Source organism: Streptomyces sp. NPDC021622, from assembly GCF_040640795.1.
In the GTDB taxonomy this organism is placed as follows: domain Bacteria; phylum Actinomycetota; class Actinomycetes; order Streptomycetales; family Streptomycetaceae; genus Streptomyces.
The window spans coordinates 171,598-229,107 of sequence record NZ_JBFACK010000002.1 but is presented as its reverse complement, the minus strand read 5'-3'; the positions used below and the strand labels follow the sequence as shown (position 1 = coordinate 229,107).

The window sequence follows — 57,510 nt, the reverse complement described above, 5'->3', positions numbered from 1 at the left end:
GTCTCCTTCCCCGACGTCCCGCACCGCATGACCCGCGAGGAGATCGACCTGCGCCACCCGGCGCTCCTGCCGACCCTCGCCAACCACCCGGGCGTCGGCTTCGTCCTCGTACGCAGTCAGGAGCGCGGCCCGGTCGTCCTGGGCGCGCGCGGCAGCGAGGTGTACCTCGACGAGGAGCCCGGCGACCTCGGGCCGCTCGCCGACTTCGGGCCCGGTGCCGCCGACGCCGTGCGCCGCACCGACGGCTTTCCGCACACCGCCGACATCATGGTCAACTCCTGGTACGACCCCCAGGAGGGCGAAGTGCTCGCGTTCGAGGAGCAGATCGGCTCGCACGGCGGGCTCGGCGGCACCCAGGGCCACCCCTTCCTGCTCTCGCCGCTCAGCCTGTCCGCGCCGCTGGAGGACGGCCGTGAACTCGTCGGGGCCGAGCAGGTCCACGACGTACTGCGACGCTGGCTCGCAGAGTCCCTGGGACCGGAGATTCCGCTGGTGGGAGGGGATGCGGGGGGCCCGGACGATTCCCGGCGCCAGGGGCCGGGCGACACAGCTTTTGCGGCCACGGACGGTTCTGTGCAGGACAAAACACACTGATTTTGAGCGCATCGCGTCGTGCCCGACCATGGGCTCGCGCCCGGCGATCCCGGGCGCCCCGCACGACGAGAGGCACCACCCCATGCACGACCCCGGAACCGCACTCCTCTCGGATCCGGCCCCCGGTCAGGAAGAACGGCGCGCGGAGCAGCACGACGAACAGCACGAAGAGCAGAGCAGGCACGCTCGGCGCTTCGGACTGCCGATCGCCACCTGCCTCGTCATGGGCAACATCATCGGCGGCGGCATCTTCCTGCTCCCGGCCTCCGTCGCCCCCTTCGGCACCATCAGCCTCGTCGCGTTCGCCGTCCTCACCGCGGGCGCCATCGCCCTCGCGCTCGTCTTCGGGCGGCTCGCCCGGCGTGATCCGCGCACCGGCGGACCCTACGTCTACGCGCGTGAGGCGTTCGGCGACTTCGCCGGATTCCTCTCGGCCTGGTCCTACTGGGCCACCGCCTGGGTGTCGAACGCGGCGCTCGCCGTCGCGGCCGTCGGCTATCTGGACGTCCTGATACCGGTCGACGACCACAAGTGGACCGCCTGCCTGGCCGCCCTGGTGCTCCAACTGCTCCCCGCGCTCGCGAACTTCGCGGGCACCCGGTACGTCGGCGCGGTCCAGGTCGTCGCCACCGTCCTGAAGTTCCTGCCGCTGCTCCTCGTCGCCGTCGGCGGACTCTTCTTCTTCGACAGCGGCAACCTCGGGCCCTTCCAGGCGAGCGACGACAGCCCGATCGGCGCGGTCTCCGCGTCCGCCGCGATCCTGCTCTTCTCCTACCTGGGCGTCGAGTCGGCCGCCGTCAGCGCCGGCGAGGTGCGCGATCCCCGGCGCAACGTCGGGCGGGCCACCATCCTCGGCACGCTGGGCGCCGCCCTCGTCTATCTGCTCGGCACCCTCGCCGTCTTCGGCACCGTCGCCCACGACAAGCTCGTCGACTCCACCGCGCCGTTCTCGGACGCCGTCAACGTCATGTTCGGCGGGTCATGGGGCGGCATCGCGGTCGCCTGCGCGGCGGTCGTGTCGATCCTCGGCGCCCTCAACGGCTGGACGCTGCTGAGCGCCCAGACGCCGTACGCGGCCGCCAAGGACGGGCTCTTCCCGCCCGCCTTCGGCAAGAAGAAGCGCGGTGTGCCGACCGTCGGCGTCCTGGTCACCGTCGTCCTCGCCTCGCTGCTCACCGTCTACAACTACACGGCCGGTTCCAGCGGCGTCTTCGAGTCGCTCGTCCTGATCACCACGTTCACCGCGACCGTGCCCTACCTCCTGGCCACCGCCGCGCAGATCTTCTTCCTGATCTCCGGTCAGGGCGAGCGCGTCGACCGCGGCCGCCTGGTGCGGGACGGGATCCTCGCGGGCATCGCGTGCGGGTTCTCCATGTGGCTCGTCGCCGGGTCCGGGTACGCGGCCGTCTACCAGGGCGTGCTGTTCCTCTTCGCGGGCGTCGTCGTCTACGCGTGGATGGCGGCCCGCAAGAAGCGGACCGCCACACACTGATTCCCCGACCCCCGTCGGTCCGGCTTACCTGGCCAGAGGCGCGACCACCCAGCGGCGGGTGGTGAACATGCCGTCGGGCGGGCCGATCTCGATCAGCTTGCGGGCGGCCGGGTAGGCCTCGTTGCCCTCGATCTCATAGCCGACGTCGAACGTGCCCGGCACATCCCTGACCTGGGGCTCCTGCTGAGCCTTGGCGCCCTTGCCGCCGGTCTCGCCGGCCGTGACGGCGGCGAGTTCGGCGAGCAGCCTCTGCTGGGCGGCGGCCAGCGCCTTGCGCGGGTCGCGCTCCAGCGGCGCGGCGGCCGCCTTGCCGCCCTGGGGCGGCGGCGAGATGTCCGTGCTCGGCTCGCGCGTCGTGCCGGTGGTCTCACGGGTGGAGATCTGCGCCTGGACGACAGTGGCGTCGTTGTCCAGGGCCACCCGGATGACACCGCGGTCCGGGGTGATGACCGGTATGCCGTCGAAGACCTGCCGGAACGTCACATGGGTCTCGAGCGACACCGGCTGCCCGAGCTCGGAGCCGTCCTTCGCCCCGGAGTTCTGCATCAGGTCGTGCACGCTGTCGACGACAAGCTCGGCGCCGTCCGCGTGCTGCTCGGCGAACGCGCGCGCGGCCTCGACCGCACGCTCGGTGGGCAGCTGGCGCAGATTGCGGTGGTTGGCCTCGGCGAGCTTGACCCAGCGGACCGCGTGCGGCGCGGTCGATATGGTCCGGTCGCCGGAGGTGGCGCTGAGCACGCCCTGCCGCTCGACCTGCACCTCTTGCAGCGCCGCCGACGGGAAGTTGGCGAGCTGCCCCATCTTGGTGAGCTCCTGGCCCGGGTCGCGCGGCGCGAGCTGCACGATCTGCGGGCTGCTTGGCGCCTGCGTCAGGGGCTCCCTGAGGGTGTCGCGCGCGTAGTACCAGCGCCACGCGTACCAGTTGTCCGGCACGTGCTCGCGGTACAGGGTGCGCTCGCCGTTGAGGCGGGCGTTGGCGTCGGCCTGGGTGGCGCCGACCGCGCAGACCGAGGGCGCCTGACCCTTGTAGATGTCCCAACTCGCGTTCAGCCAGGCGTCGGTGAAGGTCTGCCCGGCCCGCCACTTCTCCCAGAACTTCTTGCCGTAGTCCGGGCTGTCGATGCTGACCGTCTCGAACCCGAAGATCATCCGGAAGCCGATGTTGGGGCCCGCCCAGGTGCGGATCGGGGAGTGCCCGCCGAGCACCCGCAGCGAGGTGCAGGTGGACCAGAAGACGTAGTTGGCCTTCTCGTTGCCCAGCGCCATCCGGTTGGAGATGGCGTCGCTGCGGCCGTCCCAGACCGCGCCGAGTGGCGCGAAGAAGACCCCGTTCCCGTCCATGCCGCCGTGGCCGGAGTGGTAGACGGCGACCACCGCGTCCATTCCGTAGCGGTCCTGCCAGTTGTCGTACGTCTCTTCGTACGCCCACACCTGCGCGCCGCCGTCCGCGAACCAGAAGTTGCGGTCGTAGAACTGCTGGAGGTACGCCAGCCACCCGGAGGCGTCGGCGTGCGTGTGGAAGAGCGGTGACTGGTTGACGAACTTCTGGATGCTGAACGCACCCCACCAGCCGAACGTCGAGTCGCGGTCGCCGGCGGCGCTGTGCTTCTCCGCTTTCTCCGCTTCCAGCGGAGACGGACCGCGGTCCGTGTAATTCATGCGCATGGCCAAACCCCCTGAGGTGGATTCCTCGTTCCGTGCGCGAGGGGGCCTCAAAATGTCACCGCGCCGGAACCTTGCACAGTTGCCATTCCGGCCATAGCGGGCACGTACCAGGGCTTTCGCCCTGCCCCATGCGCCTCCCCTGAGGGGGCGTGCGGGGTGGTACGAGGTGGGGCGTGATGGGCGTCCGTGGAACGAAAAATGGCATGCGCCCCGACTCGCGCAGCGCGCACACTGTTCGTACCGGACCCCGCGCACCTGCGCGCCCCACTCGAACACCCCCAAGGAGCCCCTGCGTGCAGGCTGCTGTCAGCGTCACTCCCGCCAGGATTCCCGAGCTGCTGCTCGGGCTCGCCACGGTGCGGCCCGTTTTCATCTGGGGCGCGCCCGGCATCGGAAAGTCGTCCCTGGTAAGGAAGTTCGCCGACTCCCTCGGCCTGGAGTGCGTGAGCCTGCTGGGTACGCAGCTGGCTCCTGAGGACCTCATCGGCGTACCGCAGATCCGTGACGGCCGTTCGGTGTTCTGCCCGCCGGAGTCGATCGCGCGGGACGAGCCGTACTGCCTGTTCCTCGACGAGCTGAACGCGGCGACGCCGGACGTCCAGAAGGCGTTCTACTCGCTGATCCTGGACCGGCGCATCGGCAACTACGAACTGCCCGAGGGCTCGATCGTCATCGGAGCCGGCAACCGTGCCACGGACAACGCGCTCGCGCGTCCGATCTCGTCCGCGCTCGTCAACCGGCTTGCGCACGTGCACCTTTCGGCATCCGTGACGGACTGGCTGGGGTGGGCTGCGGGGCACGGCATCCACCCCTGGATCACGGACTACCTGACCGACCGGCCCGACCACCTGTGGTCGAAGCCGCCGAAGACGGAGGAGCCGTTCTCCACGCCACGGTCCTGGCACATGCTGTCCGACGCGCTGCACTCGTTCGGGCCGACGCTGGACGAGGAGACCCTGAAGGCCGTCGCGCACGGGACGCTGACGCCGGGGCACGCGGTCGCCTTCTGCGGATACGTCAAGGTCGTCCGGAGCCGGTTCGGGCTCGACGCGATCCTGAAGGGCGATGCGCGGTGGCCTCATCGGCCGGAGGAGCGGGACCTTCTGTACTACCTCGCGGAGTCGTTCAGGGGGCGGTTGGCGAAGGAGCTCCCGGCATCGAAGGAGCACGCCTCGCCGTCCGTCCGCCAGACGGCATACCGGGCCAAGTCGCTCCTTGTGCAGCTGGCGGAGATCTCGGTGGAGGTCGCGCAGACGGTCATCGCGGACGACGCGGACGGCAATCCGCTGCTGCCGGCGTGGTTCCTGGTGGAGGCGGCGAGGGACATGCCGCGCCTGGTGGAGGCGAGGCGGTGACGCCGCTTCGCGGCGGTCTTTTCCCGCCCACCCACCCGATTGCCCGGCAGCTGCCAGGCACGCAAAGCCCCCAGGAGTAACCCCGCATGACCCGCCCCCGCAAGGACAAGAAGCCCCGACCCGACCCCGCAACAGAGGCCTACCTCAAGGGGCTTGCCATGGTGCGGAGCAACCCCGCCCTCGACTCCCTGGAAGCGGACTTCTGCCGGAGCGGCTGTCGCGTCGCGCCCGCGCGAGGCCACGCCCTCGTCGACTCCGACGGCTGCGTGCACGTCCACCCCACCCGCCTCGCCACTCCCGGCGAATGGGCCTGGGCCCTTTCCCACTGCCTCCTTCACCTCGGGTTCGGTCACGTCCCCGCCGCCAAGGGCAAGCGCGAGCAGCCGGACCGGTTCGACCTCGCGGCGCGCTGCGTGGTCGTCCACCGGTTCCAGCAGACGTTCCCCGTCGGCAGCCCGCCCGACGACCTGCCCACCACGTTCCCCGGCGGCGACGAGGAGCAGCTCGCCGCGCGCTGGCGGCGTGACGGCATCCCGCCCCAGTACGAGCACTGCGGCGCCGGCGGCACCGCCCCCGACCAGGTGCTCGAGCCCTGGCCCGCGTGGTACGGCCCGGTCAAGGACTGGCAGACCGTCTTCGCGCACGCCCTCACCCGCACGGTGTCCGCCGCCATGGACGTGGCGGGCGGGCGCCGTGACGAGCTGAAGGGCGAGCGCGTGCCCACCCGCCCCTGGGAGCGCGCGCTCAACTGGTTCGTGTCCTCCTACCCCCTCCTCGGCGGCATCGCGGCCGGCATGACGGTCGTCGCGGACGCCGAACTCGCCCGCGCCCACGACATCTCCGTCGCCGCGGTCAACGCCGACGCCGGGGAGATCTACATCAACCCGCTGAAGCGGTACGCCGACGAGGAGTGGCGGTTCATCCTCGCCCACGAGATGCTGCACGCCGCCCTGCGCCACGGTGATCGGCGGGGAGCCCGCGACGCGTATCTCTTCAATGTCGCCGCCGATTACGTCATCAACGGCTGGCTGCGCGAGATGGGCGTCGGCGAGATGCCCGAAGGGCTCCTGTACGACCCGGAGTTGGCGGGGCTCAGTGCCGAGGAGGTGTACGACAGGATCGTCGCCGATCAGCGCCGCATGCGCCGGATGGCGACCCTGCGCGGCAAGGGGCGCGGCGACATCCTCGGGGAGCCGCTCGGACCGGTGGGGGACTACGTCGACCTCGACGAGTTCTACCGGCGCGGACTCGTGCAGGGGAATGAACTGCATCACCAGCAGGACCGGGGGCTGTTGCCAGGCGGCCTCATCGAGGAGATCCGCGCGCTCGCGAATCCGCCCGTGCCGTGGGACGCCCAACTGGCCCGCTGGTTCGACGAGTTCGTGCCCAGGCCGGAGCCCCTGCGCAGCTACGCGCGGCCCTCGCGCCGCCAGGCCTCGACCCCCGGCATCCCGCGCGCGGGCCGCTATCACCCGCCCGAGGAGATCGCCCGCTGCACCTTCGGCGTCGTCCTCGACACCTCCGGGTCCATGAGCCGCGTCCTGCTCGGCAAGGCGCTCGGCGCCATCGCCTCGTACGCCACCGCACGCGACGTACCGGCGGCCCGCGTCGTGTTCTGCGACGCGGCGCCGCACGACGCGGGCTATCTGCCGGTCACGGAGATCGCGGGACGGGTACGGGTGCGCGGGCGCGGCGGCACCGTGCTGCAGCCCGGCATCGATCTGCTGCAGCGCGCGGACGACTTCCCGGCGGCCGCGCCGGTCCTGGTGATCACCGACGGGGAGTGCGATGTGCTGCGGGTGCGCAGGGAGCACGCGTATCTGCTGCCGTCCGGTGGCCGTCTGCCGTTCACCGCCCGTGGGCCGGTCTTCCGCGTGCGCTGAGTCAGGGTGTGATCGGATGGGGGTACACGGAAGTTCCGAACGCATCACGGAACCGCACTGAAGGGATCTCCATCGTGGCTACCACGCGCTCCGCGCACACGGTCTGGGAAGGCAACCTGCTCCAGGGCGCCGGAACCGTCACCTTCGACTCCTCCGGAATCGAGGAGCAGGCGGTGTCCTGGCCGTCCCGCGCCGAGCAGGCGAACGGCAAGACCAGCCCGGAAGAGCTGATCGCCGCCGCGCACTCCAGCTGCTTCTCCATGGCCTTCTCCAACGGCCTTGACAAGGCGGGCACCCCGCCGACCCGCCTGGTCACGTCGGCCGACGTGACGTTCCAGCCCGGCACCGGCATCACCGGCATCCACCTCACCGTCGAGGGCACCGTGCCCGGCATGGACGAGGCCGATTTCATCGCGGCCGCCGAGGAGGCCAAGGTCAACTGCCCGGTGAGCCAGGCGCTGAAGGCCACGCCGATCACGCTGACGGCGAAGCTGGCCTGACGCCGGCGCACGCCCGCGCGCAACCGGCCGTGCCGCCGTCCCTTCGGGGGCGGCGGCACAGTCGTACCCGCTCGAACCCGCAGACGCGGCATTGACAAGACGACGCTCAAGTTTTGTGATGGAGGGCGGAGTACGCCGGGAACGGGCTCGCGGTGGAAGGGGACTGGACATGGCACGTGCAGTCGGGATCGACCTCGGTACGACCAATTCGGTGGTGGCGGTTCTGGAGGGCGGCGATCCCACGGTGGTCGCCAACGCGGAGGGTGCGCGCACCACGCCCTCGGTCATCGCCTTCGCGAAGAACGGCGACGTCCTGGTCGGAGAGGTCGCCAAGCGGCAGGCGGTCACCAATGTGGAGCGCACCGCACGCTCCGTCAAACGCCATATGGGCGACGGGAGTTGGCGCTTTCCCGAGGGCGGGTCCGTGGACGGCACCCGGTACACCGCGCAGGAACTCTCCGCCCGCGTCCTGCAGAAGCTCAAGCGCGACGCCGAGTCCTATCTCGGCGAGGACGTCACCGACGCGGTCGTCACCGTCCCCGCGTACTTCGACGACGCCCAGCGCCAGGCCACCAAGGAGGCCGGGGAGATCGCGGGCCTGAAGGTCCTCCGCATCATCAACGAACCGACCGCGGCCGCACTCGCCTACGGCCTCGACAAGGGCGACGACCAGACCGTCCTCGTCTTCGACCTGGGCGGCGGCACGTTCGACGTATCGCTCCTGGAGATGGGCGAAGGCGTCATCGAGGTGAAGGCCACCAACGGCGACACCCAGCTGGGCGGCGACGACTGGGACCAGCGGATCGTCGAGTACCTGGTGCGGCAGTTCAAGAACGCGCACGGCGTGGACCTCGGCAAGGACAAGATGGCGGTGCAACGGCTGCGCGAGGGCGCCGAGAAGGCGAAGATCGAACTCTCCTCGTCGAGCGAGACGGACATCAACCTTCCGTACGTGACGGCGTCGGCGGAAGGACCGCTGCATCTGGCGGAGAAGCTGACCCGTGCTCAGTTCCAGGAGCTGACCGCCGACTTGCTCGAACGCTGCCGGGGTCCCTTCCATCAGGCGGTGAAGGACGCGGGCGTGAAGTTGTCCGCCGTCGACCATGTGATCCTGGTCGGCGGCTCGACGCGGATGCCTGCGGTGACGGAGCTGGTCAAGGAACTCACGGGGCGCGAGCCGCACAAGGGGGTCAACCCCGACGAGGTGGTGGCGCTCGGCGCGACGCTCCAGGCGGGCGTGATCCGCGGTGACGTGAAGGACGTACTCCTCCTGGACGTGACGCCGCTGTCCCTCGGCATCGAGACCAAGGGCGGCATCATGACGACGCTCATCGAACGCAACACGACCATTCCCACCCGCCGTTCGGAGACCTTCTCCACCGCCGAGGACAACCAGCCGTCGGTCGGCATCCAGGTCTTCCAGGGGGAGCGGGAGATCGCCGCGTACAACAAGAAGCTGGGCGTCTTCGACCTGACGGGCCTGCCGCCCGCCCCGCGCGGTGTGCCCAAGATCGAGGTCACCTTCGACATCGACGCCAACGGGATCATGCATGTCTCGGCGAAGGACGAGGCGACGGGCCGCGAGCAGCGCATGACGGTGACCGGCGGCTCCGCCCTGCCCAAGGACGACATCAACCGCATGGTCCGTGAGGCGGAGGAACACGCGGAGGAGGACCGCAGGCGCAGGGAGGCGGCGGAGACGCGCAACCAGGCGGAGCAACTCGTGTACCAGACGGAGCGGTTCGTCAGGGAGAACGAGGAACGGGTTCCTGCGGAGGCTCGGACCGAAGTGGAGTCGGCGGCAGCCGAGTTGAAGGCCCTCCTCAACGACAAGGGCGACGACACGGCCGCGCTGCGCGCCGGGGCGGAGAAGCTGGCAGCCGTGAGCCAGAAGATGGGCCAAGCGATGTATGCGGGCGGGGGCGCCCAGGACCAGGGGGCTCCGGAGTCCTCCGCCGAGGAGGGTGTGGTGGAAGCGGAGATTGTGGACGAGGAGGGGGAGGGCCCGAAGGAGGGGAACCGTTGATCACCGGCTCCGCCGAGTTCGTCCTCAATCGCCGGACGGGCTGAATACTTCCCTGGCTCCGGCTGAGATCCCTCAGCCGGAGCCAGAAACCTGGATTACGACCCCGTCTTCTCCCAGCCCCGCCGCTCCGCCCGCGCCCCCACCCGCCGCGGATCCCTGCTCCGGTACACCACATACGGCCGAAAGAGATACTGCACCGGCGCGCTGAACATATGGATGAGACGGGTGAACGGCACGAGCGCGATCAGGGCCATCCCCACCACCGCATGGATCTGGTACAGCACCGGAACCCCCGCCATCAGCCCCGTGTCCGGCTGCAGCGCAAAGAGACTTCGGGCCCAAGGAGCAATCGACTCCCGGTAGTTGTAGCCGTCGCCGGACGCGTGCGTCAGTTTGGCCGCCATGCCGAGCACGATCGCGCCGAGCAGCACCAGATACATCAGCTTGTCGTTGGAGGTGGTCGCCCGGAACACCGGAGCGTTGGTCCGCCGCCGGTACAGGAGCAGCAGGATGCCGAGCACGAGCATGATCCCGGCCGCGGTACCTCCGTACAGCGAGAACAGGTGGTACGTGTGCTCCTTGACGCCCACCTTCTCCGTCCACGACTGGGGGACGAACAAGCCGACGAGGTGGCCCACGAGCACGAAGAGAATGCCGTAGTGGAACATCGGCGACGCGATGTTCAGGAGCTTCGACTCGTACACCTGTGAAGAACGCGTCGTCCAGCCGAACTTGTCGTAGCGGTAGCGCCAGATGATCCCCGCGACGAGCAGGACGAAGGCGACGTAGGGGGGCACGCCCCACAGCAGGGTCTTCATGAGGCTTGCTCCCCGATGAGTGCGAAGGGTTCCAGGCCGACGTCCTCGCGGGGCGGCCCGGAGCGGGCGAGCGCGAGCGCCTCGGCGCGGTCCTTGGGCGAGGGCCCGGGCAGCGTCGAGCACACCGCGTCGACGACCTCCGCGTACGGCGTGCCGAAGTCGCTCAGGGCGAGCCGCAGCAGCTCGAGACCGCTGCGGTGTTCCTCGAGGAGCAGCGGGCCCGCGTGCGCGGAGAACTCCAGGACGGCGGGCAGGAAGTCCGGCAGTTCCTCGCCGGTGAACTCCATGCCGTGTGCGCGGTAGACCTCCTTGAAGCGCACCAGGGACATGCCGCGCCGCCGGGTGTCGCCGTCGCGCCACCAGCTCAGGTACAGGCTGTGCCGGTTCTTGAAGTCGAAGACCTGGACGTAGTGCGCCGCGAGCTCGCGCGGGTCCGTGGCGGCCGCGTGCGCGAGGAAGCCGCCGAGCGCCGGGGGCGCGGCCGCCGTGAGCAGGGGCAGCCGCTCGTGGAACTCGGCGTCCGGATAGGCGAGGCAGTGCGCCGCGGCCTGGTGGAGCACGGCGTGGTCGTTCCTCACAGCTCGTCCTCCCGGGCGGCGGTGGGCTGTTCGTCGGCGGTCTGCCGGCTGCGCAGCGCGTGGAAGTTCTCGATGGTGACCAGCGGCAGCTGCCTGCGGCCCGAGTCCTGGCCGAACGGCCCGTCGCCGCCCATGCCGGGTCCTTCCTCGTAGTCGAGGCTGCAGGAGTCCGGGAGCCCCGGAAGAGCAGATTCCTCCAGGCGCTGCGCGTCCGCGACGGCCGCGGTCGGGATGACATAGCGGTCCTCGTACTTGGCGATGGCGAGCAGCCGGTACATCTCCTCGATCTCCGGGCCCTTCATGCCCACGGCCTCGGCGATTGAACTCCCCGGCCGTTCCCCGAGGTTGATGTTCCGCATGTGCGCCCGCATCGCCGCGAGCTTCTCAAGGGAGGCCCGCACCGGGCCGACGTCACCGGCCGTGAAGATCTCCGCCAGGTATTCGAGCGGGATGCGCAGCGTGTCGATAGCCCCGAAGAGATTGTCCAGGTCCTCGCCGTCGTGGCCGGTCTCGCTGAGCGCGTCCACCACCGGCGAGAGCGGCGGGATGTACCAGACCATCGGCATCGTCCGGTACTCCGGATGCAGCGGAAGCGCCACCTTGTACTTGCTGATCAGCGCGTGCACGGGGGAGCGCCGCGCCGCCTCGATCCACTCGTACGAGATCCCGGCCCGCTCGGCGTCCCGGCGCACATCCAGGTCGTCCGGGTCGAGGATGACGCCCAACTGTGCCTCGTACAGCTTGTGTTCGTCCGGCTCGGAGGCCGCCCGGGTCACCTTGTCCGCGTCGTACAGAATCACTCCGAGGTAGCGGAGCCGGCCCACGCACGTCTCGGAGCAGACGGTGGGCAGTCCCACCTCCAGGCGCGGGTAGCACAGCGTGCACTTCTCGGCCTTGCCGGTGCGGTGGTTGAAGTACACCTTCTTGTACGGGCAGCCGGTCACGCACTTGCGCCAGCCCCGGCAGTGGTCCTGGTCGACGAGGACGATGCCGTCTTCCTCGCGCTTGTACATCGCACCCGACGGGCAGGACGCCACGCACGCCGGGTTGAGGCAGTGCTCGCAGATGCGCGGCAGATAGAACATGAAGGTCTGCTCGAAGGCGAACTTCACCTTGTCGGCGGCCTGTTGGCGGGTCTTCTCCACCATCGGGTCGAGGTCGCCGTACTGCGCCGCGCCGCCGAGGTTGTCGTCCCAGTTCGACGACCACTCGATCTTCATGGGTTTGCCGCTGATCAGGGAGCGCGGCTCGGCGACCGGATAGTCGTCGCCCAGCGGGGCGTCGGTGAGGTTCTTGTACTCGTACGTCCAGGGCTCGTAGTAGTCCTTGATCTCCGGCAGCTTGGGGTTGGAGAAGATCTCCAGGAGGGATTTGATCCGGCCGCCGTTCTTCAGCTTCAGGGCGCCCCGCTTGTTCAGCTCCCAGCCGCCGCGCCACTTCTCCTGGTCCTCGTAGCGGCGCGGATAGCCCTGGCCCGGACGGGTCTCGACGTTGTTGAACCAGACGTACTCCATGCCGTCGCGGTTGGTCCACGCCTGCTTGCAGGTGACGGAGCAGGTGTGGCACCCGATGCACTTGTCGAGGTTCATCACCATCGCGATGTGTGCCTTGACGCGCATCAGTAAGTGACCTCCTGGCTGCGGCGACGGACCACCGTCACCTCGTCGCGCTGATTGCCCGTCGGGCCGAGGTAGTTGAACGCCCACGACAACTGCGCGTATCCGCCGATGAGATGGGACGGCTTGAGGATGAGGCGGGTCAGGGAGTTGTGGATGCCGCCGCGCCTGCCGGTGGTCTCCGTCTTGGGGACGTTCACCGTGCGCTCCTGCGCGTGGTGCATGTAGACCGTGCCGGCCGGCATACGGTGCGAGACGATCGCGCGTGCCACCACCACGCCGTTCCGGTTGACCGCCTCGATCCAGTCGTTGTCCTTGACGCCGATCGCGTCCGCGTCCTGCGGGGCCATCCAGATGGACTGGCCGCCGCGCGAGAGCGACAGCATGAAGAGGTTGTCCTGGTACTCGGAGTGGATCGACCACTTGTTGTGCGGGGTGAGGTATCGGACCGTCACTTCCTTCTCGCCGTCCGGGCCGAGGCGTGGTTCTCCGAAGAGGCGGTGCATGTCCAGGGGCGGCCGGTAGACGGGCATCGCCTCGCCGAGTTCGTGCATCCAGTCGTGGTCGATGAAGAAGTGCTGGCGGCCGGTGAGGGTGTGCCAGGGCTTCAGATGCTCGGTGTTGAGCGTGAAGGCCGTGTACCGGCGGCCGCCGGACTCGCTGCCGCTCCACTCCGGCGATGTGATCACCGGCACCGGCGCCGCCTGTGTGTCGGCGTACGTGATGCGCTTGCCCTCGTGCTCGGCGGCGAGGTGCGCCATCTCCTGGCCCGTGCGCGCCTCCAGGGTGCGGAAGCCCTGGGTGGCCAGGCGCCCGTTGGTCGTGCCGGACAGGGCGAGGATCGTGTTGGCCGCCTTGATGGCCGTGTCCAGGGCGGGGCGGCCGTCGGCGGGTCCGCCGCGCACGACGCCGTTGCGTGCCCTCAACTCCTCGACCTCCTGGTCGGGTTGGAACGCGATGCCCTTGACCGGAAGGCCCAGCTTCTCCACCAGCGGACCGAGCGAGGCGAACTTCGCGCCGATCGCGGTGTAGTCGCGCTCCACCACCGCCAGGTTCGGCATCGTCTTCCCCGGCACCGGCTCGCACTCGCCCTTGCGCCAGTCCAGGACGATCCCGCCGGGCTGCGCGGTCTCGCCAGGCGTGTCGTGCTGGAGCGCGGTGGCGACGACGTCCTTGCGTACGCCGAGATGGTCCACGGAAAGATCGCTGAGCCGTTCCGCGATCGCCTTGAAGGCGTCGAAGTCCGTGCGGGCCTGCCAGGGCGGGTCGACGGCCGGGGTGAAGGAGTGCACGTACGGGTGCATGTCGGTCGTCGACAGATCGTGCTTCTCGTACCAGGTGGCCGCCGGCAGGACCACGTCCGAGAGCAGCGTCGACGACGTCTGCCGGAAGTCGAGCGAGACGAGCAGATCGAGCTTCCCCTCGGGGGCCTCGTCGCGCCAAGTGACGGTCGAGGGACGCTCGTTCGGGGCTGCCTCTTCCGCCCGCAGCGAGGAGTGCGTGCCGAGCAGATGCTTGGTGAAGTACTCGGCGCCCTTCGCCGACGAACCGAGCAGATTGGCGCGCCACAGGGTCAGGACGCGCGGCCAGTTCTCCGGCGCGTCCGGGTCCTCGCAGGCGAACTTGAGCGAGCCCGCCTTGAGCTCGTCGACCACGTCGGCCACCGGATCGTCCGAAGTCTCGCCCAGCTCAAGGGAGTTGCGGTCGAACGTCGGGTACGACGGCATCCAGCCGGTGCGCGCCGAGAGCGCCAGACAGTCCGCGCCCGTCATCCCCGCGAACCGGCCATCGCCCAGCGGCGATGCGAGCACGTCCGCCGCGAACTTGTCGTAGCGCCACTGGTCGGTGTTGAGGAACCAGTACGCGGCGCCGATCATCTGCCGCGGCGGCCTGCTCCAGTCGTTGGCACTGGCCAGCGTCGCCCAGCCGGTCGCGGGGCGGCACTTCTCCTGGCCCACATAGTGCGCCCAGCCGCCGCCGTTGCGGCCCTGGCAGCCGGTCAGCTGGAGCAGCGCGAGGAACGACCGGTAGATCGTCTCGGAGTGGAACCAGTGGTTGGTCCCCGCCCCCATCAGGATCATGCAGCGGCCGTGCGACTGCTCCGCGGTCCTCGCGAACTCCCGGGCGATCTTCACCGCCTTCGCGGCCGGCACCGAGGTGTGCGCCTCCTGCCAGGCAGGGGTGCCGGGCGCTTCTTCATCCTCGTACGAAGAAGGCCACTCGCCAGGCAGTCCCCCGCGCCCCACGCCGTACTGCGCGAGCAGCAGGTCGAAGACCGTCGTGACAAGGGGGCCGTCCTGCCCGCCGAGCCGCGTGGCGGGCACGCCACGGCGGACGATCTCGCCGCGGCCCTGGCCGTGCGTGCCGCCCTCGGTGTCGAAGCGCGGCAGGAGCACCTCGACGCCCGCAGCGACGTCCGAGCCGTGCAGGGAGAGCTGCGGCTTGATCGAGCCGAGCTCCAGGTTCCACTTGCCCTTGCCCGAGTCGGTCCAGCGGAAGCCGAGCGAGCCGTTGGGGACGGCCGGCTGCCCGGTGGTCTCGTCCAGGACGGCCGTCTTCCAGTCGCCGCCCTCGCCGCGCTCGCCCAGATCCGTGGCGCGCAGGAACTTCGACGGGACGAACGCACCGTCGCGCTCGGTCAGCGTCACCAGGAACGGCAGGTCGGTGAACTTGCGGACGTAGTCGGTGAAGAACTCCGTCTGCCGGTCGACGAAGAACTCCTTGAGGATCACGTGCCCCATCGCGATGGCCAGGGCGCCGTCCGTGCCGGGGTGCGGGTGCAGCCACTCGTCGGCGAACTTGGCGTTGTCGGCGTAGTCCGGCGCGACGACCACGACCTTCTGGCCCCGGTAGCGCGCCTCGGCCATCCAGTGCGCGTCGGGGGTGCGCGTGACGGGGACGTTCGAGCCCCACATCATCAGATACGCGGCGTCCCACCAGTCGCCCGACTCCGGTACGTCGGTCTGGTCGCCGAAGACCTGCGGCGAGGCCACGGGAAGGTCCGCGTACCAGTCGTAGAAGGAGAGCATCGGGGCGCCGATCAGCGACATGAAGCGGGCGCCCGCGGCGTGCGACACCATCGACATCGCCGGGATGGGGGAGAAGCCGGCGACGCGGTCGGGGCCGTACTTCTTGATGGTGTGGACGTGCGCGGCCGCGATGATCTCGACGGCCTCGTCCCAGGTCGCACGCACCAACCCGCCCTTGCCGCGCGCCAGTTGATAGGTGCGGCGACGCTCAGGGTCGTCCTGGATGTCCGCCCACGCGAGGACCGGATCCTTCAGCCGGGACTTGGCCTCGCGGTACATCTCCAGGAGGACGCCGCGCAGATACGGGTAGCGGACGCGCGTCGGCGAGTACGTGTACCAGGAGAAGGCCGCGCCGCGGGGGCAGCCGCGGGGCTCGTACTCGGGGCGGTCGGGGCCGACGGACGGATAGTCGGTCTGCTGGGTCTCCCAGGTGATGATGCCGTCCTTGACGTACACCTTCCAGCGGCAGGAGCCGGTGCAGTTCACGCCGTGCGTCGAGTTCACGACCTTGTCGTGGCTCCACCGGTCGCGGTAGAAGACGTCCGCGTCCCTGCCGCCGGTCAGCGCCACGCTGTGCAGGTCGGGGGCTGCGGTGCCGCGGCGGAAGAACTTTCCCGCGCGCAGCAGCGCCGCGGCGGGCTCGGTCGTCTCAGTCACCCTGGAGCTCCCTAGGTCTGCCTCTCAACGAACCTAGGTGCGGGTGGTGCGGGGCACCCGTCTGCCGCCGCCGTACGGGTTGTCCGCGGACGGCCGACCATTACCCCGGACGTAATCGACCGGCCGGCGCGGGCACGCCACAGTGATGTCACCGGGCCCGGTCCGGCGCACTCCGGTCCGGGACCCGCGTTCCTTGCCCCGCTCTCCCCCCTGCCTGGAGGTCGACCCGTCATGTCCACATACGCCCTCACCGCCCTCGCCCGCACGACCGACCCGAAAACGATGCTGCGCCGCTTCCTCGCCCTGGACGCGGTCGTGACCGGCGCGAACGGCATTGCGTACGCCGTCGCCGCGGGCCCGCTCGGGCGCTTCCTCGGCGTCGACGCCGGGCTGCTGCTCGGACTCGGCGTCTTCCTCGCCCTCTACGGGGCGGCCGTCGGCTTCCTCGCCGCCCGCAAGAGTCCGCCGTCGCTGCCCGTCCGGGCGGTGGTCGAGGCCAACGCCGTCTGGGCGGTGCTGAGCGTCGTCGCGCTCGTCGCATGGCTCTCGCCCAGTACTGCAGGGGCTGTGTGGACCCTGCTGCAGGCCGTGACGGTCGGCGGATTCGCTGCTCTGCAGTACGCGGCGCTGCGGGCGGCGGGCCCCGGCCGCTAGGGCTGGTGGGTCTGCAGATATTTGACCGTCGCCGGGTCGGCCGGGAGCAGCGTCTCGATGGCCAGCTCGGCGACCGTCACGTCCATGGGTGTGTTGAACGTGGAGATCGACGAGATGAAGGAGAGGACGTGCCCGTCGTGCTCGACCCGCAGGGGCAGCGCGAAGTAGGGCACGTCCGTGCCGGCCTCGAAGGCGTCCACCCCCGGATCCTCCACCGGGTACGCGGCCACTTCCTCGTATACCGCGCGCAGCGCGTCCGAGCGCTGCAGGGCGATCTGCCGCTCCATCTGGTGCAGCAGATGCCCCCGCCACTCCCGCAGATTGCGGATCCGGGGCGCGAGGCCCTCGGGGTGGAGGGTGAGCCGCATCGCGTTCAGGGGCGGCGCCAGGAGGTGCTCCGGGACGCCTTCGAGGAGCATCGCCAGGCTGCGGTTGGCCGTGATCACGTCGTACGTCGCGTCGACGACCAGGGCCGGATAGGGCTCGTAGCCGGTCAGGAGCTGTTCCAGGCCCTCGCGCAGCGGGCCCATCGACGGGTCGTCGAGGGGGGTCTGCCGGAAACGGGGTGCGTAACCGGCCGCCAGGAGCAGGGAGTTGCGGTCCCGCATCGGCACGTCGAGGTGGTCGGCGAGACGCAGCAGGGTCTCCTCGCTCGGCCGTGACCTGCCCGTCTCGATGAAGCTGATGTGCCGCGCCGACGAGTCCGCGCGCAGGGCAAGCTCCAGCTGGCTGACCTTGCGCCGCTCGCGCCAGCCGCGCAGCAGTGGACCGACTCCGGAGGTGGGATTCGCCTGTGCGGGCGCGGCAGTTGTCATACTCAGACGGTAATCGACGGGTCCGACACGCTCCGGAGGGTACGGGCCGACCGGGCCTGTCGGTGGCCGCCGCCGCGGCCGGGCGGAGCTCGGGGCCAGGGCGGGCGGCCGCGTGCTGTGGCAGGGTGAGAAACGTACGTACATTCGCCGGTCCCGCGGTCGTACACCGTACGCGGTACGACCCGGAGCCCGACCCGGAAGGAGCGTGCCATGCCTGTCGAACCGCTGTCACAGAAGGAGGTCGAGGAACGGCTCGCCGAGCTTCCCGGCTGGTCCCTCGACGGCGACCGGATCACCCGCTCCTACCGCCTCGGCTCGCACTTCGCGGCCGCCGCGATGGTCGTGCACATCGCGCAGATCCAGGAGGAGCTCGGCCACCACTCCGACCTGACGCTCGGCTACAACTCCGTCGCCCTCTCCGTGAACACCCACAGCGCGGGCGGCGCGATCACCGGCCTCGACTTCGAACTGGCCCGCAGGGTCGAGGAGTTGGCGCCGGGTCACGGGGCGGCCTGAATGCCGATGCTGGACTACGGCAAGGAAGCGGACCGCTATGACGCGTCGCGCGGCGGTGAGCCACGCGCCGCGGCCGCTGCCGCGGCGGTCCTGGGCCTGGTGCCTTCCCGGACCCGCACCCTGCTGGACGTGGCCTGCGGCACGGGCCTGGTCACCCGGCGGCTTTCCCGTCCTGGCCTGCGGGTGACCGGCGTGGACGCGGCGGACGGCATGGCGCGGATGGCGGCGGCGCGGGTCCCGGGATCCGTGGTGCTCGGGGACAGCCGTCAACTGCCCTTCCCCGACGCCTCGTTCGACGCCGTGAGCACGGTCTGGCTGCTGCATCTGCTGCCCGGCGCCGAAGAGACGGCCGTGGTCGTCGCCGAGTGCGCGCGGGTGCTGCGGCCCGGCGGCGTCTATGTCACGACCGTCGACAAGGCCGCCTCGCACGACGTGGGCAGCGACATCGACGCCGTGCTCGCCGGACGTCCGGTGCGCACCGCCCCCGACCGCGCGGACACGGTGCGCTCGCACGCGGCGGCGCACGGCCTGACGGGGGAGGGGCGGGCCCGGTTCCGCGGGCACGGCCAGGGGCGCTCGCCGCGCGGCACCGTCGATGACCTGTACCGGGGCTGGTTCACCATGCTGGCCCCGGACTCGCCCCTGACCGCACGGTTCGCGGCCCGCCTCGCGGAGCTGCCGGACCAGGAAGTCCCGCGCGCCGACCCGGAGTTCACGCTCCTGTCGTTCCGCAAGGAACCGGCGCCCGCCGCCCCATGAATCCGTACCACTGAATCCGCACCGCGGTTTGCTGAAACGGCAAGGCTGCTTGGCGAGCGGCGCCCCGAAGCGCAGGGTGGGGAGCGATCCCACCCACTCCTGAGCACACCGAAGGCGGCGGCAGCGAAGATGGCCCACGACCACGACGACACTCACCAGCACGGCCACGGTCACCACCACCACGACGACATCGACTGGGCGGCGATGGGCCCGATGCTGGAGCGGCAGGCGGAGCTCGCCGCGCCGCAGAACCGCGAAATCGCCGCGTGGCTGCGCGACTGGCAGCCCGAGCCGTCCCTGATCGCGGACGTGGGCGGCGGCTCGGGCAGCATCTCCTTCCTCCTCGCCGAGGCCTTCCCCAAGGCCGATGTGATCACCGTGGACCCGGCGGAGCCGCTCCTGGAGCGGGCCAGGGCACGCGCCGCCCGCGAGGGCCTGACGGGCCGCGTAAGCACCCGCAGGGCGGAACTGCCCGAGGGCATCGGCGAGCTGCCGCCCGCCGACCTCCTCTGGATCGGCCGTGCCCTGCACCACGTGGGCGACCAGCAGGCGGCGCTCGCCGCGCTCGCGGACCGCCTGGCGCCGGGCGGCGCCCTCGCCCTCCTCGAAGGCGGCCTCAATCCCCGCAGCCTGCCCCGCGACATCGGCTTCGGCCGCCCCGGTCTGCAGACCCGCTTCGACCTGGCCGACGAGAAGTGGTTCACGCAGATGCGCGCGGACCTGCCGGGCGCGAAGTCGGTCACGGAGGACTGGCCCGCGCTCCTGACCGAGGCGGGCCTCCGCCACGCGGGCACCCGATCCTTCCTCCTCGACCTCCCGGCCCCCCTGCCCGCCAACGCCCGAACCCACCTCATCGGCGAACTCACCCGCCGCCGCGAGATGCACGCGCAGACCCTCGACGCCGACGACCTCACCACGGTCGACCGCCTCCTGGACGAGAACGACGAACAGAGCCTGCACCACCGGCCGGATGTGTTCCTGCTGTCCGTGCAGACGGTGCATGTGGGGGTCAAGGGCTAGCCGGGCAGTGGCCGGGGCGGGCGTACAGGGTGACGCGCCAGCCCCGGTCGGTCCGGGTGTGGCACTGCTCGAAGTGGTCCTTCAGGACGTCGCGTTTCACGGTCTCCCGCGGGATCTGGTCGACGGGATCGCGCGAGGGGTCGGTGACGAAGACGATCCGGGTCCGCGTGAGCATCCGGGCCCGGATGACATCGGCGCCGACCTCGGTGCCGTACAAGGTGTGCGAAGCGGCGGGACGCCCGTCGAGGGCGAGATCGTCGAGCCCCGCGACGGCCTGCGGGTGCGGCAGGGACCAGACCCGGCGGCGCGACGGCATGTAGAGGACGGCGTCGCCCTCGCTCCCGGCGTCCTGAACGGCCTGCGTGACCGCTGCCGTGTTGTCGAGGCGGCTGTCCGGAGTGCGCAGATGCACGCTGTAGGGGGCCAGAGCGATCAGGGCGGCCGCGGCGGTGACCACGGTGACGGCGGTCCGCCGGCGTCCGCCGCGCGACATCTGGTCGAGGAGCGCCCCGATGAGCAGCGCGAGCCCGGCGACGCCGTACAGGACGTAACGGTCCGCGTAGAGCGGCTTGACCGGGGCGATGAGCAGCAGCGCGAGCGTGGGGGTGACGAGCAGCGCCAGGGCGGGCCGACGCAGCCCGATCGGCCGCCCCGCATCCGCCGCCCGCCCGCCGAGCCTGCCGAGGAGCGCCGCGCAGACCACCCCGGCCACACACAGACCGGTAGCTCCCGCGTACTGACTCAGGTCGACGTGCAGCCACCCCACCTGATCCTTCTGCCGCTGGCTCAGCACGGCGAGCGGCGCGAGACCCGTGACCACGACCGCCGCGGCCCGGGCCCACGACCGGCGTGCGGTCCACGGCACCGTCAGAGCGTGCGCGGGCAGCGCGAACACCGCGAACTCGTGCAGCAGGCACGTCACCAGCATCAGCGCGCCGTACCAGCGCCACAGGCGGCGCGCCCGGAGTCCGTCGGCCGAGGCCGCGCGCACCAGTACGTACGTCGCCCAGACGACAAGGGCGCACACCATCGCGTACGAGCGGCCCTCCTGTGCGAAACGCTGGATCGAAGGGATCACCGCGAACACGACCCCGGCGAGCAGCCCGGCCCGCGGACCGGCGAGGTGCCGCCCGAGCATCGCCACACCGGCGGTGGCCACGCTCATCGCGAGCACGGACGGGATCCGCATCACTAGCAACGGGTCGGCACGGCCGAAGAGTTCACAGATCCCGTAGAGGCCGTACATCAGCAGGTAGTAGAGCCCGTGCACGGCGTCCGCGTTCCCCAGCGTGTGCCAGAGGTCGGACAGGCCGCGGTGCGCGACGTCGTAGGTGACCGCTTCGTCCCGCCACATGCTTCCGCCGCGGCGTAAGCCCCAGAGGCCCAGGGTGAGCGTCAGCAGCACACCTGGCAGTACGGCGGGCAACCACCGTGTGCGATCCCTGAGTTGAACGGCGTGCTCCGCCTTGCGTTCGACCGCTCGTGGCGGGTCGGAAAGGCTGGACCGAGTGGTGGTGGCGATGGTGGGCTCCCCGTGCGTGTGCGGTCGGCTGTGCGGATCCGGGCCCAAGAACGGGACCGGAAAGCCGAGTTCAGCGGCGCGCGGATTGATTGGCAGCCCTGTTTCGCCGCACCGATCAATTGCTAACGTGGTCCCGGATCTTGACCAGAGGGGGCTGGGAGGGGCAGGGGATGGGGCGTCGGGAGAAGCCGCTCGAGCCGACGGCGGGCCCGGTCCAGCGGTTCGCGTACGAACTCCGCAAGCTCCGCGTCGACGCGGGCAGCCCCACCTACCGGGCGATGGCGCAGCGCGTCGCGTACTCGGCTCCGACGCTCTCCGCGGCCGCCGCGGGAGAGCGATTGCCGACGCTGCCCGTGCTGCTCGCCTATGTGTCCGTGTGCGACGGGGACCCGGAGGAGTGGGAGCGGCGCTGGTACGAAACGGTCGCCGAAGACGCCGAACGGGACACGGAAGGGGGCGAGTCCCCCTATCCCGGGCTCGCCAGATTCGGTGCCGACGACCAGGCCCGCTTCCATGGCCGCGGCGACCTCGTGGACGAGCTGGTGCGGCTCACCTCGCGGCGACGCGTGGCGGCGGTGATCGGTGCCTCCGGCAGCGGCAAGTCGTCGTTGCTGCGGGCCGGGCTCATCCCGGCGTTACGGGAGTCCACCGACGCCTGGCGCCCGGCCGCGATGCGCATTCTCACCCCGGGGGACCGCCCGGCCCGAACGCACCGGCACCTGCTGACGCCCGCCGACGGCGCCGGCGACACGCTCCTCGTGATCGACCAGTTCGAGGAGGTCTTCTCGCTCTGCCACTCCCCGGCGGAACGGACGGAATTCCTGGACCGGCTGCTCATGGCCCGCGCCCCCGGCAGCCGCCTGCGCGTGATCGTCGCCGTCCGCGCCGACTTCTACGGCCGCTGCGCCGAACACGGCCCCCTGGCCGACGCCCTGGGAGACGCCACCCTCCTCGTCGGCCCCATGTCGCCCAGTCGACTGCGCGAGGCCATCGTCAGACCCGCGGCGGCCGAACGGCTCGTCGTGGAGCGGACGTTGACGGCCCGGATCGTGGCCGACGTGGCGGACGAGCCGGGCGGCCTTCCGCTCATGGCGCACGCGCTCCGCGAAGTGTGGCGGCGGCGCAGCGGCAAGACACTGACCGAGGCGGCGTACGAGGCGATCGGCGGCGTACGGGGCGCCATCGCGCACACCGCGGAAGAAGTCTTCGGGCGGCTGACGGACGCGGAGGCCGCGACGGCCCGTCGGCTGCTCCTGCGCATGGTCGCGCCGGGCGACGGCACGCAGGACACCCGCCGCCCCGTCGACCGCGCCGAACTCCCGGCCGGCTGCGACGACGTACTGGAACGCCTGGTCGCCGCGCGGCTGCTGACTGTCGACGGAACGACGGTCGACCTCGCCCACGAGGCCCTGATCAGCGCATGGCCGAGGCTGCGGGGATGGGTCGACGCGGACCGCGACCGGCTGCGGCTGCACCGGGCGCTGACCGAGGCGGCCGTGACGTGGCAGGAGCTCGGGCGGGACGCGGGGGCCGTGTACCGGGGGACGAGGCTGACGGCGGCGCGGGAGGCGTTCGGTTCGGGAGGCGCCGACTCCTCCGACTCCTCCGACTCCGCCGACTCCCCGGAACTCGCCGCTCTCGAACTGACCGACCTGGAACGGGATTTCCTCCGCGCTGGAGTCGACGCCCACGACCACGAGACACGCTCGAAGGCACGCGCCGCGCGGCGGACGCGGGCGCTCATCTCCGGCGTCGCCGTACTGCTCTGCCTCGCCGTGATCGCGGGCGTGGCCGCCTGGCAGCAGAACCGGAACGGGGAGCGGCAGCGGGCCGAGGCCCAGGCGCGGCGGATCGTCGGCGTCGCGCAGACGCTGCGGCGTTCGGATCCGGTGACCGCGATGCGGCTGAGTGTGGCCGCCTGGCGCGTTGCGGATCTGCCGGAGACGCGCGAGGCGGTGCGTGCCGCCGGCGCGTGGCGGGAGCAGGACTCGTTCGCCGGTTCCGACAAGAGCACCACGCCGGACGCGCAGCGCTGGCTGAGCGCGGACGGGCGCACGCTGACGGCGGTCGACCGTGACCGTGTGGTGCGGTGGGACGTGCGCGGCCATCGCCGCATCGGTACGACGTCCCGGCCCGGTATCCACGAGAACAGCATGGACGCCAGCGCCGACGGACGCATGGTCGCGCAGCAGGGCAGGAGCGGCGTACAGGTGTGGGATCTGGTCCGGAACCGGGCGGTCGGCCCGCGCTTCGGGACGGGGGAACGGTGGGACACGGACGGTTGGTTCGGGCCGCGCGGCCGGACCTTCGTCATCCGCACGAGGGTCGGCGACGGTGCCACTGTCCAGGTGTGGGACATACGAAGGCACAAGCTTCTCGACGAGATCCGGGGCCAGGACACAGAGAGTCCCGCTCCGGCGCTCAGCCCCGATGACCGGCTGCTGGCGACCTGTTCGCAGGGCGGCCGGCTCGCTGTGCGGGACGTCGCGAAGGGGCGGTACGTGCCCAGGACCTGGCCCCGCGATGTGGATGAACAGGTCTGCGGAGCACCTGAGTTGACCTTCACCCCGGACAGTCGGGCGCTGTCCTTCTCCATGGGGAGCGGCATTCGAACCTGGGAGCCGACGACCGGCCGGGAGCGCCCGAAGATCAAGCTGCCCGCCGACTCCGAGGGAAGTGTGGACTTCGGCGATGACGGGACGGTCGCGGCGGTCATGACCGACGACGGGGACATCACGCTGCGGAAGACCGATGCACCCGGCACGCCGCTCCTCCGATATCCGGTGCGGGACCGCGGAGCCACCGAGTTGAGGGTGGACACGGCAGCGGGTGTGATCCGCTACCGGGCCGGCTCCGAAGTCGTACGCACCCTCGACATTCGTGCGGCCCTGACCGTGCACCGTCGCGGTCAACCGCTGACGGACGCGCGTTTCAGCCCGGACGGGCGCACCCTTGCCACGGTCGAAGGCCGCGGCACCGAAGGGAAGTTCAGGCTGCGCGATGCGCGGAGCGGCGCGCTGTCGGCGTCGCTGCCCGGCCCGGCCTGCGTGGACTGCGGGGCGGGCCAGCCGTGGGCCTTCTCCCCGGACAGCCGGGCTCTGGCCTACGGGTTCGTGGGCGAGAGCGGCACGACGGTGCGGCGGTGGAACATCAGGGACGCCCAGGAGTCGTCCCGTACGCGCATCCCGTCGTGGATCGACAGCCTGGCGGTCCCGTCGCGCGGTACGCGAGTGGTCGCCGCGGGCATGCCGCTGGGCGAGCGGGAGCACGGCGACCGGCAGGTCGAGGTCTGGAACATGACGGGGGACACGCGAACCAGGGTGTTGCGGCAGTGGACAGGAGGACTGCTGGGAACGCTGGCTCCCGACGGCCGATCCCTCCTCACGACGGACGGTGTGCTGACCGACCTCGAGACGGGGCGGTCGTCGCGGGTACTGCGCGGCGAGGACATGTTGAGCACCGCGGTCCACAGCCCCGACGGCCGCCTTCTCGCCGTCGCCGACGACAGCGGCAGGATCACCCTGTGGGACGCCCGTGGCCGCCGGGCCCTGGGTGTGCTCTCTCCGGGCTCGTACGAGTGGGGCACGGGGGAGGAGCCACTCGGCTCGGTCCTGTCCTTCTCCGAAGACGGCCGCTACCTCGCCGCGGGTGGACCGGACGGCACCGTACGCGTCTGGGAGACCGAAACCCCCCGCCTCGCGGGCGCCGAGTACCCCGGCGCGGACGGCGCCGTCCTGGCGCTCGGCTTCGCCGGGGACGAACTCCGGGTGGCGACCGCGCACATCCCCAGCCGCTCGGTGCCGATCGGGGCGGGCCGTGCGGCGGACGCCGTGTGCGAGCGCGCCAGAGGCGGACTCAGCAGGGCGCAGTGGCAGACCTATCTGCCAACGGTCAAGTACCGAAAGACCTGTTGACGAAGACCTGTTGTTGGCTTGACGAAGGCCTGTTGACGCGGACGGCGGGCGGGACGGCAAAGGGGCGCCCGCGCCCGGCGTGTGCCGGACGGAGGCGCCCCAGGGTGACGTCAGACCACGTCGAACGTGGCCGGATCCGGACCGAGCCGCCGGTCCTCGTTCAGAGCGCTGATCGCCGCCATGTCCTCGGGGTCCAGCTCGAAGCTGAAGACGTCGATGTTCTCCTTGATCCGCGACGGCGTCACGGACTTGGGGATCACCACGTTGCCCAGCTGGATGTGCCAGCGCAGGACGACCTGCGCGGGCGTGCGGCCGTGCTTCTGGGCGATCGCGACGATCGCGGGGACCTCCAGGAGGCCCTTGCCCTGGCCCAGCGGGGACCAGGCCTCCGTGGTGATGCCCTGCTCCGCGTGGTACTCGCGGGCGGCGCGCTGCTGGAGGTGGGGGTGGAGCTCGATCTGGTCGACCGCCGGGATGATCGACGTCTCGCCGAGCAGCCGCTCCAGGTGGTCGGGCTCGAAGTTCGAGACGCCGATGGACTTCGCGCGCCCGTCGGCCTGGATCTTCTCGAACGCCTTGTACGTGTCCACGTAGAGGTTCTTGGAGGGCAGCGGCCAGTGGATCAGGTACAGGTCCACATAGTCGAGGCCCAGCTTCTCCAGTGACGCGTCGAAGGCGCGGAGCGTGGCGTCGTAACCCTGGTCCGCGTTCCAGAGCTTCGTGGTGACGAAGAGCTCCGCGCGGGCGATGCCGGAAGCGGCGACGGCCTTGCCGGTGCCCTCTTCGTTGCCGTAGATGGCCGCGGTGTCGATGCTGCGGTACCCGGCCTCCAGTGCCGTCGTGACGGCCGCCTCGGCCTCGTCGTCCGGTACCTGCCAGACGCCGAAGCCGAGCTGCGGCATCTCGACGCCATTGTTCAGGATGATCGGGGGGACCTTGCTCACGAGCTCTCGATCCTTAAGTCGGTCGGGTGGTACTCCCATGGTCAACGATCAGGTGCGGTGCTGCATTCCATGACCACTCCCGGGTGAACTACGGGCGTTTTTTGGTCCGCACCATTGACCGCGTTCCGTCATGCCGCGACTCTATTGCACATCACTGAACGCAGGACACTCATGTGAACGCCCGGTGAACTCGGTGCTCCTTCTCGCTCCCGACCCCACCCTGACCCCCCACCCTGCCCCCCACCCTTTCAGGAAGGCAGCGATCCACGTATGAATGACCACGAGACCCCCACGGCACTTCCGGCACTTCCGGCACTTCCGGCGGCAGAAGCCGTCACCGCATGGCAGACCCCCGAGTACGAGGTCGTGGAGACCGCGCTCGAAGTGACGGCGTACCTCCGCGCCGACCGGTAACCCCGCCGCCATGCTGCTGCAGGTGCTCGGCACCGCGGCGGGCGGCGGGCTGCCCCAGTGGAACTGCGCGTGCCCCGGATGCACCGGGGCGCGCGCCCACCCGGAGCGTCGCCGCCGGCATGCCTCGCTCGCCGTGCGCGCGGCGGAGGGGTGCTGGTACGTCGTCAACGCCACCCCCGACATCGGCGAGCAGATCGAGGACTGCCCGGACCTGCGTCCCGGCCCCGGAGCCCGGCAGACTCCCGTCGCCGGTGTCGTGCTCACCGACGCCGAACTCGACCACACCCTCGGCATCGCCCGCTTCCGGGAAGCGGCCGCCGGCTTCGAGGTCCTCGCCACCGCTCCCGTGCGGCATGCGGTGGGGGAGGGGCTGGGGCTCGACGCCGTCCTCGGGCCCTATACGGATGTGCGGTGGCGGGAGTTGACCGCTGCCGGGTGCTCGTTGGGGGGCGGGGGGTTGCGGGTCAGCGCCGTTCCCCTGTCCGGGAAGCGACCTAGGTATGCGTTTAATTGCCGGACCGGCGGCGATAGTTGGTCCGTGGCGCTGCGTCTGCACGACTCCGGTACCGGCAGGACCCTGCTGTACGCGCCCGCCCTCGCGGTCTGGTCCGACGCCTTCGACAAGGTGGTGCGCGACGCCGACCTCGTGATCATCGACGGCACCTTCTGGGACGACGACGAGCCCTTGCGCTGCGGCTTCTCCACCCGCACCGCCACGGGAATGGGACATCTGCCCATCTCCGGACCCGGCGGCACCGCGCGCCGGCTCGCCCGGCTGCCGGGGCGCTGCCTCTACACCCACCTCAACAACACCAATCCCCTGGGGAATCCGCACGCCGAGCAGCACAAGCTCCTCGCGGAGTGGGGAATCGAAGTCGCGGCGGAACGGATGGCGATCGAGCTATGACTGTGACGGCTCCCTGGACGGCCGACGAGTTCACGGCGCGGCTGCGCGCCGTCTCCGCCGAGCGGTACCACGACCGGCACCCCTTCAACGTACGCATGCACGAAGGCACCCTCACCCGGGACGAGTTGCGCCGCTGGATCGTCAACCGCTTCCACTACCAGCGGTACATCCCCGTCAAGGATGCGCTGATTCTCGCCAAGTTCGACGATCCGGCGCTGCGGCGCGGCTGGGTGCGGCGGATCCAGGACCACGACGGGGAGAAGGACGGCGACGGCGGCATCGAGCGCTGGCTGCGGCTCGGCGAGGCCGCGGGCGTCGGGCGCGAGGTGCTGCTCGACGTCTCCAGCGTGCTGGCCGGCGTGCGACTCGCGGTCGACGGCTACGTCAACTTCTGCCGCCTCAGGCCCGCCCTGGACGCCGTCGCCGCCTCGCTCACCGAGCTGTCCGCGCCGGACCTCATGCGGACCAGGATCGAGGCGTTCGAGCGGCACTACCCGTGGATCGAGCCGGAGGGCCTCGCGTACTTCCGCACCCGGGTGGAACAGGGCGGCAGGGACGGGCAGGAGGCGCTCGGCCTCGTCCTGGAGTGGGCGCGCACACGGCCGGAACAGGAGCGGGCCGTCGCCGCGCTCGGCTTCAAGTGCGACGTCCTGTGGACCCTCCTTGACGCGGTCGACCGCGGGCCGGGGCGCGGCTGATGGCCGACGACTGGCGCCCCGTGCTCGCCCGCTCCGTGACGCTGCGACACGACCGGGTGCGCGGAGTCGACCTGCTGGTGCTGCCCGAGCGGGTGGTCGTGCTGCGCGGGTCCGCGGGGAGCGTGGTGGGCCTGTGCGACGGCAAGCGTGAAGTCGACGAGATAGTGGGCGAGTTGGCGCGCCGACATCCGGACGCACCGGTGGCCGACGAGGTGCCGGGGTTCCTCGCGGCACTGCGGGCGGAGGGGTGGCTCCGGTGAGGGACGATACGCCGAGGGCTGGGGCGAGCGGGTTCCGGAGTGCTGGTGCGGCTGCGGGCTCGAGTGCTGGCACTACCGAGCTCCGGAGTGCTGGTGCGGCTGCGGGCCCGAGCCGTGGCGCTGCCGCTCGCCTGAACGCAGGCACGCCTGCGAGCCCGAGTCCTGACGCTGCCGAGCTCCCGAGGGTTGGCGCGGCTGCGCGTCCGAGCGTTGGAGCTACCGAGCTCCGGAGTGCTGGTGCGGCTGCTGGCGTCGTCGAGCCCCCGAGCCTCGCGACCCCCGAGCCTCCGAACGCTGGCGCGCCTGCGCGGCCGAGACTTGGTGCGGCTGAGCCTCCGGGCGCCGGCGCCACCGAGCCCCCGAGCGCTGGCACGCCTGCACCCCCGAGCCCAGCCACCCCCGAGTCCCCGAGCCCCGCCACCCCCGCACCCCTGCGCCCCCGCCCCGTCGACCCGCCCTGGGCGCTCCTCGCCGAGCTCACCCACGGGTGCCCTCTGCGTTGTGCCTACTGTTCCAATCCCACCGAACTGGTCGAGCGCGGGCGGGAGTTGACTGCCGGGCAGTGGGCCGATGTGATGCGGCAGGCCGCCGATATCGGTGTCGTGCAGACGCATCTGTCCGGTGGGGAGCCGCTCCTGCGTCGTGATCTCGTGGAGATCGTGCGCGGCGCCGACTCCGTCGGGATTCACACCCAGCTCGTGACCAGCGGGGTCGGCCTAAATGAGCGTCGGCTCACGGCACTTGTCGACGCGGGGCTGCGCAGCGTCCAGCTGTCCGTGCAGCACGCGGACCCGGCAGCCGCTCAACTCATCGCGGGAGTACGGGCATTCGGCGCCAAGGAGCGGGCTGCCCGGCTCGTGCGGGCTGCCGGGCTTCCGCTCGGGCTCAACGCCGTACTGCACCGCGCCAATCTCGACGCGCTCGACGGGCTCGTGGAGCTGGGGCTCGCCTGGTGTGCCGACCGCATCGAGCTGGCCAACACCCAGTTCTACGGCTGGGCGTTACGGAACAGGAGCGCACTGCTTCCGGGGCGGGAACAGGTCGCGTACGCCCGCGAACGCGTCGAGCGGTGGCGGGAGCGGCTCGCGGGGCGCATGGAGCTGGTGTGGGTGGCGCCCGACTACGTCGACGGGGTCGCCAAGCCCTGCATGGGTGGCTGGGGTGCCATCTCGCTGACCGTCGCCCCGGACGGGGCCGTACTTCCGTGCCCGGCCGCCGGTGAGCTGCTCGCAGAGGAAGACCTTCCGAACGTGCGGGACCACCAACTGGGCTGGATCTGGGGGGAGTCGGCGGCCTTCAACCGCTATCGCGGCGAGGCGTGGATGCGTGACCCCTGCCGCAGCTGCGAGCTGCGCACCGTGGACTTCGGGGGCTGCCGCTGCCAGGCGTACGCCCTGACCGGCGATGCCGCCCGCACCGACCCCGCCTGCCATCGCTCGCCGGACCACGCGGCGGTCCGCGCCCTCGTCGATGGCGCCAGTGACGGCGCCAGTGACGGCGCCGGTGGCCGCCCGACGGGCTTCGACTACCGGGCGTACCCGAAGACGTAAGCCCCTTCCTGACGCGGGACGTGCACCCCGTCCCGCACCCTCAGACCGTTAGGAACCCTTCCTAACACTGCAAAGGAGAGCACACCCGCCATGTCCCACACCCCCCACAGAACGGTCACCGCGATGGCCGCCGCCGGAGTCCTCGCGACGACGGCCTCCCTCGCCCTGGCCGCCCAGTCGTCGGCCGCGCCCCCGCAGGCACGGCCCAAAGCCCCCGGCACCATCCACGCCGCCCCCTACGAGTACCTGGGCTGGGGCGACCCGCAGCAGCCCACCGACGTGATGGCCGCGACCGGCGTCACATGGTTCACGCTCGCCTTCATCCTGTCCGACGGCGGCTGCAACCCCGCCTGGGACGGCAGCCGCCCCCTGAAGGGCGGCTCCGACGAGGCCGCCATCGACTCCATCCGCGGTGCAGGCGGCGACATCGTCGTCTCGGTCGGCGGCTGGAGCGGCGCCAAGCTCGGCGAGAAGTGCAGCAACGCCGAGGCGCTCGCCGGGGCGTACCAGAAGGTCATCGACGCCTATGACCTCAAGGCGTTCGACATCGACATCGAGGACAGCGAGTTCAACAACGCGACCGTGCGCCAGCGGGTCGTCGATGCCCTGAAGATCGTGAAGGAGAAGAACCCGGGGATCGTCACCTATGTGACCATGGGCACGACCCCGGAGGGCCCCGATGCCACCGGCAAGGACCTCATCCGGCGCGGCGCCGACGCCGGACTCGACAACGACGCCTGGGTGATCATGCCGTTCGACTTCGGCGGCCACAGCGGCTCCATGGGCGAGGCCTCCGTCAGCGCCATGGAAGGCCTGCAGAGCGCGGTCAAGAGCGCCTACGGCTACAGCGACGCCGACGCGTACAAGCACATCGGTGTCTCCTCCATGAACGGCAAGACCGACGTGCCCGACGAGACCGTCACCACGGGCGACTTCGAGACGATCCTCGCCTACGCCAAGGAGCACCACATCGCACGGTTCTCCTTCTGGTCGGTCAACCGTGACCGCGACTGCGGTTCGGGCGGCAGCCCCGGCGACTCGTGCAGCGGCGTGTCGCAACAGCCGTACGACTTCACCAAAATCGTTGCCCAGTACGGAGGTTGAGAGATGACCAGCGGCAAGAAGAGCGGCAAGACCAGCAGCAAGAAGAGAGCGGCCCTGCTCGGGGCCGCCGCACTCGTGGCCGGGCTCACGCAGTACGTCCCCACCGTGTCCGCCGCCCCCGCGCCACCGGCGTCGACGTCGGCGGCCGGAGAACCGACGGACATCGCCACCATCTCCACCGGCTGGACGATCCCCTGGGGCACCTCCTGGACACCCGACGGGGCGTCCGCTGTGGTCACCGAGCGCGACGACTTCCGCGTCTGGCTCGTCTCCAAGGACGGCAAGGAGAAGACGCAGATAGGCACCGTCCCCGAGTCCCAGACCACGGGCGGCGAGGGCGGGTTGATGGGCGTGGCCGTCGACCCGGACTGGGACACCAACCACCACGTGTACGTCATGCACACCTCGTCCGAGGGCAATCGCATCGCCCGCATGACCTACGACGGCACGCAGTTGACGGACTACAAGGTTCTGCTCAAGGGGATCAAGAAGAACAAGTACCACAACGGCGGCCGCCTGGCTTTCGGCCCCGACGGCTACCTCTACGCCACCACGGGCGACGCCCAGGACGGCGGTCTCGCGCAGGACAAGAACTCCCTCAACGGCAAGATCCTGCGCCTGACGAAGGACGGCGAACCCGCCCCCGGCAACCCCTTCGGCAACTACGCCTACAGCATGGGCCACCGCAACCCGCAGGGCATCGCCTTCGATCCCCAAGGACGGCTGTGGGAGGCCGAGTTGGGGCAGAGCGCCAAGGACGAGCTCAACCTCATCAAGCCCGGCGCGAACTACGGCTGGCCCACCTGCGAGGGCGAGTGCGACGTCTCCGGCATGACGAACCCCAAGAAGACCTGGGGCGTCGCGGAGGCATCCCCGAGCGGTGTCGCCGTCGTCGACGGCGCCGTCTACATGGCGGCACTGAAGGGCGAGCGGCTCTGGCGCATACCGATCAGCGCCGACAACGAGGACGTCGGCACGGCGAAGGCGTTCTACGTCGGTGAGTACGGGCGGCTGCGCGCGGTCACCGCCGTGCCGGGCGCCGACCAGCTCTGGCTCTCCACCACCAACGCGGACAACAACGGTGGTGAGCCGGACGGTTCGGACCGGATCTTCCGGGTGACGATCGGTTAGATCACGTGCTCACGCCGCCGCGGTGCCGAGGTAGGCGTCCCGTACCTTCGGGTCCGCGCGCACCTCGGCCGCCGTGCCCTGCGCGAGGACGCCGCCCAGGTCGAGCACGACGACGCGGGCGCACAGCTCCATCACGAACGCGACGTTGTGCTCGACCAGGAGCACGGCACAGCCCTCCTCGTCCGCGAGGTGCCGGATGACGGTCGACAGCTGGCCCCGCTCGTCGGCCGTCATTCCCGACGCGGGCTCGTCGAGCAGCAGCACCCTCGGCGGGTCCGCCACGGCCCGCGCCAGCTCCACCATGCGGGCGCGGCCGACGGGAAGTGCCCCCGCGTAGTCGTCACCGATGGCGTCAAGTCCGCACTCACGCAGGACAGTTGCGGCACGGGAACGCCGCTCCTTCTCCCTCGTACGCCGGGTGGGCGCCGCAAGGAGATCGGCGGCGAACCCGCCTCCGCCGCCCCGCCACTCCTGCGCCACAAGGAGATTGTCGGCGACGGTGAGCTGCCCGAAGAGCTGCTGGCGCTGGAAGGTGCGGCGCATGCCGTGCCGGGCCCGCCAGACGGGGGAGCGGCGGGTGATGTCTGCCCCGTCGAGGAGGACCCGCCCCGCGTCGGGGCGGCGGATGCCGGAGACCACGTCGAACAGGGTGGTTTTTCCTGCCCCGTTGGGCCCGATGAGGCCGCAGACTTCGCCCTGGCGCAGGCCGAGGTCGACCTGGTCGAGGGCGCGGATGCCGCCGAAGCGGACGCCGACGCCGCGGGCTTCGAGTATGAGGTCGTCTACGCGGTCGTCGCTCATGGCCTGCCCACTCCTTCGGTGTGCCCCTGCGCGGCTATGCCCAGATAGGCCTCGGTGAGCTGGTCCGTCCGGACTTCGGAGCGCGGGCCGCACCACGAGACGCGGCCCTGCGCGAGGTACGCCACGGTGTCGGCGACGCCCAGGATCTCCGCCGCCTTCTCCTCGACGAGGAGCAACCCCGTGCCGGCGTCCCGGAGTTCGCCGAGCAGGCGGAACACCTCGTCCACGACGCGGGGCGCGAGGCCGAGGGACGGCTCGTCCGCGATGAGCACCGCGGGCGGGTGCTGGAGGAGGGGTGCGAGGGCGAGCATCTGCTGTTCGCCTCCGGAGAGGGAGCCCGCGGTGATCTTCCGCCGGGCGGCGAGGCTGCCGAACCGGTCGTAGACGGCTTCGCGGGCGGCCTTGTCCGGGAGGTGGAGGGTGAGGTTCTCCTCGATGGTGAGGGACGGGAAGATTCCGCGTCCCTCGGGGGCGAGGACGACGCCTGCCCTTGCGCGGGCGACGGCGCCCTCGCGGGTGGCTTCGCGTCCCGCGACGTGGATCGCACCCCGGGTGGGGGACAGGAGCCCGGCGGCGGCCTTGCAAGTCGTCGACTTTCCCGCCCCGTTGGGGCCGAGGAGGGCGACGATTTCGCCCGGGTGGACGGTGAGGGTCACTCCGTGGAGGACGGGGGCGCCGTCGTAACCGGCGTGCAGGTCGTGGAGGGCGAGGGCAGGGGATTTCTCTTCCCCAACCCCGCCCCCAGCCCCTTGCTCCTCAAACGCCGGAGGGGCTGAATTTTCCCGCCCACCCGCCCGATCGGCCAGGTTTTCCAGCCCGTCCGGCGTTTGAGGACGAACTCGGCGAAGCCGGTGATCGACGGCCACTCCGGCCGGCGCAGCCGCAAACTTCGGGAAGGGGCGGGGTTGGGGAAATTCACCGCCAGAGGCAACGCCCGCCCCCACCCGCCGCCGATGCAACCGCACCGAAACCGCCGCACAGTACCCATCCGGATCATTGGCCAGCGCCAGCCCCGCAAGCCCGAACAGAATCACCGGCACCTGCACCGACTCCGTCACATAGTCCGCAAGGACATGCGGCATCACCGCGAACACCAACCCCGCCACCACCGCGAACTGCGGCCTCCGCACCCCCGCGGCCACCACCACCGCCAGCCACACAAGCCCCGTCATCGCCGTGAAGTCCGTGGCAGTGATCCGGGTGTTGAAGGACGCGTACATCACACCCCCGAACCCCGCGAGCCCCGCCGACAGCGTGAAGACGAGCAGCTTCGTCCGCACCACCGACACGCCCGACGCCATCGCCGCCGCCGGAGCGGACCGCACCGCCAGCATCGCCCGCCCGGTCGCCGACCCCCGCAGCGCGCTGAGCGCCGCCACCGCGACCGTCACCAGGACGACCATCGCCACGCCCATCGCGCGGTCGTCCGTCAGGTCAACTGGACCGAAGATGGGCCGGGGTATCTCCCACCCCGTGTCGCCGTTCCTCAACCACCCCATCTGGAAGAGGACTTGATCGGCCAGAAACGCCAGCGCCAGCGTGGCAAGCGCGAGAGACCGGCCCCCGAGCCGCAGCGCCGGCAGCGCGACCAGGGCGCCGAGCACCGCCGCCCCGCACGTCCCCACCAGCGCCGCCGCGATGAACGGCCAGCCGTGGCTCATCAGGAGGCCGGCCACCAGCGCCGCCCCCGTCACGAACGTCGCCTGCGCCAGGGACACCATCGCGCCGAGCCCCGTCACCACGGTGAACGAGATGAAGACGACCGAGATGGCGAGGCCCTGCGCGAGGATCCCGCTCCAGAAGGGCGTGGTAACCGTGTAGAACGAGACCGCGAGTGCGACCGCCCCCGCCGCCCACGGCCCCCACCGCCGCACCCAAGAACGCCCCGCCAGATAGTCGATCGGCGGTGCGTCCGCCGCCGCCGTGCCCGCGGTGCGCTGCCGCCGCGTCAGGAGCAGCAGCCCGGCGAAGAGGATCAGGAACGGGACCGCCGTACGGAAGCCCGTGATCTTCTCCGCGAAGTCGGCGTACCCGGCGACCAGATTCTGCAGCACCCCGAGCCCGAGCCCGCCCGCGAAGGCCAGCGGGATCGACATGAAGCGGCCCAGGACTGCCGCCGTCGCGGAGACGAAAAGGAACAGCGTGAAGTCGTGCGACGACAACCCCAGCAACGGAGTCGCCAGCACACCCGCAAGTCCCGCGAGCCCCGACGACAGCATCCACGCCATCGACGAGAGCCGGTCCGCGCTCATGCCCCGCAGCTCCACCAGCGAGCGGTTGTCGACCGCGGCCCGCAGCCGGAGCCCCAGCGGTGTGTGCCGCATCAGGACCCACAGGCCGACCGCGACCACGGCCGTCGCCACCCACGTGATCAGCTGGTCGGAGTCGATGCCGACGCCGTCCATCAGCTGCCAGGACTTGGCGGGGCTCGGCCCGACCCCCGGAAGTCCGAACTGGTTCTCGGCGGGCTTCACGGAAGCGCCCGCGTCCTCCAGGAGTTCCACGATCCACAGGCCGAGCGCGGGCAGCGCGACGAGCAGTCCGATCGTCGCCACGATCTGCGCGGTCTCGCCGACCCGCGCCAGTTTGCGGAACATCAGCCGGTCCAGGCCCCAGCCGAGGGAGGGGGCCACCACGCAGACAAGGAGCAGGGCCGTCGGCACGGCAGGCCAGCCGAAGCCGGAGTGGAGTTCGTAGAAGGCGAGCGCGCAGAGGTAGGCGGTGGCGCCGTGCGCGAAGTTGAAGAGACCGGATGCGGAGTAGGACAGGACGAGGCCCGTGGCGAGCAGCGCGTAGAGCGCGCCCGATACGAGACCGCTCAGAACGAATCCAAGGAGGTCCGACATGAGGTGAGACGCCCCCCGCTTGCTACTTGAAGGGGATGGGGTCGTAGCACTTGAAGGGGGCCGACACCGCGTACTTGCCGCCCTTCAGCTGCACCAGCGCGCCGCAGCCGAACGCTTCCTTCTGCCCCTTGGGCAGGGCGCGGTCGCCGACCATCGTGCCCTTGTCGGAGAAGCCGTTCGCCGCCTTCTGGAAGGAGGAGACCGTCAGATCCTTGCCCGCCTTCTCGGCGACGGCGAGGAAGAGGTCGGCCGACATATAGCCGGTCATCATGTGCATGTTGAGCGGGACGTCCTTGCCCGCCGCCTTCCTGATGTCGGTCTTGAACTGGCGCATCGCCGCCGTGTTCTGCTCGAACGGCTGGAAGGAGAGCAGGATGTGCACGCCGTCGAGCGCCTTCTTCGTCGCGCTCTTGGCGAGCAGGCCCGGGTCGTAGTCGGTCGGGTCGGTGAGCACGCCCTTGAAGCCCGAGCGCTTGACGGCCGTGAACAGGCCGATGTTGTACGGGGTCTGCATCACGGAGACCACCACGTCGGGCGCCTTGCCGCCGTCCGAGCGCAGGATCTCCTTCGTGTACGCCGACCAGTCGCTGGGCACCGAGGTCGCGGGCACCGTCGACTTGGCGAACGTCACCTTGTAGCCGGCGGCGGCGAAGCTCTGCTTGTAGGTGCGGATGGCGAAGGTGCCCGCGTCGTTGTCGTTGGCGAGGATGGCCACCGACTTGCCCTTCGATCCTTCCGTCACCTTCTTCAGGCCCTCGGGCCAGCTCTGGGTGATGGTGCCTCCGGGCATCGGCACCATGCAGCCGCCGAAGCCGTACATGTAACTCGGGCCGCAGAAGGGCGGGATGGTGCCCCAGCCGAACGTCGGCACCTTCTGCTTCTGGAGGAAGTCCGCTCCGGAGAAGGTGACCGAGCTCATCGGCGCGATGGCGAACACCTTGTCCTGCTGGACGAGTTTGCGCGCCGCCGCGAGATTCTTGCCGGGGTCCTGGCCGTCGTCCTCCGCGCCCAGGTAGTCGATCTTCCGTCCGTGTACGCCGCCGTCGGCGTTCGCACGGTCGAAGCGGGCCTTGGCGCCGAGGTCGGTGTCCTTCTTGCTGTAGCCGCTCGCCGTCGTCATGGAGACGATTCCGCCGACCTTGATGGAGTCGGCACTCACGCCGCGGGCGGAGCCGTCGGCCTTGTCGCCCCCGCCCGAACCACTGCTGTTCGATGCGGAGTTGCAGGCGGTGGCGAGCAGCAGTGCGGCCACGGTGGCGGTGATGGTACGGGTACAGGTGCGGATCGATCGCGACACGGGTCGAGCCCCCTCCGTCGAAGTGGGGCTGATTCTGTGCGTGACCTGATGAACCGTCAATAACTGACGCGTCGGTAATTGATGAACCGTCAGAAACCCCAAAGGGCCTGTTACGCGCGGTAAAGCGCCTCGACCTCGGCCGAGTAGGCGGTCTCGATGGCCTTCCGCTTGAGCTTCAGCGAAGGCGTGAGCAACCCGTGCTCCTCGGAGAACTGGTGGGCCAGTATCCGGAACGTACGAATCGACTCGGCCTGTGAGACAAGGGTGTTGGCGGCCACCACGGCCCGCCGTACCTCCGTCTCCAGATCCGGATCACGCACCAGGTCCGTCGGCGACATCGGCGGCTTGCGGCGCATGTTCAGCCAGTGCTCGACGGCCTCGGCGTCCAGCGTGACGAGCGCCGCGATGTAGGGGCGGTCGTTGCCCACGACGATGCACTGCGCGACCAGCGGATGGTCGCGCACCCGCTCCTCCAGCTGTCCCGGCGACACGCTCTTGCCGCCGGAGGTCACCAGGATCTCCTTCTTGCGCCCGGTGATCGTGAGGTAGCCGTCCTCGTCGAGCGCGCCAAGATCGCCGGTGGCGAGCCAGCCCTCGTGCAGCGTCGCGTCGGTGGCCTTGGGGTCGTTGAGGTAGCCCTGGAAGACATTGCCGCCGCTCAGCCAGACCTCCCCGTCGTCCGCGATGTGCACGGTCGTGCCGGGGATGGGCTGGCCGACCGTGCCGTAGCGGGTGCGCTCGGGCGGGTTGGCGGTCGCGGCGGCCGTCGACTCGGTGAGGCCGTACCCCTCGTAGATCGTCACGCCCGCGCCCGCGAAGAACAGACCGAGGCGGCGGTCCATCCCGGAGCCGCCGGACATCGCGTGCCGCACCCGGCCGCCCATCGCCTCGCGCACCTTGGAGTAGACGAGCTTGTCGAAGAGCTGGTGCTGCATCCGCAGGGCCGCCGAAGGTCCTGGCCCGGTGCCGAAGGCCCTGGCCTCCATGGCGTCCGCGTACCGCACGGCGCACTCCACGGCCTTGTCGAACGGGCCCGACTTGCCGCCCTTCTCGGCCTTGCGCCGCGCGGCGTTGAAGACCTTCTCGAAGATGTACGGCACGGCCAGGATGAACGACGGGCGGAACGCGGCCAGATCGGGGATGAGCGCCGCCGCGTTCAGGCTCGGCTGGTGGCCCAGCTTGACCCCGCCGCGGACCGCCGCGACCTGGACCATCCGCCCGAAGACATGGGCCAGCGGCAGGAAGAGCAACGTTGTCGCCTCGTCGCCGCGCCGGGAGTGGAAGACCGGCTCCCAGCGCTGGATGACCGTATCCGCCTCGAACATGAAGTTCGCGTGGGAGATCAGACAGCCCTTGGGGCGGCCCGTGGTGCCCGAGGTGTAGATGATCGTGGCGATCGAGTCGGGGGTGACCGCGCGCCGGTGGCGGTTGACGACCTCGTCGTCGATGTCGAGCCCCGACCGGTTCAGTTCGCCCACCGCATCGGCGTCCAGCTGCCACAGCCTGCGCAGCTGCGGCAGCCGGTCGATCACCGAGCCGATGGTCATCGCGTGGTCCTCGTGCTCGACCATGGCGGCCGACACCTGGGCGTCGTGCAGCATCCAGAAGACCTGCTCGGCCGACGAGGTCGGATAGATGGGCACCACCTGGGCGCCGACCGTCCACAGCGCGTAGTCGAACAGCGTCCACTCGTAGCGGGTGCGGCACATGATGGCGACGCGGTCGCCGAAACGGACCCCCTGGGCGAGCAGCCCCTTGGCGAGCGCCATCACCTGGTCGCGGAACTCCGCCGATGTGACGTCGCGCCACACGCCGTCGGTCTTGATGCCGAGGGCCACGTGGAGCGGATCCTCAAGGGCATGGTCGAACACGACGTCGGCAAGGCCGCCCACCAGCGGCGCCGACGCCATCGGAGGGTTCGTGAACTCGCGCAATGATGCTCCTTGTGGCGCTCCGCACAGCGCCGGTGACGGTACCCCACCGCGCTGCCCGGCGGGAGGGGGTGACCGACCCATCGGTACGTACCGTCCACGCTGGTCAGCCGGTGAAATGCGGCCACAAGGGGAGAGGCGGGACAGATTACTTACGGTTGAGTAAGTTTCGGTGGCGTAATCTCCACCGAATCTGTACGCAGCGGTTACTGCTGCGACCGTCCTGCGGGGACGCGGGTTTCGGCCACCGGAATCTCATCCTCCGGTGCCTTGCGTGCGGACCGCACCATCACGAGGACCAGCACTCCGGCGACCAGGCCCACGGCTCCTGCAACGACCGCCGCGGCGTTCAGACCGGAGGCGAACGCGGCCCGCACGGTGTGCTCGGAGAGGGTCCCACGGAGTGCCTCGGCGCCGCCGCCCGCGAGGGTGTGAGCCGCGTCATGTCCCAGCGAGTCCTGCATCCGCGAGGTGAGCACCGTGCCGAAGACGGCGACCCCGAGCGCGTACCCGAGCTGCCGGAACGTGTTGACCGCGCCGCCCGCCATCCCCGAGTTCGCGGCCGGCACCGCGGCGAGCGCGGCGCCCGCAAGGCCCGGCGCGACCAGACCCGTGCCGACCCCGGCGACCGTGAGCCCCGGGATGAGCGCGCCCCACGACGACCCGGCGTCGAGCACCGCGAGGGCGATCCCGCCGGCGCCGATCAGGAGCAGGCCCACGCCGATGGTCAGCCGTGCGGGCACCCCGTGCAGCATCCGCCCGCCGACCGCGGCCACCATGAACGACATCGCGGCCAGCGGCAGCATCACGAGGCTGCCGGTCACCGGGCTCATGCCGAGCACGGTCTGCAGCCAGATCGAGAGGTAGGGCATCAGGCCGAAAGCGGCGGCGTTGTAGCCGATCGCGCCGAGCAGTACGCCCGTGAAGGCGGGCGTGCGCAGCAGCCTCAGGTCGAGCAGCGGGTGCGCCACGCGGCGTTCGATCGCCACGAAGCCGACGAGGGCGAGCACGGAGACGGCGAGGGTCACCGTGGTGGCCGCCGACGTCCAGCCCTCCGACCCGGCCCGCACCACTCCGTACGTCAGGGCTCCGGCGAACAGCGCGAACGTCGCCGTACCCGCCCAGTCGACCCGACGGCCTGCCTGGCCCTTCGACTCGGGGACCACGCGCAACGTCATCCACATCGACGCCACGCTCACCGGCAGATTCACGAAGAAGATCCACCGCCAGCCCGGCCCTTCGGTGAGCAGCCCGCCGACGATCGGCCCCATCGCCGCCGCGGCCCCGCTCACCGCGCCCCAGACGCCGAGCGCCACGGACCGGTCGCGGCCCTGGTAGGCGGCGCCGAGCAGCGGCAGCGTCGTGGCGAACATCGCGGCGGCGCCGAGTCCCTGCAGGGCGCGGGCGGCCACCAGGACGTCAGCGTTCGACGCGAGCCCGCAGCCGAGCGAGGCCAGCGCGAAGAGCGCGGTGCCCGCGACGTTGAGCCGCCGCCTCCCGAGCACGTCCGCCGCGGCCCCGACCCCGAGCAGCAGCGCGGCGAGCGCAAGCGCGTAGCCGTCGATCACCCATTGCAGATCGCTCAGCGAGGCGTTCAGCGCCCGCGCCATGTCGGGCAGCGCCACGACCACGATCGTCACGTCCAGCAACAGCATGAACGTCCCCAGGCTCACCGCGGTGAGCGGCCCCCATGTACGCATCCTCAACTCCTTGTACGACGGATCTGCGTGCCTCGTACGATGGGATGCCGCCGGACGATCCCGGCCATCACCAGCGGCAGAGCGAAGGAAACCGACACTGATGGACATCAGGCCAATGGAATCCTCCATGTCTCCCATGCCTGACTCGCTCGACGCCAAGCTGCTGCAGGCCCTGGAGATCGACGGACGCGCGCCTTTCAGCCGGATCGCGGCCGTCCTAGGCGTCTCGGACCAGACGGTCGCCCGCCGCTACCGCAAGCTGGTCTCCGATGGTGGTCTGCGGGTCGTCGCCGTACGGGACAACGAGCGGCTCGGCCAGGAGCAGTGGATGCTGCGGCTGCGCTGCGCCCCCGACGGCGCCGAGGCCATCGCGGCCGCGCTGGCCCGCCGCCCCGACACCTCGTGGATCGGCCTCACGTCCGGCGGCACCGAAGTCGTCTGCTGCACCCGGCCGCGCAGCCAGAGCGACCAGGACGAGCTGCTGCTCGGCAAGCTCCCGCGCACCCCGCACATCGTCGACATCCGCGCCCAGCAGATGCTGCACCGCTTCTTCGGCGGCCCCAACGGCTGGCTGATCAAACACGGACCGCTCACCGGGGAACAGGCCGCAGCCCTGCGCCCGGCCCGGCCCGGCACCGACCCCGCGGAAGGGCCACTGCGCATCGACCCGGAGGACGAGCCGCTGGTCGCCGCGCTCGAACGGGACGGCCGCGCGACCTACCCCGAGCTCCAACAGGCCACCGGCCGCTCGGAGTCCGCGGTCAAGCGCCGCCTCGCCGCGCTGCTCGCGTCCGGCGCGATCTACATCGACATCGAGTACGACTCGGCCCTGGTCGGTTTCCACGTCGGTTCGATGCTCTGGATCACCGCCGCCCCCTGGGCCCTGGACACGGTGGGCAAGACCCTCGCCACCCACGCGGAGATCGCCCATGCCAGCGCCGTCGCGGGGGCGTCCAACATCATGGCGACCGCCGTGGCTCGCGACATCCCCTCCCTCTACCGCTACCTCAGCGGGCGCCTCGGCCACCTGGACGGCGTCCAGCACGTCGAGACGGCGCCGTTCATCCGCCGGGTCAAACAGCTGACGTACCGGCCGTTCCCCCGCTGAGCGGTCTCGGCGCCCCGTAAGGGGCGCGGGGCTGTGACATATGCGGCTCCGCCGCGTGGGCGCGACAAGCCCCCACCGGCCCGCGGGTCAATCACCGCACGTCCAACGGAGCGCTCAGCGGCGCAGCCGGTCCCCGCTGGCCAGGATCGCCGCGGCAAGCGCCTCCGCCGCCCCCTGCGCGGACGCCCGCCGCTCCCCGTGCAGCAGCACGAAGTCGACCGCGCCCAGCTCGGGAAGGCCCGCCCGCTCCGGGACGCGGACCAGGCCCGGCGGGATGAGCCCGTGGGAGTGCGCCATCACGCCGAGTCCCGCGCGGGCTGCGGCGACCAGGCCGTTGAGGCTGCCGCTCGTGCAGGCGATCCGCCAGGCACGGCCGCGCCGCTCCAGCGCTTCGAGGGCGAGCGCACGGGTGATGCCCGGCGGCGGGAACACGATGAGCGGCACCGGCTGTTCGGGGTCGAGCCGCAGCCGCTCGGCGCCGATCCAGACGAGCTTGTCGTGCCAGACCAGCTCGCCGCGCGGATCCTCCGGGCGCCGCTTGGCGAGGACGAGGTCGAGCTTCCCGGCGTCGAGCCGCTCGTGCAGGGTGCCCGACAGCTCGACCGTCAGCTCCAGATCGACCTCGGGATGGTCGTGCCGGAACGACTCCAGGATGTCGGTGAGCCGGGTCAGGACGAAGTCCTCCGACGCCCCGAACCGCAGCCGCCCGCCGAGCCGCGTCCCGGTGAAGAACGCCGACGCCTGCTCATGCACCTCCAGGATCCGCCGCGCGAAGCCGAGCATCGCCTCGCCGTCCTCCGTCAGCTCCACGGAGTGCGTGTCACGGGCGAAGAGCTGGCGCCCGGTGGCGTCCTCCAGGCGGCGCACATGCTGGCTGACCGTGGACTGGCGCAGATTCAGGCGCCGGGCGGCCTGCGTGAAGCTCAGCGTCTGGGCCACGGCGAGGAACGTACGGAGCTGCGCGGGGTCGTACATGCTCCCGAGCTTAGCCCCGCCTATCGCGATACGTGATGACAGTCAGAGCGGTGTACGGGATTCCCGATCGCGACGATCAGGAGGACCATCAAGAGGGCACGATCTGAACCGAAACCGATGGAGCGAAGTGAAACGCCCGAGCTGGCCCTCCTGGATGCCGATCGACCCGTACATCCTGGCGTTGCTCGGGACCGTGGGCGTCGCCGCGCTGATCCCCGCGCGCGGCACCGGCGCCGACATCGCATCCGGGGCCTCCACCGCGGCGGTGTCGCTGCTCTTCTTCCTCTACGGGGCACGGCTCTCCACCCGCGAGGCGCTCGACGGACTCAAGCACTGGCGGCTGCACGTCACCGTCCTCGCCTGTACGTTCGTCGCCTTCCCGCTGCTCGGGCTCGCGGCCAAGGGACTCGTCCCGTACGTGCTGACCCCAGCCCTCTACAGCGGGTTCCTCTTCCTGACCCTTGTGCCGTCCACGATCCAGTCGTCGATCGCCTTCACCTCCATGGCGCGCGGCAACGTACCCGCGGCGATCTGCGCGGGCTCCTTCTCCTCGCTCGCCGGCATCGTCCTCACCCCGCTGCTCGCGGCCGCGCTGCTCGGCAACAGCGGGGCCGGGTTCTCCGCGGACTCGGTCATGAAGATCGTGCTGCAGCTCCTCGTGCCGTTCCTGGCCGGGCAGTTCCTGCGCCGCTGGATAGGCCGCTTCATCGCACGGAACAAGAAGGTCCTCGGCCTCGTCGACCGCGGTTCGATCCTGCTCGTCGTCTACACCGCGTTCAGCGAGGGCATGGTGCAGGGCATCTGGCACCAGGTGACCCCGCTGCGCCTCGTCGCGCTGCTCGGTGTCGAGGCGGTGCTGCTCGCCGCGATGCTCGCCCTGACCTGGTACGGAGCCAAGCGGCTCGGCTTCGGCCGCGGGGACCGGATCGCCATCCAGTTCGCCGGGTCGAAGAAGTCCCTGGCCGCCGGGCTGCCCATGGCCAGCGTCCTGTTCGGGGCCCAGGCCTCGCTCGCCGTGCTGCCGCTGATGCTCTTCCACCAGATGCAGCTGATGGTCTGCGCGGTGATCGCCAAGCGGCGCTCGCGCGATCTGGAGGACTTCGTCAGCGAGCCGTCGCGATCCGAAGAGACACGAACCGCGGTCGGTACAGGGACACGTTCCGGCTGACGTTCGCCTGCGCGCTCGCGGGCACCGCGTCGAGCCAGTTGACGTCGTAACTGAGCAGCAGCCGCCCGTTCTCGCTGAGCGCCGGATGGGCCTGCGGGTTGTACGCGGCCACGTCCTGCTTGGTCGCGCCGTCCTTGGGCAGGGGCGGCGCGAAGCTCTTCGTGGGGCCGCGCCAAGGACCGGTGGGCGAGCAGGCCCAGTAGGAGGTCACCGTGGTCAGGCCCTCGGTGCCCGCGGCCATCGTGAACAGGACGTACGTCCCCTTCACCCGCACCACGGTGAACGCGCTGCCCACCCCCTTGCGCTCACCGTCACCCAGCACCGACCGGGGCTTCCCGTCCTTCGTCCAGCCCTTGCCGTCCCAGTACCGCCACGCGCCCGGCTCGGCCAGCCTGCCCTGCGGCACCCGCGCGACGTACGCGTGCGAGGCAGGCCGCGCGGCCGCCTGCCCGTCGTTGCCGCCGAACACATACGTCCAGCCGTCGTCGTCGACGGCGGTGGTGCCGTAGAGCACGCGCTTGTCCGGGTCAGGCACCGACTGCTGGTCGGAGACCTTGACGATGCCCTCGACGCGCAGATCGGGCAGCGACAGCGTGGCGACCTCGGTGCCGGTGGGCACGCCGTAGATCCACGGCCCTGTCCCGGTGGCGCGGGTCCACAGCAGGACGCGTACGACGTCGTCCGCCGAGCCAGGGGAGCGCGGCTCCACCTGCGCCGCCACCGGCCAGCGCCACTGGTTCGGCGCCGGGTCGGGGAAGAGCGGGGCCGGCAGGGTGCGCTGCAGGGTGCCCGAGCGGGACATCACCACGGCCGAGTTGCGCACCATCGGCGCGGTCGTGTCCCGCCAGGTGTGCGGCTGGCCGACCGGGTTGGGCGGCGCGTGCACCTGGCCGAGGAAGGTGTCGGAGAACAGCCACAGGAGCCGCCCGTCCGGGAGGCGCACCGAATGGGTGCCGTCCCCGCCGGTCCAGTCGTCCGCGCGCGCCGTGTCGTCGCCGTACCGGGCGAACGCCCCGGTGGTCCGCTCGTCGGCCGACCAGGAGGAGACCGTGCGCGCCTCGCATGCCGGACCGCCCTCCCGGTCGTCCGGGAGGGCGGTGAGCAGCACGGCCGCGCAGACCAGGGCGAGCAGCAGGACCAGCGTGGTCCTGCGCGCGCCCCAGCCGGTGCGGGGAGCTCGGTCGGCGGGCACGAGCGGGACGTTAGTTGCTCGCGCGGATGTGGTCCATGGGAAGCCATGCGACGGTGTCCCGCGTCACAGGAGCCTTCGCGGCCCCTTCCGTCCCCAGTTCCGTGAGCTCCGCGTCGCTCAGCGCCCTGTCGTAGACGCGCACTTCATCGATCGAGCCGCTGAAATGGGCGCGACTGTCGACCCGCTGCCCGACATGGAAGCCGTACCCCGAATTCCGGGTGACCGTGCCCGGCACATCGGCGGTGCTGATCCGCGTACCGTCGACGGAGAGCGTCAGCTGCCCGCCGCCCCTGCGCAGCGCGATGTGATGCCACTGCCCGTCGTTGTACGCGCCCGTGGTGCGCACGGCGGCCGACCTCGGCGCAGTCGCCCCGTCGCGCGTGGTGATCAGGCCCGTGACACGGTTGCTCGCGGGCTCACCGCGCAGCCACACCTGCGGCTGATTGGTGCCGATGCCGCCCATCCACAGCAGCGGCTGCTCACCGCTGGTCGCGGAGTAGCGGAACCACAGCGATGCGGTGAAGTCCTTTGCGCCAAGGGGGAGTTGGCTTCGGAAGGGCAGCCGGACGGCGTCGTCCGTGCCGTCGAAGGCGATCGCCTTGCCGAACCGGCCGTCGGTCGTCGAGGCCCCGCCGAGCACGGCGGCGGGCTTCGCCCGCGGCGCGCGGTCGGCGGTCGTCGGGTCCGGGCCGCGGCGCGGCTGCAGCCAGTCCTCGGTGAAGCGCGCGAAGCGGATCTCGTCGCGGGCGTCGACCGCCCCGCCCTCGTACAGCAGACCCACGTGCCCGCCGTCGGCCCGCACCAGGTCCGAGTAGCCGGACCAGTCCGTGGTGACCGTCGTGCCGCGGTCCACACTGTCCCAGGTGCGGCCGCCGTCGTACGAGGAGCGGATCTGCATCGTGCGGCGGCGGTCCGGGTCACCCGGGCAGGCGAGCAGCATCCGCTTGCCGAACTGGAGCGTGGCGCCCTGCACTTGGGGCGTATAGAGGTCGGGGATGGCCTTGAACGGCGCGACGAAGGATTCACCGCCGTCGCGGCTGATCGTGTGGGTGCGATGCCCGAGATCGGTGCCGTCCTGCTCGCGCCCGCTGACGTAGACCGCCCCGTCGGGGCGCTCCGTGATCGTCATCTCGGACGGCTTCTGGCGAAACGTGCCTTCACCGGGTATCGGGTACGAGTCCTTGGCGCCGACCTTCCAGTTCCTGCCGCCGTCGTCGCTGACGATCAGGGCCGCGTGGTTGGCGGTGACCCGACTGCCGTCCCACGTCTCGGTGTTGGCGGTGAAGACGAGCCGGCCCGCGTGCTTGCCGCGGGTCAGCTGGAGGCCGTGCACGGGCCCGGTCGCGTACCAGGAGTTCCAGTCCTCGGGGAGGATCTGGTCGCTCAGGTCGCGCGGCGCCGACCAGCTGCGGCCGTCGTCGTCGCTGTACTGCAGGTGCGGGGTCCGGTCGCAGGGCACGGCGCAGTTCTGCCCGTCCGTGCGGCCCGTGTTGTACGTCTCCGCAAGGACGATGCGGCCGGTCCTGCGGTCCACGATCGGCGCGGGGTTGCCGTGGGTGTCGCCCGCGCCCTCGTTGATGACCTCGAGCGGACTCCAGGTGCGGCCGCCGTCGTGCGACCGCTTGACGACGATGTCTATGTCGCCCGCGTCGCTGCAGTCGTTGACCCGACCCTCGGCGAACGCGAGGAGCGTGCCCTTCACCGTCCTCACGACGGCGGGGATGCGATAGCAGGCGTACCCGGGGTCCTGCGAGGCCTTGAACAGGACCTGCTGCTCGAACTCCGTCGCGGGGGCGTCGGGGGCGGCCTGCGCGGACGGCGCGGGCAGCAGCGCCCCGAAGGTGACGAGCGTTAACGCGGTCGCGGCCGTTCGGAGTGATCTGAGGCGTACACGGAGACCTGATGGCATGGTGCGGCCCACCCTCCAAGGTGACTGGACATCCTGACATCCCACGTCTGACGTGCGCCACAGACGCTACTTGGGGCGTTCGGCACCCCACAAGAAGCGCGCGAAGGGTGAATGCGCGTCACCTGGTCAGCGGATCGGACCGACCTTGGTCAGCGGATCAGACCGATCTTGGTCAGGGGATCAGGACGACCTTCCCGAGGTTGCTCCGCGCCTCGATCACCGCGTGCGCCTTCGCCGCGTCGTCGAGGGCGAACGCCGCGTGCACGGCGGGCCGCAGCGCGCCCCCGGAGAAGAGCCGCCACAGCTCCTGCCGCCACGTCTCGTACAGCTCGGGCTTCCCGCGCGCGATGAGCGCCATCTGGAAGCCGATCACCGACTTGGCGCCCACGAGCAGGTCGTACGCCTGGACCGTGCCGCCGCCCGAGCTGTACGCGACGAGCCGCCCGTGCGGCGCGAGTGCCCGTACGGCGGGGGACAGGAGTTCGCCGCCGACGGCGTCGAGGGCGTAGTCGACCGGCTCGCCCCACGCCTCTTCCTCGTACGTGACGACCTCATCGGCGCCGAGCGAGCGCACGAAGTCCGCCTTGGCGGGTCCGGAGACGGCCCCCACTACTCGGCTCGCGCCCCTCAGCCGGGCCAACTGCAGGGCGAGATGACCGACTCCGCTCGCCGCGGCCGTGACGAGTGCGGCCTCGCCCTGCTCGGGCCGTGCGGCGTCGAGTGCGCCGTAGGCGACGAGACCGCTGCGGACGAGCGCGACCGCGTCGGTGGCGCTTGCTCCATCGGGGACGGGTGAGGCCATGGCCTGGTCCAGGAGGGCGTAGTCCGCGTAGCCGTGGCCGAACACGAGACCCGTGACGCGATCGCCGGGCGCGTACGCCGTCACGCCCTCGCCGACCGCGATCACCTCTCCGGCGATCTCGCCGCCGAGTGCGATCGGTTCGCGGGACTCGCGGACCTTGCGGACGACGGGGAGCGTGACGCCGATCGCCTCGGCCCGGACGAGGAGTTCACCCGCGCCGGGCACCGGTACGGGCGCCTCCTCCAGGAACAGCACCTCGGGGCCACCGCTGTGTTCGTACCGAACGCGACGCATGCGCATCTCCTCGGGAAAGGGGATCGTTGGGAACCCCAACGATACGCATACTTTCATTGGGGAGTCCAATGATTCTCGGATAGGCTCGTCCCATGCCCACGACCCCGCCCGCCCCCAGCGGCATCCGCACCCTCCCCAGCTGGCTCCTCGGCCGCGCGGCGGCCCGTGGCCGAGGCCTCGTCGCCGAAGCCCTCGCGGAAGAGGACATGAAGATGTGGCACCACGTGGTGCTCTCGGCCGTGGCCGATCAGGGCCCCGTCGCGCAGGCCGCCCTCGGCCGCAGCATCCAGCTCGACCCCAAGGACCTGGTGGGCGTCATCAACGACCTCCAGGACGCCGGCCTCGTCCTACGCGCACCCGACCCCACCGACCGCCGCAAGAACGCGATCACGATCACGGAGGACGGCGAGCGCACCCTAGACCGCTGTGCCGAGGCCGCGCGGCGGGCCAACAACGAACTGCTCGCGCCTCTTTCGGCCACGGAGCGGAAGCAGTTCCTCGCACTCCTGACCCGGATCTCGGGCATCGAGGGGCAGGGCATCGAGGCGTAGAGCGTGAAGCCGTGCGGGGCCGGGACCCCGCCGGCGCAGGGGGCGCTCCCCGCCGGCCGGGGTCCCGCCGCCGTGCAGCGGGGAGCCGCCGGTCAGCCCTGGGAGGCCGCGGCCCGCACGGCGATCCGGTGCTCGCCCGCGTACACGTTCATGGAGGACCCGCGCAGGAAGCCGACCAGGGTGAGACCCGTCTCGGCGGCGAGATCGACGGCCAGGGAGGAGGGCGCGGAGACGGCCGCGAGCACCGGAATGCCCGCCATCACCGCCTTCTGCGCCAGCTCGAAGGAGGCACGGCCCGAGACGAGCAGCACGGCACGCGAGAGCGGAAGACGGCCGTCCTGCAGGGCGCGCCCAACGAGCTTGTCGACCGCGTTGTGCCGGCCCACGTCCTCCCGTATGTCGAGGAGTTCGCCCTCCTCGGAGAAGAGCGCCGCCGCGTGCAGGCCCCCGGTCCGGTCGAAGACGCGCTGCGCCGCGCGCAGTCGGTCGGGGAGGCCCGCGAGCAGCTCGGTCCCGAGCCGGACCGGGGGAGCGTCGGAGATCGGGAAGCGCGCCGTGGTGCGCACGGCGTCCAGACTCGCCTTGCCGCACAGGCCGCAGGACGAGGTCGTGTAGACGTTGCGTTCGAGGGTGATGTCGGGCAGGACGAGCCCCGGAGCGGTCTTCACGTCGACCACGTTGTACGTGTTCGATCCGTCGGCGGTCGCCCCCGCGCAGTAGACGATGGACTGCAGCTCGTCGGCCGAGCCGAGCACCCCCTCGCTCACCAGGAAACCCGCCGCGAGCGCGAAGTCGTCACCCGGCGTCCGCATGGTGATGGCAAGCGGCTTCCCGTTGAGCCGGATCTCCAGCGGCTCCTCTGCGACCAGGGTGTCGGGCCGCTCGCTGACGGCGCCGTCCCGGATGCGGAGGACGCGGCGGCGCTCCGTGACTCGTCCCATGTCGATCAGTCCCGGTTCTGTACGTGCTGGTAGCCGAAGCGGCCCTTGATGCAGAGGTTGCCGTGGGTCACCGGATTGTCGTGCGGCGAGGTGACCTTCACGATGTCATTGTCCTGCACGTGCAGGGTCAGATTGCAGCCGACTCCGCAGTACGCGCACACCGTCGTCGTCTCGGTCTGCGCCGCCTCGTCCCACGTACCGGCCGCCCGCATGTCGAACTCCGACTTGAAGCTCAGGGCGCCCGTCGGGCAGACCTCGATGCAGTTCCCGCAGTACACGCACGCGGAGTCGGTCAGCGGCGCGTCGTGCTCGACGGCGATCCGGGCGTCGAAACCGCGGCCGGCCACGGAGATCGCGAAGGTGTTCTGCCACTGGTCGCCGCAGGCGTCGACGCACTTGTAGCAGAGGATGCACTTGTCGTAGTCGCGGACGTAGAGGTCGTTGTCGACCTTCGGTTCCTCGTTGAGGCGGGCCGCGTCCGGGCCGAAGCGTTCGGGCTTCGCCTCGTACTCCTTGAGCCAGCCCGCGACCTTCGGGGTCGTCGACAGGTCGACGGACGAGGCGAGGAGTTCGAGGACGACCTTGCGGCTGTGCCGGGTGCGTTCGGTGTCGGTGCGCACGCTCATCCCGGGCTCGGCCTTGCGCGAGCAGGCAGGGGCGAGTGTCCGGGCGCCCTCCACCTCGACGACACATACCCGGCAGGCGTTCTTCGGGGCGAGGGTGTCGCCCTCGCAGAGGGTCGGCACGTCCTTGCCCGCGGCCCGGCAGGCGTCGAGGATGGTCGACCCCTCCGGCACCCGGGCGTCCTGCCCGTCGAGCGTGAACTCGACGAGGCGGCGCGGGATTCCCAGCGGTACGGCGGTCACTTGTACGCCCCCAGGCGGTCGATGGCGGATTCCACGGCGTTCCACGCGGTCTGGCCGAGCCCGCAGATGGAGGCGTCCCGCATGGTCCGCCCCACCTCGCGGAGCAGGGCGATGTCATCGGCGGCATCGGCCCCCGTCCGCTCGACGATCCGATGCAGGGCCTCCTCCTGGCGGACGGTGCCGACCCGGCAGGGCACGCACTGGCCGCAGGACTCGTCGCGGAAGAACTCGGCGATGCGGAGCAGGACGCGGGGGAGCGGAACGGTGTCGTCCAGGACGAGCACGACGCCCGAGCCGAGGGTGGTCCCGTCGTCCCTTGTCCCCTCGAAGGTGAGCGGGATGCCGAGCTCGTCGGGGCGTACGAAACCGCCGGCCGCGCCGCCCAGGAGGACGGCCCTGAGGTTGTCCGGCTTCCCGGCGAGGGCCAGGAGCTCGCCGAGGGTGGCGCCGAAGGGCAGCTCGTAGATGCCGGGCCGCTCGACGCTTCCGGATACGCAGAAGAGCTTGGGCCCGGTGGACTTCTCGGTCCCTATGGCGGAGTACGCCCGCGCGCCCATGGTGAGGATGGGGAGGACGTTGACGAGGGTCTCGACGTTGTTCTCGGCGGTGGGTTTACCGAAGAGCCCCTTCTCCACAGGGAAGGGCGGCTTGGATCGGGGCTCCCCTCGATACCCCTCAATGGAGTTGAAGAGGGCGGTCTCCTCGCCACAGATGTACGCGCCCGCCCCGCGCCGGATCTCGATGTCGAAGGCGTACCCCTGGCCGAGGACGTCGTCGCCGAGGAGGCCGCGGGCGCGGGCCTGGGTGATGGCGTGTTCGAGCCTGCGGAGGGCGCGGGGGTATTCGCCGCGGAGGTAGAGATACCCCTGGTGGGCGCCGGTCGCGTACCCGGCGATGGTCATCGCCTCGATGAGCGCGTACGGATCGCCCTCCATGATCACCCGGTCCTTGAAGGTGCCGGGCTCGGACTCGTCCGCGTTGCAGACGAGGTAGTGGGGGTGATCCGGCTGGGACGCCGTGGCCTGCCACTTCCGTCCCGTGGGGAAGGCGGCGCCGCCCCGTCCGAGGAGGCCGGAGTCGGTGACTTCGCGGATGACGGCGGCAGGGCCGATGGCGAAGGCCTGCCTCAGGGCGGTGTAGCCGCCGTGGGAGCGGTAGTCGTCCAGCGAGGCTGGGTCGACCTTGCCTATGCGGCGGAGCAGTACGAGGCCTTCCTGTCCGGCCTGGGGGACGGCGAGGGCGGCCGGGGGTTCGGATTCTGCTGCCTCGGGGGTGGTGGCGGCGAGGACGGTGGACTCGACCGTGGCCGGGGCGGTGACGGCGGCGAGGTAGGAGCGTTCACTTTCCCCAACCCCGCCCCTTCCCGAAACCGCCGCTTCGCGGCGGATCTTTCCCGCCCGCCCACCCGATTGCCCGGCAGCTGCCAGGGTTTTCAGCCCGTCCGGCGTTTGAGGACGAACTCGGCCTTGCGCCGGAGGCCCCGCCCGCACCACCAACGCAGCCGGCGCCCGCTCGCAGAGGCCAAGGCATGGCGAAGGCTCGACGGTGACCCCGGACTCCGGGCCGAGCTGCGCCTCCACCTCCCGGCACAACGAAGTTCCCCCGCAGGCGAGATCCGTACAGACCCGCACGACAGTGCGAGGACGCGGCCGCACCGAGAACATGGAGTAGAACGTCGCCACCCCATACCCCTCCGCCGGCGGCACCGTAAGCCGCCGGCAGAGGTAGTCGAGGCCCCCCTCGCTCACCCACCCCACGCGATCGTTCAGCGCGTGCAACCCCGGCAACAACTGATCCCGCCGCTCCCGCGCCGCACGGCCACCCCGCGCCCACCGCAGATCCGCGTCACTGCGGTCATCGGCCCCCTCCCACGCGGACTCCGGAGGACCGAGCACCGCGTCGACGGCCGCCCGCTCCTCGTCCGTCGGCTTGCTGTCACCGAAGTGCAGATCCATCCGTCACCCCACCTCACTGGCGAGCTTGTCGATCCGTATCGCCGACGCCTTGAACTCCGCCGTCCCCGCGATCGGGCAATTCGCCTCGATCGTGAGCTGGTTGGTGTCGACCTCGTCGGGAAAGTGCATGGTCATGAAGGCGAGACCCGGCCGCAGACCGGGGTCCACCCACACCGGCGCCACGACGACCCCGCGCCGCGAGGAGATCCGCACCTCCTCGCCGACCACGACCCCGAACCGCTCCGCGTCCTCCGGGCACAGCTCGACGTACTCGCCGCGCCGCAGCGGAGAGGCGAAACTCCCGCTCTGCACACCGGTGTTGTAGGAGTCGAGCCGCCGCCCCGTCGTCAGCCGGATCGGGAACGACTCGTCGGTCAGGTCGACCGGCGGGTCGTGTGCGACGAGTCCGAACGGCGCAGGCGTGCCGCGCCGTTCGGGGGCCGACTCCCACAACCGGCCGTGCAGGTACGTCGGTTCGACCCGTTCCTCCGAGGGGCACGGCCACTGGATTCCCTGGAGCGACTCCAGACGCTCGTACGTCATGCCGTAGTGGTCCGGCGACACCGACCGCAGCTCGTCCCAGACGGCCCGCGCGTCCGCGTACTTCCAGTCGTGGCCGAGCAGCCCCGCGAGCTCGCAGAGGATGTCGATGTCCTCGCGCGCCTCACCGGGCGGCCGCACGGCCTTGCGGACCCGCTGGACACGCCGCTCGCTGTTGGTCGTCGTGCCGTCGGTCTCCGCCCAGGCGGCCGTCGCGGGCAGCACGACATCCGCCAACTCGGCCGTCTTCGTAAGGAAGATGTCCTGTACGACGAGGAAGTCCAGGGCACGGAGACGTCGCATCGCCTGCTCGCTGTCCGCCTCCGACTGCGCCGGGTTCTCGCCGATGCAGTAGACGGCCTTGAGCGATCCCTCCTCCATCGCCTCGAACATTTCCGTCAGATTCAGCCCGTAGCGCGGCTGGATGACCGTGTCCCACGCCGTCTCGAACTTCAGGCGCGTGTCCGGGTCGAGGATGTCCTGGAAGCCCGGCAGGCGATTCGGGATCGCGCCCATGTCGCCGCCGCCCTGGACGTTGTTCTGCCCGCGCAGGGGCTGCAGGCCCGAGCCGTAGCGGCCGACGTGTCCGGTCAGCAGGGAGAGATTGATCAGGGCGCGTACGTTGTCCGTGCCGTTGTGGTGCTCGGTGATGCCGAGCGTCCAGCACAGCTGCGCCCGCTCGGCCCGTGCATAGGCGTGCGCCAACTCCCTGATGGCGGCGGCCGGTACGCCCGTCACCTTCTCGGCGAGCGACAGCGTCCATGGCTCGACCAGGGCCGCGTACTCCTCGAAGCCGGATGTGGCCCGGTCGATGAACGCCCGGTTGGCCAGGCCCGCGTGGATGATCTCGCGGCCGATGGCGTGCGCCATCGGGATGTCCGTGCCGACGTTCAGACCGAGCCAGCTCTCCGCCCACTCGGCGGTCTTGGTGCGGCGCGGGTCGACCGCGTACATGCGGGCGCCGTTCCTGATCCCCTTCAGGACGTGCTGGAAGAAGATCGGGTGGGCGAAGCGCGCGTTGGAGCCCCACATCACGATCAGATCGGTGTGCTCGACCTCTTCATAAGAAGAGGTGCCGCCGCCCGAGCCGAAGGCGGCCGAAAGGCCCGCGACGCTCGGCGCGTGACAGGTGCGGTTGCAGGAGTCGACGTTGTTCGTGCCCATGACCACGCGGGCGAACTTCTGTGCCACGTAGTTCATTTCGTTCGTGGCACGGGCGCAGGAGAACATGCCGAACGCGCCACGGGCCTCCTGGAGTCCGGCCGCCGTACGGGTCAGCGCCTCCTCCCAGGTGGCCCGCCGGAAGGGCGCGTCGCGTGCGTCGCGTACGAGGGGATGGGTGAGCCGGGTGTACGTCTTGGGCACCCGGTCCCGCTTCTTGCTCATGCCGCGCTCCTCATGCGGTCGGCCAGCAGATCCGAGATGGCGTGGACGGTGCGGAGCGTCGGCACCGGAACCCCGGTGATCCCGGCGAGTTCCACGACGGCCGCGAGCAGCACGTCGAGTTCGAGCGGTTTGCCGCGCTCCAGGTCCTGGAGGGTGGAGGTGCGGTGGTCGCCGACGCGTTCGGCGCCGGCCAGGCGCCGCTCGACGGAGATGTCGGGGCGGCAGCCGAGGGCCGCGGCGACGGCGAGCGTCTCGTTCATCATGATCTCGATGACGCGGCGGGTGCCGCCGTGCAGGCACATCTCCCGCATCGTGGCGCGGGCGAGCGCGCTGATCGGGTTGAAGGAGATGTTGCCGAGCAGCTTGATCCAGATGTCGAGGCGCAGTTCGGGCTCGACGGGACACTTCAGGCCGCCCGCCTGCATGGCCTCGCTGAAGGCGAGACAGCGCTGCGAGCGCGAGCGGTCCGGCTCCCCGACGGAGAAGCGGGTGCCTTCGATGTGCCGGACAACTCCCGGGCCCTCCAGCTCCGTTGCCGCGTACACCACACACCCGACGGCCCGCTCGGGCGCGATCACCGCACTGACCGCGCCGTCGGGGTCCACGCTCTCGACGCGGTGGCCGTCGTGCGGGCCGCCGTGCCGGTGGAAGTACCACCAGGGGATGCCGTTCTGTGCCGCGACGACCGCGGTGCCGTCGTGCAGCAGCGGCTCGATGAGCGGCCCGCACGCCGCGTACGAGTTGGCCTTCAGGCCCAGGAAGACGAAGTCGACGGGGCCGATGTCGGCCGGGTCGTCGGTGGCGTGGGCCCGCGCGGTGAAGTCGCCGCGCGGGCTGTGGACACGTACTCCGTGCTGCCTCATGGCCGCGAGATGCGGTCCACGGGCGACGAGATGGACATCGGCTCCGGCGCGGTGCAGCGCGGCTCCGACGTAGGCGCCGATCGCACCGGCGCCGAGGACTGCGACTTTCACGGTGGCGCGCTCCGTTCGGTTGAGGGATCCGAACTGTCGATGGAATATTGTCTACAGTATGGAAGTTGGGCCAGCAAGAGGTTGCGCGGCACATTGCATACCGTCGACGGAATAGTGCATGTCCTCTTCCCAACTGCCCGCCTGATTCCTACTGTTCGGGATCATGAGGCCCCCCGTCGCACCTCCCGGATGGAGCCGCTGGCTCGTACCGCCCGCCGCCCTCTCCGTGCACCTCTCCATCGGCCAGGCCTACGCCTGGAGCGTCTTCAAGCCCCCACTGGAATCCGCCCTCCACCTCAGCGGCACCCAGAGCGCGCTGCCCTTCCAGCTCGGCATCGTGATGCTCGGCCTCTCGGCGGCCTTCGGCGGCACCCTCGTCGAGCGCAACGGGCCGCGCTGGGCGATGGCGGTCGCGCTCACCTGTTTCTCGTCCGGCTTTCTGCTCGCCGCGCTCGGGGCGGCGACGGAGCAGTACTGGCTGATCGTCTTCGGGTACGGCTTCGTCGGAGGGATCGGCCTCGGCATCGGCTACATCTCGCCCGTGTCGACCCTGATCAAGTGGTTCCCCGATCGCCCCGGCATGGCCACCGGCATCGCGATCATGGGCTTCGGCGGCGGCGCGCTCATCGCCTCGCCCTGGTCGGCCCAGATGCTGGAGTCCTTCGGCTCCGACCCGTCGGGCATCGCGCTCGCCTTCCTGGTGCACGGTCTGACGTACGCCGTCTTCATGTCGCTCGGCGTGCTCCTGGTGCGGGTGCCGCGTACGGAAGGGGCGCGGGCACCGGGCGCCCCCGGCGTGCTCGACGGGCCGCAGGTCTCCGCGCGGGCCGCCGTGCGGACACCCCAGTTCTGGTGCCTGTGGATCGTGCTCTGCATGAACGTGACGGCGGGCATCGGCATCCTGGAGAAGGCCGCCCCGATGATCATCGACTTCTTCTCCGACACCGCGACACCGGTCTCGGTCTCCGCGGCGGCGGGCTTCGTCGCCCTGCTCTCGGCCGCCAACATGGCCGGGCGCATCGGCTGGTCATCGGCGTCCGACCTGATCGGCCGCAAGAACGTCTACCGCGTCTACCTGGGCGTGGGCGCGCTGATGTATCTGCTGATCGCCCAGTTCGGAGACGCGTCGAAGCCGCTGTTCATCGGCTGCGCGCTGGTGATCCTCTCCTTCTACGGAGGAGGCTTCGCGACGATCCCCGCGTACCTGAAGGACCTCTTCGGGACGTACCAGGTCGGCGCGATCCACGGCCGGCTGCTCACCGCCTGGTCCACGGCCGGTGTCCTCGGCCCGCTGATCGTCAACTGGGTCGCCGACCGCCAGGAGGAGGCCGGCAAGCACGGCTCCGGTCTTTACGGCATGTCCCTCACGATCATGATCGGCCTGCTGATCGTGGGCTTCGTGGCGAACGAGCTCGTCCGCCCCGTCCACTCCCGCCACCACATTCCCGCCCCGAGGGAGGCCGCCCATGACGGCGCCGACCAGCCCGCCGCCCAGTAGCCCGCCGCGCCGCCGGGGGCTTATCGCCGCCGCCTGGCTGTGGGTGGCGCTGCCGCTCGGCTACGGCCTGTACGAACTCGCACACAAGGCCACCCAGCTCTTCACCGGGTGACGCGATGATGAGAAGCATCCAAAGCCCACGCCCGTTTCCTGTTGCTTTACGTGCCCTGTTACTGGTGAGTCGCTGAGCAGACTGGACGGTCCCGCATCTCCGGCACCAAGGGGGACCCGTTCATGCACGGCTCACGCATCGCCGCCGTCGGCCATTACCAGCCCGCCAAGATCCTCACCAACGAGGAGCTGGCGGGCATGGTCGACACCAGCGACGAGTGGATCCGCTCTCGCGTGGGCATCC

At 70.7% G+C, this 57,510-nt stretch carries 46 protein-coding genes (2 of these 46 cut by a window edge); 24 read left to right on the top strand and 22 right to left on the bottom strand.

The genetic code is table 11. The features are described 5' to 3' along the window. A protein-coding gene (locus AB0G47_RS05370; protein WP_360764294.1) for a phage holin family protein crosses the window boundary here: on the top strand, positions 1-594 show its final stretch. 1,554 nt of this gene lie to the left of the window's left edge; the window shows 594 of its 2,148 coding nt (coding positions 1,555-2,148); its start codon lies off the left edge, out of view; the stop codon is at positions 592-594. A gap of 82 nt (positions 595-676) precedes the next feature. Continuing rightward, positions 677-2,086, top strand: a complete 1,410-nt coding sequence (locus AB0G47_RS05365) for an amino acid permease (RefSeq protein WP_360764292.1) — start codon at positions 677-679, stop codon at positions 2,084-2,086. Between the two features lie 24 nt (positions 2,087-2,110). On the opposite strand, the gene AB0G47_RS05360 is transcribed toward AB0G47_RS05365, so the two are convergent. Continuing rightward, positions 2,111-3,751 (bottom strand): DUF6345 domain-containing protein, encoded by a 1,641-nt coding sequence (locus AB0G47_RS05360; protein ID WP_360764290.1) that lies wholly within the window; start codon positions 3,749-3,751, stop codon positions 2,111-2,113. 293 nt (positions 3,752-4,044) lie between these two features. On the opposite strand from AB0G47_RS05360, the gene AB0G47_RS05355 reads away from it, so the two are divergent. From AB0G47_RS05355 to dnaK, 4 genes are all read left to right on the top strand, one after another. Then, positions 4,045-5,106, top strand: a complete 1,062-nt coding sequence (locus tag AB0G47_RS05355; RefSeq protein ID WP_360764288.1) for a MoxR family ATPase — start codon at positions 4,045-4,047, stop codon at positions 5,104-5,106. A gap of 86 nt (positions 5,107-5,192) precedes the next feature. Then, positions 5,193-6,989, top strand: a complete 1,797-nt coding sequence (locus AB0G47_RS05350; protein ID WP_360764286.1) for a hypothetical protein — start codon at positions 5,193-5,195, stop codon at positions 6,987-6,989. A 74-nt stretch (positions 6,990-7,063) separates the two neighbouring features. Beyond that, a complete protein-coding gene (locus AB0G47_RS05345) occupies positions 7,064-7,489 on the top strand; it encodes an OsmC family protein (RefSeq protein WP_360764284.1) in 426 nt (141 codons plus the stop codon). 169 nt (positions 7,490-7,658) lie between these two features. After that, positions 7,659-9,515: a molecular chaperone DnaK gene (gene dnaK / locus AB0G47_RS05340; RefSeq protein ID WP_360764282.1), complete on the top strand. Its 1,857-nt coding sequence runs from the start codon at positions 7,659-7,661 to the stop codon at positions 9,513-9,515. A 95-nt stretch (positions 9,516-9,610) separates the two neighbouring features. Here the strand turns inward: dnaK and narI are convergent, their stop codons facing one another. The 4 genes from narI to AB0G47_RS05320 are packed head-to-tail and all read right to left on the bottom strand — an operon-like array spanning position 9,611 to position 16,213. Further along, on the bottom strand, positions 9,611-10,333 hold the full coding sequence (gene narI, locus AB0G47_RS05335; protein WP_360764280.1) for a respiratory nitrate reductase subunit gamma: 723 nt from the start codon (positions 10,331-10,333) through the stop codon (positions 9,611-9,613). Then, the gene (gene narJ / locus AB0G47_RS05330) at positions 10,330-10,911 is read right to left on the bottom strand and encodes a nitrate reductase molybdenum cofactor assembly chaperone (RefSeq protein ID WP_360764278.1); all 582 of its coding nucleotides are present in this window, start codon (positions 10,909-10,911) and stop codon (positions 10,330-10,332) included. Before narJ ends, narI begins: the two co-directional genes overlap by 4 nt. Further along, positions 10,908-12,530 (bottom strand): nitrate reductase subunit beta, encoded by a 1,623-nt coding sequence (gene narH, locus AB0G47_RS05325; protein WP_360764276.1) that lies wholly within the window; start codon positions 12,528-12,530, stop codon positions 10,908-10,910. Before narH ends, narJ begins: the two co-directional genes overlap by 4 nt. Continuing rightward, the gene (locus AB0G47_RS05320) at positions 12,530-16,213 is read right to left on the bottom strand and encodes a nitrate reductase subunit alpha (protein ID WP_360764274.1); all 3,684 of its coding nucleotides are present in this window, start codon (positions 16,211-16,213) and stop codon (positions 12,530-12,532) included. The genes narH and AB0G47_RS05320 overlap by 1 nt, the downstream gene beginning before the upstream one ends. A gap of 231 nt (positions 16,214-16,444) precedes the next feature. Here AB0G47_RS05320 and AB0G47_RS05315 point away from each other — a divergent pair, with 231 nt between their 5' ends. Next, positions 16,445-16,867, top strand: coding sequence for a hypothetical protein (locus tag AB0G47_RS05315; protein WP_360764272.1), 423 nt, complete (start codon positions 16,445-16,447; stop codon positions 16,865-16,867). Here AB0G47_RS05315 and AB0G47_RS05310 read toward each other — a convergent pair. Next, complete coding sequence (locus AB0G47_RS05310) at positions 16,864-17,682, bottom strand: helix-turn-helix transcriptional regulator (protein ID WP_360764270.1); 819 nt, start codon at positions 17,680-17,682, stop codon at positions 16,864-16,866. The two genes, AB0G47_RS05315 and AB0G47_RS05310, sit on opposite strands and share 4 nt — an antisense overlap. Before the next feature lie 210 nt (positions 17,683-17,892). Here AB0G47_RS05310 and AB0G47_RS05305 point away from each other — a divergent pair, with 210 nt between their 5' ends. From AB0G47_RS05305 to AB0G47_RS05295, 3 genes are all read left to right on the top strand, one after another. Then, positions 17,893-18,198: a 4a-hydroxytetrahydrobiopterin dehydratase gene (locus AB0G47_RS05305; protein ID WP_266872149.1), complete on the top strand. Its 306-nt coding sequence runs from the start codon at positions 17,893-17,895 to the stop codon at positions 18,196-18,198. Between the two features lie 6 nt (positions 18,199-18,204). After that, complete coding sequence (locus AB0G47_RS05300) at positions 18,205-18,957, top strand: class I SAM-dependent methyltransferase (protein WP_360765108.1); 753 nt, start codon at positions 18,205-18,207, stop codon at positions 18,955-18,957. Between the two features lie 129 nt (positions 18,958-19,086). Then, positions 19,087-19,977 carry a class I SAM-dependent methyltransferase gene (locus AB0G47_RS05295; protein WP_360764268.1) on the top strand — a complete coding sequence of 297 codons (891 nt, stop codon included), beginning with the start codon at positions 19,087-19,089 and terminating at the stop codon, positions 19,975-19,977. Here AB0G47_RS05295 and AB0G47_RS05290 read toward each other — a convergent pair. Further along, the gene (locus tag AB0G47_RS05290; RefSeq protein WP_360764266.1) at positions 19,967-21,331 is read right to left on the bottom strand and encodes a glycosyltransferase family 39 protein; all 1,365 of its coding nucleotides are present in this window, start codon (positions 21,329-21,331) and stop codon (positions 19,967-19,969) included. The two genes, AB0G47_RS05295 and AB0G47_RS05290, sit on opposite strands and share 11 nt — an antisense overlap. A gap of 338 nt (positions 21,332-21,669) precedes the next feature. Between AB0G47_RS05290 and AB0G47_RS05285 the strand changes: the two genes are divergently transcribed. Next, on the top strand, positions 21,670-25,413 hold the full coding sequence (locus AB0G47_RS05285; RefSeq protein WP_360764265.1) for a hypothetical protein: 3,744 nt from the start codon (positions 21,670-21,672) through the stop codon (positions 25,411-25,413). Positions 25,414-25,523: 110 nt separating this feature from the next. Here AB0G47_RS05285 and AB0G47_RS05280 read toward each other — a convergent pair whose 3' ends face one another. Further along, positions 25,524-26,396 carry an aldo/keto reductase gene (locus AB0G47_RS05280; RefSeq protein WP_360764263.1) on the bottom strand — a complete coding sequence of 291 codons (873 nt, stop codon included), beginning with the start codon at positions 26,394-26,396 and terminating at the stop codon, positions 25,524-25,526. Between the two features lie 231 nt (positions 26,397-26,627). Between AB0G47_RS05280 and pqqA the strand changes: the two genes are divergently transcribed. The 7 genes from pqqA (at position 26,628) to AB0G47_RS05245 (ending at position 32,421) form a co-directional block, all read left to right on the top strand. Continuing rightward, positions 26,628-26,771 (top strand): pyrroloquinoline quinone precursor peptide PqqA, encoded by a 144-nt coding sequence (gene pqqA, locus AB0G47_RS05275; RefSeq protein ID WP_360764261.1) that lies wholly within the window; start codon positions 26,628-26,630, stop codon positions 26,769-26,771. A 10-nt stretch (positions 26,772-26,781) separates the two neighbouring features. Continuing rightward, on the top strand, positions 26,782-27,678 hold the full coding sequence (locus AB0G47_RS05270; protein WP_360764259.1) for an MBL fold metallo-hydrolase: 897 nt from the start codon (positions 26,782-26,784) through the stop codon (positions 27,676-27,678). Beyond that, a complete protein-coding gene (gene pqqC / locus AB0G47_RS05265; RefSeq protein WP_360764257.1) occupies positions 27,675-28,376 on the top strand; it encodes a pyrroloquinoline-quinone synthase PqqC in 702 nt (233 codons plus the stop codon). The genes AB0G47_RS05270 and pqqC overlap by 4 nt, the downstream gene beginning before the upstream one ends. After that, on the top strand, positions 28,376-28,636 hold the full coding sequence (gene pqqD, locus AB0G47_RS05260; RefSeq protein ID WP_360764255.1) for a pyrroloquinoline quinone biosynthesis peptide chaperone PqqD: 261 nt from the start codon (positions 28,376-28,378) through the stop codon (positions 28,634-28,636). Before pqqC ends, pqqD begins: the two co-directional genes overlap by 1 nt. 431 nt (positions 28,637-29,067) lie before the next feature. Continuing rightward, positions 29,068-30,186: a pyrroloquinoline quinone biosynthesis protein PqqE gene (gene pqqE / locus AB0G47_RS05255; RefSeq protein ID WP_360765105.1), complete on the top strand. Its 1,119-nt coding sequence runs from the start codon at positions 29,068-29,070 to the stop codon at positions 30,184-30,186. A 90-nt stretch (positions 30,187-30,276) separates the two neighbouring features. Next, positions 30,277-31,290 carry a chitinase gene (locus AB0G47_RS05250; protein ID WP_360764253.1) on the top strand — a complete coding sequence of 338 codons (1,014 nt, stop codon included), beginning with the start codon at positions 30,277-30,279 and terminating at the stop codon, positions 31,288-31,290. 3 nt (positions 31,291-31,293) lie between these two features. Next, positions 31,294-32,421, top strand: a complete 1,128-nt coding sequence (locus tag AB0G47_RS05245; protein ID WP_360764251.1) for a PQQ-dependent sugar dehydrogenase — start codon at positions 31,294-31,296, stop codon at positions 32,419-32,421. Positions 32,422-32,430: 9 nt separating this feature from the next. On the opposite strand, the gene AB0G47_RS05240 is transcribed toward AB0G47_RS05245, so the two are convergent. The 5 genes from AB0G47_RS05240 to AB0G47_RS05220 all read right to left on the bottom strand — a co-directional run bounded on the left by AB0G47_RS05240 (position 32,431) and on the right by AB0G47_RS05220 (position 40,996). Beyond that, a complete protein-coding gene (locus tag AB0G47_RS05240; RefSeq protein WP_360764249.1) occupies positions 32,431-33,222 on the bottom strand; it encodes an ABC transporter ATP-binding protein in 792 nt (263 codons plus the stop codon). After that, positions 33,219-36,068 (bottom strand): ATP-binding cassette domain-containing protein, encoded by a 2,850-nt coding sequence (locus AB0G47_RS05235; RefSeq protein WP_360764247.1) that lies wholly within the window; start codon positions 36,066-36,068, stop codon positions 33,219-33,221. The genes AB0G47_RS05240 and AB0G47_RS05235 overlap by 4 nt, the downstream gene beginning before the upstream one ends. A 22-nt stretch (positions 36,069-36,090) precedes the next feature. After that, positions 36,091-37,320: an ABC transporter substrate-binding protein gene (locus AB0G47_RS05230; protein ID WP_360764245.1), complete on the bottom strand. Its 1,230-nt coding sequence runs from the start codon at positions 37,318-37,320 to the stop codon at positions 36,091-36,093. Positions 37,321-37,475: 155 nt separating this feature from the next. Then, complete coding sequence (locus tag AB0G47_RS05225) at positions 37,476-39,299, bottom strand: AMP-dependent synthetase/ligase (protein WP_360764244.1); 1,824 nt, start codon at positions 39,297-39,299, stop codon at positions 37,476-37,478. A gap of 203 nt (positions 39,300-39,502) precedes the next feature. Beyond that, positions 39,503-40,996, bottom strand: coding sequence for an MFS transporter (locus AB0G47_RS05220; RefSeq protein WP_360764242.1), 1,494 nt, complete (start codon positions 40,994-40,996; stop codon positions 39,503-39,505). 127 nt (positions 40,997-41,123) lie between these two features. Here AB0G47_RS05220 and AB0G47_RS05215 point away from each other — a divergent pair, with 127 nt between their 5' ends. After that, positions 41,124-42,104, top strand: coding sequence for an AsnC family transcriptional regulator (locus AB0G47_RS05215; protein ID WP_360764240.1), 981 nt, complete (start codon positions 41,124-41,126; stop codon positions 42,102-42,104). A gap of 114 nt (positions 42,105-42,218) precedes the next feature. On the opposite strand, the gene AB0G47_RS05210 is transcribed toward AB0G47_RS05215, so the two are convergent. Next, complete coding sequence (locus tag AB0G47_RS05210; protein ID WP_360764238.1) at positions 42,219-43,079, bottom strand: LysR substrate-binding domain-containing protein; 861 nt, start codon at positions 43,077-43,079, stop codon at positions 42,219-42,221. A gap of 154 nt (positions 43,080-43,233) precedes the next feature. Between AB0G47_RS05210 and AB0G47_RS05205 the strand changes: the two genes are divergently transcribed. Beyond that, complete coding sequence (locus AB0G47_RS05205) at positions 43,234-44,247, top strand: bile acid:sodium symporter family protein (RefSeq protein WP_360765102.1); 1,014 nt, start codon at positions 43,234-43,236, stop codon at positions 44,245-44,247. On the opposite strand, the gene AB0G47_RS05200 is transcribed toward AB0G47_RS05205, so the two are convergent. From AB0G47_RS05200 to AB0G47_RS05190, 3 genes are all read right to left on the bottom strand, one after another. Next, positions 44,183-45,439, bottom strand: a complete 1,257-nt coding sequence (locus AB0G47_RS05200; RefSeq protein ID WP_360764236.1) for a DUF4185 domain-containing protein — start codon at positions 45,437-45,439, stop codon at positions 44,183-44,185. The two genes, AB0G47_RS05205 and AB0G47_RS05200, sit on opposite strands and share 65 nt — an antisense overlap. Positions 45,440-45,449: 10 nt before the next feature. Then, positions 45,450-47,348: a sialidase family protein gene (locus AB0G47_RS05195; RefSeq protein ID WP_360764234.1), complete on the bottom strand. Its 1,899-nt coding sequence runs from the start codon at positions 47,346-47,348 to the stop codon at positions 45,450-45,452. 172 nt (positions 47,349-47,520) lie between these two features. Continuing rightward, complete coding sequence (locus AB0G47_RS05190; RefSeq protein WP_360764232.1) at positions 47,521-48,444, bottom strand: zinc-binding dehydrogenase; 924 nt, start codon at positions 48,442-48,444, stop codon at positions 47,521-47,523. A gap of 92 nt (positions 48,445-48,536) precedes the next feature. Here AB0G47_RS05190 and AB0G47_RS05185 point away from each other — a divergent pair, with 92 nt between their 5' ends. Beyond that, positions 48,537-48,995 carry a MarR family winged helix-turn-helix transcriptional regulator gene (locus tag AB0G47_RS05185; protein ID WP_360764230.1) on the top strand — a complete coding sequence of 153 codons (459 nt, stop codon included), beginning with the start codon at positions 48,537-48,539 and terminating at the stop codon, positions 48,993-48,995. Positions 48,996-49,087: 92 nt separating this feature from the next. Here AB0G47_RS05185 and fdhD read toward each other — a convergent pair whose 3' ends face one another. The 5 genes from fdhD to AB0G47_RS05160 are packed head-to-tail and all read right to left on the bottom strand — an operon-like array spanning position 49,088 to position 55,657. Beyond that, entirely contained in the window at positions 49,088-49,936 is an 849-nt protein-coding gene (fdhD, locus tag AB0G47_RS05180; protein WP_266872171.1) for a formate dehydrogenase accessory sulfurtransferase FdhD, read from the bottom strand. 5 nt (positions 49,937-49,941) lie between these two features. Further along, positions 49,942-50,802 (bottom strand): 2Fe-2S iron-sulfur cluster-binding protein, encoded by an 861-nt coding sequence (locus AB0G47_RS05175; RefSeq protein WP_360764227.1) that lies wholly within the window; start codon positions 50,800-50,802, stop codon positions 49,942-49,944. Then, positions 50,799-52,757 carry an NADH-ubiquinone oxidoreductase-F iron-sulfur binding region domain-containing protein gene (locus AB0G47_RS05170; RefSeq protein WP_360764225.1) on the bottom strand — a complete coding sequence of 653 codons (1,959 nt, stop codon included), beginning with the start codon at positions 52,755-52,757 and terminating at the stop codon, positions 50,799-50,801. The genes AB0G47_RS05175 and AB0G47_RS05170 overlap by 4 nt, the downstream gene beginning before the upstream one ends. A 3-nt stretch (positions 52,758-52,760) precedes the next feature. Beyond that, complete coding sequence (locus tag AB0G47_RS05165) at positions 52,761-54,683, bottom strand: molybdopterin-dependent oxidoreductase (protein ID WP_360764223.1); 1,923 nt, start codon at positions 54,681-54,683, stop codon at positions 52,761-52,763. Then, the gene (locus AB0G47_RS05160) at positions 54,680-55,657 is read right to left on the bottom strand and encodes a 2-dehydropantoate 2-reductase (RefSeq protein WP_360764221.1); all 978 of its coding nucleotides are present in this window, start codon (positions 55,655-55,657) and stop codon (positions 54,680-54,682) included. Before AB0G47_RS05160 ends, AB0G47_RS05165 begins: the two co-directional genes overlap by 4 nt. Before the next feature lie 163 nt (positions 55,658-55,820). On the opposite strand from AB0G47_RS05160, the gene AB0G47_RS05155 reads away from it, so the two are divergent. From AB0G47_RS05155 to AB0G47_RS05145, 3 genes are all read left to right on the top strand, one after another. Continuing rightward, positions 55,821-57,155 carry an OFA family MFS transporter gene (locus AB0G47_RS05155; RefSeq protein ID WP_360764220.1) on the top strand — a complete coding sequence of 445 codons (1,335 nt, stop codon included), beginning with the start codon at positions 55,821-55,823 and terminating at the stop codon, positions 57,153-57,155. After that, positions 57,124-57,267 carry a hypothetical protein gene (locus tag AB0G47_RS05150; RefSeq protein WP_266872177.1) on the top strand — a complete coding sequence of 48 codons (144 nt, stop codon included), beginning with the start codon at positions 57,124-57,126 and terminating at the stop codon, positions 57,265-57,267. The genes AB0G47_RS05155 and AB0G47_RS05150 overlap by 32 nt, the downstream gene beginning before the upstream one ends. A 122-nt stretch (positions 57,268-57,389) precedes the next feature. Continuing rightward, positions 57,390-57,510, top strand: partial view of a beta-ketoacyl-ACP synthase III gene (locus AB0G47_RS05145; RefSeq protein ID WP_360764218.1) — the beginning only. 827 nt of this gene lie beyond the right edge of the window; only the first 121 of its 948 coding nucleotides appear in the window; the start codon lies at positions 57,390-57,392; its stop codon lies beyond the right edge, outside the window.

Bases quoted from the DNA above. Each gene is read 5' to 3' on its own strand.
- AB0G47_RS05210 (WP_360764238.1), bottom strand. From the start codon at position 43,079: ATGTACGACCCCGCGCAGCTCCGTACGTTCCTCGCCGTGGCCCAGACG.
- AB0G47_RS05270 (WP_360764259.1), top strand. From the start codon at position 26,782: ATGCTGCTGCAGGTGCTCGGCACCGCGGCGGGCGGCGGGCTGCCCCAG.
- AB0G47_RS05240 (WP_360764249.1), bottom strand. From the start codon at position 33,222: ATGAGCGACGACCGCGTAGACGACCTCATACTCGAAGCCCGCGGCGTC.
- pqqA (WP_360764261.1), top strand. From the start codon at position 26,628: ATGAATGACCACGAGACCCCCACGGCACTTCCGGCACTTCCGGCACTT.
- AB0G47_RS05170 (WP_360764225.1), bottom strand. From the start codon at position 52,757: ATGGATCTGCACTTCGGTGACAGCAAGCCGACGGACGAGGAGCGGGCG.
- pqqD (WP_360764255.1), top strand. From the start codon at position 28,376: ATGGCCGACGACTGGCGCCCCGTGCTCGCCCGCTCCGTGACGCTGCGA.
- AB0G47_RS05155 (WP_360764220.1), top strand. From the start codon at position 55,821: ATGAGGCCCCCCGTCGCACCTCCCGGATGGAGCCGCTGGCTCGTACCG.
- AB0G47_RS05290 (WP_360764266.1), bottom strand. From the start codon at position 21,331: ATGTGGCGGGACGAAGCGGTCACCTACGACGTCGCGCACCGCGGCCTG.
- AB0G47_RS05300 (WP_360765108.1), top strand. From the start codon at position 18,205: ATGCTGGACTACGGCAAGGAAGCGGACCGCTATGACGCGTCGCGCGGC.
- AB0G47_RS05195 (WP_360764234.1), bottom strand. From the start codon at position 47,348: ATGCCATCAGGTCTCCGTGTACGCCTCAGATCACTCCGAACGGCCGCG.
- narH (WP_360764276.1), bottom strand. From the start codon at position 12,530: ATGCGCGTCAAGGCACACATCGCGATGGTGATGAACCTCGACAAGTGC.
- AB0G47_RS05315 (WP_360764272.1), top strand. From the start codon at position 16,445: ATGTCCACATACGCCCTCACCGCCCTCGCCCGCACGACCGACCCGAAA.
- dnaK (WP_360764282.1), top strand. From the start codon at position 7,659: ATGGCACGTGCAGTCGGGATCGACCTCGGTACGACCAATTCGGTGGTG.
- AB0G47_RS05235 (WP_360764247.1), bottom strand. From the start codon at position 36,068: ATGTCGGACCTCCTTGGATTCGTTCTGAGCGGTCTCGTATCGGGCGCG.
- AB0G47_RS05150 (WP_266872177.1), top strand. From the start codon at position 57,124: ATGACGGCGCCGACCAGCCCGCCGCCCAGTAGCCCGCCGCGCCGCCGG.
- AB0G47_RS05305 (WP_266872149.1), top strand. From the start codon at position 17,893: ATGCCTGTCGAACCGCTGTCACAGAAGGAGGTCGAGGAACGGCTCGCC.
- AB0G47_RS05220 (WP_360764242.1), bottom strand. From the start codon at position 40,996: ATGCGTACATGGGGGCCGCTCACCGCGGTGAGCCTGGGGACGTTCATG.
- AB0G47_RS05280 (WP_360764263.1), bottom strand. From the start codon at position 26,396: ATGGGAGTACCACCCGACCGACTTAAGGATCGAGAGCTCGTGAGCAAG.
- fdhD (WP_266872171.1), bottom strand. From the start codon at position 49,936: ATGGGACGAGTCACGGAGCGCCGCCGCGTCCTCCGCATCCGGGACGGC.
- AB0G47_RS05360 (WP_360764290.1), bottom strand. From the start codon at position 3,751: ATGCGCATGAATTACACGGACCGCGGTCCGTCTCCGCTGGAAGCGGAG.
- pqqC (WP_360764257.1), top strand. From the start codon at position 27,675: ATGACTGTGACGGCTCCCTGGACGGCCGACGAGTTCACGGCGCGGCTG.
- AB0G47_RS05250 (WP_360764253.1), top strand. From the start codon at position 30,277: ATGTCCCACACCCCCCACAGAACGGTCACCGCGATGGCCGCCGCCGGA.
- AB0G47_RS05215 (WP_360764240.1), top strand. From the start codon at position 41,124: ATGTCTCCCATGCCTGACTCGCTCGACGCCAAGCTGCTGCAGGCCCTG.
- AB0G47_RS05295 (WP_360764268.1), top strand. From the start codon at position 19,087: ATGGCCCACGACCACGACGACACTCACCAGCACGGCCACGGTCACCAC.
- AB0G47_RS05185 (WP_360764230.1), top strand. From the start codon at position 48,537: ATGCCCACGACCCCGCCCGCCCCCAGCGGCATCCGCACCCTCCCCAGC.
- AB0G47_RS05190 (WP_360764232.1), bottom strand. From the start codon at position 48,444: ATGCGTCGCGTTCGGTACGAACACAGCGGTGGCCCCGAGGTGCTGTTC.
- AB0G47_RS05350 (WP_360764286.1), top strand. From the start codon at position 5,193: ATGACCCGCCCCCGCAAGGACAAGAAGCCCCGACCCGACCCCGCAACA.
- AB0G47_RS05310 (WP_360764270.1), bottom strand. From the start codon at position 17,682: ATGACAACTGCCGCGCCCGCACAGGCGAATCCCACCTCCGGAGTCGGT.
- AB0G47_RS05165 (WP_360764223.1), bottom strand. From the start codon at position 54,683: ATGAGCAAGAAGCGGGACCGGGTGCCCAAGACGTACACCCGGCTCACC.
- AB0G47_RS05285 (WP_360764265.1), top strand. From the start codon at position 21,670: ATGGGGCGTCGGGAGAAGCCGCTCGAGCCGACGGCGGGCCCGGTCCAG.
- AB0G47_RS05205 (WP_360765102.1), top strand. From the start codon at position 43,234: ATGCCGATCGACCCGTACATCCTGGCGTTGCTCGGGACCGTGGGCGTC.
- narI (WP_360764280.1), bottom strand. From the start codon at position 10,333: ATGAAGACCCTGCTGTGGGGCGTGCCCCCCTACGTCGCCTTCGTCCTG.
- AB0G47_RS05245 (WP_360764251.1), top strand. From the start codon at position 31,294: ATGACCAGCGGCAAGAAGAGCGGCAAGACCAGCAGCAAGAAGAGAGCG.
- AB0G47_RS05365 (WP_360764292.1), top strand. From the start codon at position 677: ATGCACGACCCCGGAACCGCACTCCTCTCGGATCCGGCCCCCGGTCAG.